This window comes from Streptomyces sp. NPDC001599 (assembly GCF_042893535.1).
Lineage (GTDB): Bacteria > Actinomycetota > Actinomycetes > Streptomycetales > Streptomycetaceae > Streptomyces.
Window position 1 is genome coordinate 54,466 of the sequence record NZ_JBIAVA010000010.1, and the last position, 56,170, is coordinate 110,635.

The 56,170-nt window shown below is 73.4% G+C and carries 52 protein-coding genes (2 of these 52 running past the window's edge); 29 read left to right on the forward strand and 23 right to left on the reverse strand.

All coding sequences use genetic code 11. The annotated features are described in order from the left end of the window. Positions 1–900, reverse strand: the 5' portion of a protein-coding gene (locus ACFYZ3_RS24820) for a GNAT family N-acetyltransferase (RefSeq protein ID WP_388521678.1). It extends 198 nt beyond the left edge of the window; only the first 900 of its 1,098 coding nucleotides appear in the window; the start codon lies at positions 898–900; its stop codon lies beyond the left edge, outside the window. A 10-nt stretch (positions 901–910) separates the two neighbouring features. Then, positions 911–1,567 (reverse strand): hypothetical protein, encoded by a 657-nt coding sequence (locus ACFYZ3_RS24825; RefSeq protein WP_388521681.1) that lies wholly within the window; start codon positions 1,565–1,567, stop codon positions 911–913. Positions 1,568–1,666: 99 nt separating this feature from the next. Here ACFYZ3_RS24825 and ACFYZ3_RS24830 point away from each other — a divergent pair, with 99 nt between their 5' ends. From ACFYZ3_RS24830 to ACFYZ3_RS24840, 3 genes are all read left to right on the forward strand, one after another. Continuing rightward, a complete protein-coding gene (locus tag ACFYZ3_RS24830; RefSeq protein ID WP_388521684.1) occupies positions 1,667–2,317 on the forward strand; it encodes a TetR/AcrR family transcriptional regulator in 651 nt (216 codons plus the stop codon). Between the two features lie 10 nt (positions 2,318–2,327). Next, positions 2,328–3,038: a maleylpyruvate isomerase family mycothiol-dependent enzyme gene (locus ACFYZ3_RS24835; RefSeq protein WP_388521686.1), complete on the forward strand. Its 711-nt coding sequence runs from the start codon at positions 2,328–2,330 to the stop codon at positions 3,036–3,038. Between the two features lie 86 nt (positions 3,039–3,124). Next, positions 3,125–3,814: a copper homeostasis protein CutC gene (locus tag ACFYZ3_RS24840; RefSeq protein WP_388521689.1), complete on the forward strand. Its 690-nt coding sequence runs from the start codon at positions 3,125–3,127 to the stop codon at positions 3,812–3,814. Between the two features lie 235 nt (positions 3,815–4,049). Here the strand turns inward: ACFYZ3_RS24840 and ACFYZ3_RS24845 are convergent, their stop codons facing one another. Continuing rightward, positions 4,050–6,095 (reverse strand): HelD family protein, encoded by a 2,046-nt coding sequence (locus tag ACFYZ3_RS24845; protein ID WP_388521691.1) that lies wholly within the window; start codon positions 6,093–6,095, stop codon positions 4,050–4,052. 291 nt (positions 6,096–6,386) lie between these two features. Between ACFYZ3_RS24845 and ACFYZ3_RS24850 the strand changes: the two genes are divergently transcribed. Further along, entirely contained in the window at positions 6,387–6,572 is a 186-nt protein-coding gene (locus tag ACFYZ3_RS24850; protein ID WP_179235596.1) for a hypothetical protein, read from the forward strand. A gap of 3 nt (positions 6,573–6,575) precedes the next feature. Here ACFYZ3_RS24850 and ACFYZ3_RS24855 read toward each other — a convergent pair whose 3' ends face one another. The 3 genes from ACFYZ3_RS24855 to ACFYZ3_RS24865 all read right to left on the reverse strand — a co-directional run bounded on the left by ACFYZ3_RS24855 (position 6,576) and on the right by ACFYZ3_RS24865 (position 11,473). Continuing rightward, the gene (locus tag ACFYZ3_RS24855) at positions 6,576–8,213 is read right to left on the reverse strand and encodes a DNA repair helicase XPB (RefSeq protein ID WP_388521694.1); all 1,638 of its coding nucleotides are present in this window, start codon (positions 8,211–8,213) and stop codon (positions 6,576–6,578) included. 78 nt (positions 8,214–8,291) lie between these two features. Continuing rightward, entirely contained in the window at positions 8,292–8,459 is a 168-nt protein-coding gene (locus tag ACFYZ3_RS24860; protein WP_388521697.1) for a hypothetical protein, read from the reverse strand. A 389-nt stretch (positions 8,460–8,848) separates the two neighbouring features. Beyond that, a complete protein-coding gene (locus tag ACFYZ3_RS24865) occupies positions 8,849–11,473 on the reverse strand; it encodes a helicase-associated domain-containing protein (protein ID WP_388521700.1) in 2,625 nt (874 codons plus the stop codon). 150 nt (positions 11,474–11,623) lie between these two features. On the opposite strand from ACFYZ3_RS24865, the gene ACFYZ3_RS24870 reads away from it, so the two are divergent. Then, positions 11,624–12,622, forward strand: a complete 999-nt coding sequence (locus ACFYZ3_RS24870; protein ID WP_388521703.1) for a hypothetical protein — start codon at positions 11,624–11,626, stop codon at positions 12,620–12,622. A 217-nt stretch (positions 12,623–12,839) separates the two neighbouring features. Further along, positions 12,840–13,502 carry an HAD family hydrolase gene (locus ACFYZ3_RS24875; protein ID WP_388521706.1) on the forward strand — a complete coding sequence of 221 codons (663 nt, stop codon included), beginning with the start codon at positions 12,840–12,842 and terminating at the stop codon, positions 13,500–13,502. On the opposite strand, the gene ACFYZ3_RS24880 is transcribed toward ACFYZ3_RS24875, so the two are convergent. Next, positions 13,451–13,729 carry a hypothetical protein gene (locus tag ACFYZ3_RS24880; protein WP_388521708.1) on the reverse strand — a complete coding sequence of 93 codons (279 nt, stop codon included), beginning with the start codon at positions 13,727–13,729 and terminating at the stop codon, positions 13,451–13,453. The genes ACFYZ3_RS24875 and ACFYZ3_RS24880 overlap by 52 nt on opposite strands. 173 nt (positions 13,730–13,902) lie before the next feature. Between ACFYZ3_RS24880 and ACFYZ3_RS24885 the strand changes: the two genes are divergently transcribed. After that, the gene (locus ACFYZ3_RS24885; protein ID WP_003974650.1) at positions 13,903–14,286 is read left to right on the forward strand and encodes a cold-shock protein; all 384 of its coding nucleotides are present in this window, start codon (positions 13,903–13,905) and stop codon (positions 14,284–14,286) included. A gap of 13 nt (positions 14,287–14,299) precedes the next feature. On the opposite strand, the gene ACFYZ3_RS24890 is transcribed toward ACFYZ3_RS24885, so the two are convergent. Genes ACFYZ3_RS24890 through ACFYZ3_RS24905 form a run of 4 tightly spaced genes read right to left on the reverse strand, consistent with a single transcriptional unit; the run spans position 14,300 to position 17,877 of the window. Next, a complete protein-coding gene (locus tag ACFYZ3_RS24890) occupies positions 14,300–15,205 on the reverse strand; it encodes a 1,4-dihydroxy-6-naphthoate synthase (protein ID WP_388521711.1) in 906 nt (301 codons plus the stop codon). Further along, complete coding sequence (locus tag ACFYZ3_RS24895; protein WP_388521714.1) at positions 15,195–15,902, reverse strand: futalosine hydrolase; 708 nt, start codon at positions 15,900–15,902, stop codon at positions 15,195–15,197. The genes ACFYZ3_RS24890 and ACFYZ3_RS24895 overlap by 11 nt, the downstream gene beginning before the upstream one ends. A 15-nt stretch (positions 15,903–15,917) precedes the next feature. Further along, entirely contained in the window at positions 15,918–16,427 is a 510-nt protein-coding gene (locus tag ACFYZ3_RS24900) for a DUF2771 domain-containing protein (RefSeq protein ID WP_388521717.1), read from the reverse strand. A gap of 58 nt (positions 16,428–16,485) precedes the next feature. Further along, positions 16,486–17,877 carry an MFS transporter gene (locus tag ACFYZ3_RS24905; protein WP_388521720.1) on the reverse strand — a complete coding sequence of 464 codons (1,392 nt, stop codon included), beginning with the start codon at positions 17,875–17,877 and terminating at the stop codon, positions 16,486–16,488. A gap of 333 nt (positions 17,878–18,210) precedes the next feature. Between ACFYZ3_RS24905 and ACFYZ3_RS24910 the strand changes: the two genes are divergently transcribed. Beyond that, positions 18,211–19,137, forward strand: coding sequence for a DUF3027 domain-containing protein (locus ACFYZ3_RS24910; protein ID WP_361012874.1), 927 nt, complete (start codon positions 18,211–18,213; stop codon positions 19,135–19,137). A gap of 167 nt (positions 19,138–19,304) precedes the next feature. Beyond that, a complete protein-coding gene (locus tag ACFYZ3_RS24915) occupies positions 19,305–22,433 on the forward strand; it encodes a sacsin N-terminal ATP-binding-like domain-containing protein (RefSeq protein WP_388521723.1) in 3,129 nt (1,042 codons plus the stop codon). A gap of 129 nt (positions 22,434–22,562) precedes the next feature. Here ACFYZ3_RS24915 and ACFYZ3_RS24920 read toward each other — a convergent pair whose 3' ends face one another. Both ACFYZ3_RS24920 and ACFYZ3_RS24925 read right to left on the reverse strand, forming a co-directional pair. After that, positions 22,563–24,971 (reverse strand): HAD-IC family P-type ATPase, encoded by a 2,409-nt coding sequence (locus ACFYZ3_RS24920; RefSeq protein ID WP_388521726.1) that lies wholly within the window; start codon positions 24,969–24,971, stop codon positions 22,563–22,565. Between the two features lie 99 nt (positions 24,972–25,070). Next, a complete protein-coding gene (locus ACFYZ3_RS24925) occupies positions 25,071–25,331 on the reverse strand; it encodes a DUF2530 domain-containing protein (protein ID WP_361012882.1) in 261 nt (86 codons plus the stop codon). 203 nt (positions 25,332–25,534) lie between these two features. Between ACFYZ3_RS24925 and ACFYZ3_RS24930 the strand changes: the two genes are divergently transcribed. After that, entirely contained in the window at positions 25,535–26,992 is a 1,458-nt protein-coding gene (locus ACFYZ3_RS24930) for an NCS2 family permease (RefSeq protein ID WP_388521729.1), read from the forward strand. Positions 26,993–27,002: 10 nt separating this feature from the next. On the opposite strand, the gene ACFYZ3_RS24935 is transcribed toward ACFYZ3_RS24930, so the two are convergent. Beyond that, positions 27,003–27,191, reverse strand: a complete 189-nt coding sequence (locus ACFYZ3_RS24935; RefSeq protein ID WP_003974640.1) for a hypothetical protein — start codon at positions 27,189–27,191, stop codon at positions 27,003–27,005. Positions 27,192–27,341: 150 nt separating this feature from the next. On the opposite strand from ACFYZ3_RS24935, the gene ACFYZ3_RS24940 reads away from it, so the two are divergent. The 3 genes from ACFYZ3_RS24940 to thpR are packed head-to-tail and all read left to right on the forward strand — an operon-like array spanning position 27,342 to position 29,808. Next, entirely contained in the window at positions 27,342–27,779 is a 438-nt protein-coding gene (locus ACFYZ3_RS24940) for a MarR family winged helix-turn-helix transcriptional regulator (RefSeq protein ID WP_003974639.1), read from the forward strand. A 27-nt stretch (positions 27,780–27,806) separates the two neighbouring features. After that, positions 27,807–29,186: an MFS transporter gene (locus ACFYZ3_RS24945; RefSeq protein WP_388521733.1), complete on the forward strand. Its 1,380-nt coding sequence runs from the start codon at positions 27,807–27,809 to the stop codon at positions 29,184–29,186. Between the two features lie 49 nt (positions 29,187–29,235). Beyond that, a complete protein-coding gene (thpR, locus tag ACFYZ3_RS24950; protein WP_388521736.1) occupies positions 29,236–29,808 on the forward strand; it encodes an RNA 2',3'-cyclic phosphodiesterase in 573 nt (190 codons plus the stop codon). Positions 29,809–29,970: 162 nt separating this feature from the next. On the opposite strand, the gene ACFYZ3_RS24955 is transcribed toward thpR, so the two are convergent. Together ACFYZ3_RS24955 and ACFYZ3_RS24960 are read right to left on the reverse strand one after the other, a co-directional pair. Then, positions 29,971–30,963: an aldo/keto reductase gene (locus ACFYZ3_RS24955; protein ID WP_388521739.1), complete on the reverse strand. Its 993-nt coding sequence runs from the start codon at positions 30,961–30,963 to the stop codon at positions 29,971–29,973. Positions 30,964–31,011: 48 nt separating this feature from the next. Continuing rightward, a complete protein-coding gene (locus ACFYZ3_RS24960) occupies positions 31,012–31,605 on the reverse strand; it encodes a Uma2 family endonuclease (RefSeq protein ID WP_388521742.1) in 594 nt (197 codons plus the stop codon). A gap of 90 nt (positions 31,606–31,695) precedes the next feature. Here ACFYZ3_RS24960 and ACFYZ3_RS24965 point away from each other — a divergent pair, with 90 nt between their 5' ends. Continuing rightward, on the forward strand, positions 31,696–32,475 hold the full coding sequence (locus ACFYZ3_RS24965) for an aminoglycoside adenylyltransferase family protein (protein WP_388521744.1): 780 nt from the start codon (positions 31,696–31,698) through the stop codon (positions 32,473–32,475). On the opposite strand, the gene ACFYZ3_RS24970 is transcribed toward ACFYZ3_RS24965, so the two are convergent. Next, positions 32,442–33,137: a GDSL-type esterase/lipase family protein gene (locus ACFYZ3_RS24970; RefSeq protein ID WP_388521747.1), complete on the reverse strand. Its 696-nt coding sequence runs from the start codon at positions 33,135–33,137 to the stop codon at positions 32,442–32,444. The two genes, ACFYZ3_RS24965 and ACFYZ3_RS24970, sit on opposite strands and share 34 nt — an antisense overlap. Positions 33,138–33,249: 112 nt before the next feature. Here ACFYZ3_RS24970 and ACFYZ3_RS24975 point away from each other — a divergent pair, with 112 nt between their 5' ends. Next, entirely contained in the window at positions 33,250–34,233 is a 984-nt protein-coding gene (locus tag ACFYZ3_RS24975) for a WD40 repeat domain-containing protein (protein ID WP_388521750.1), read from the forward strand. Here the strand turns inward: ACFYZ3_RS24975 and ACFYZ3_RS24980 are convergent. Further along, positions 34,207–35,013 carry a TetR/AcrR family transcriptional regulator gene (locus ACFYZ3_RS24980; RefSeq protein WP_388521753.1) on the reverse strand — a complete coding sequence of 269 codons (807 nt, stop codon included), beginning with the start codon at positions 35,011–35,013 and terminating at the stop codon, positions 34,207–34,209. The genes ACFYZ3_RS24975 and ACFYZ3_RS24980 overlap by 27 nt on opposite strands. Before the next feature lie 96 nt (positions 35,014–35,109). On the opposite strand from ACFYZ3_RS24980, the gene ACFYZ3_RS24985 reads away from it, so the two are divergent. The 5 genes from ACFYZ3_RS24985 (at position 35,110) to ACFYZ3_RS25005 (ending at position 39,519) form a co-directional block, all read left to right on the forward strand. Further along, a complete protein-coding gene (locus ACFYZ3_RS24985) occupies positions 35,110–36,102 on the forward strand; it encodes an ATP-binding cassette domain-containing protein (RefSeq protein ID WP_388521756.1) in 993 nt (330 codons plus the stop codon). Beyond that, positions 36,099–36,941, forward strand: coding sequence for an ABC transporter permease (locus ACFYZ3_RS24990; protein ID WP_388521759.1), 843 nt, complete (start codon positions 36,099–36,101; stop codon positions 36,939–36,941). Before ACFYZ3_RS24985 ends, ACFYZ3_RS24990 begins: the two co-directional genes overlap by 4 nt. Positions 36,942–37,070: 129 nt before the next feature. Beyond that, positions 37,071–37,628, forward strand: coding sequence for a hypothetical protein (locus tag ACFYZ3_RS24995; RefSeq protein ID WP_388521761.1), 558 nt, complete (start codon positions 37,071–37,073; stop codon positions 37,626–37,628). 2 nt (positions 37,629–37,630) lie between these two features. Next, positions 37,631–38,842, forward strand: a complete 1,212-nt coding sequence (locus ACFYZ3_RS25000) for a sensor histidine kinase (protein WP_388521764.1) — start codon at positions 37,631–37,633, stop codon at positions 38,840–38,842. Beyond that, positions 38,839–39,519: a response regulator gene (locus ACFYZ3_RS25005; RefSeq protein ID WP_388521767.1), complete on the forward strand. Its 681-nt coding sequence runs from the start codon at positions 38,839–38,841 to the stop codon at positions 39,517–39,519. Before ACFYZ3_RS25000 ends, ACFYZ3_RS25005 begins: the two co-directional genes overlap by 4 nt. Before the next feature lie 24 nt (positions 39,520–39,543). Here ACFYZ3_RS25005 and ACFYZ3_RS25010 read toward each other — a convergent pair whose 3' ends face one another. Then, entirely contained in the window at positions 39,544–40,743 is a 1,200-nt protein-coding gene (locus ACFYZ3_RS25010; protein ID WP_388521769.1) for a methyltransferase, read from the reverse strand. Between the two features lie 149 nt (positions 40,744–40,892). Continuing rightward, entirely contained in the window at positions 40,893–42,011 is a 1,119-nt protein-coding gene (serC, locus tag ACFYZ3_RS25015; RefSeq protein WP_388521772.1) for a phosphoserine transaminase, read from the reverse strand. 110 nt (positions 42,012–42,121) lie between these two features. Here serC and ACFYZ3_RS25020 point away from each other — a divergent pair, with 110 nt between their 5' ends. Then, complete coding sequence (locus ACFYZ3_RS25020) at positions 42,122–44,977, forward strand: FAD-binding and (Fe-S)-binding domain-containing protein (protein WP_388521775.1); 2,856 nt, start codon at positions 42,122–42,124, stop codon at positions 44,975–44,977. Positions 44,978–44,999: 22 nt separating this feature from the next. Here the strand turns inward: ACFYZ3_RS25020 and ACFYZ3_RS25025 are convergent, their stop codons facing one another. Beyond that, entirely contained in the window at positions 45,000–46,160 is a 1,161-nt protein-coding gene (locus tag ACFYZ3_RS25025; RefSeq protein WP_388521778.1) for an alpha/beta hydrolase family protein, read from the reverse strand. 139 nt (positions 46,161–46,299) lie between these two features. After that, positions 46,300–46,650 (reverse strand): hypothetical protein, encoded by a 351-nt coding sequence (locus tag ACFYZ3_RS25030; RefSeq protein ID WP_388521781.1) that lies wholly within the window; start codon positions 46,648–46,650, stop codon positions 46,300–46,302. 198 nt (positions 46,651–46,848) lie between these two features. On the opposite strand from ACFYZ3_RS25030, the gene ACFYZ3_RS25035 reads away from it, so the two are divergent. Both ACFYZ3_RS25035 and ACFYZ3_RS25040 read left to right on the forward strand, forming a co-directional pair. Further along, the gene (locus ACFYZ3_RS25035) at positions 46,849–48,357 is read left to right on the forward strand and encodes an FG-GAP-like repeat-containing protein (RefSeq protein ID WP_388521784.1); all 1,509 of its coding nucleotides are present in this window, start codon (positions 46,849–46,851) and stop codon (positions 48,355–48,357) included. Between the two features lie 95 nt (positions 48,358–48,452). Continuing rightward, the gene (locus tag ACFYZ3_RS25040) at positions 48,453–49,004 is read left to right on the forward strand and encodes a DinB family protein (protein ID WP_388521787.1); all 552 of its coding nucleotides are present in this window, start codon (positions 48,453–48,455) and stop codon (positions 49,002–49,004) included. A 22-nt stretch (positions 49,005–49,026) separates the two neighbouring features. Here the strand turns inward: ACFYZ3_RS25040 and ACFYZ3_RS25045 are convergent, their stop codons facing one another. After that, the gene (locus ACFYZ3_RS25045) at positions 49,027–49,479 is read right to left on the reverse strand and encodes an NUDIX hydrolase (protein WP_388521790.1); all 453 of its coding nucleotides are present in this window, start codon (positions 49,477–49,479) and stop codon (positions 49,027–49,029) included. Between the two features lie 218 nt (positions 49,480–49,697). On the opposite strand from ACFYZ3_RS25045, the gene ACFYZ3_RS25050 reads away from it, so the two are divergent. The 6 genes from ACFYZ3_RS25050 to ACFYZ3_RS25075 form a co-directional block, all read left to right on the forward strand. Further along, a complete protein-coding gene (locus tag ACFYZ3_RS25050) occupies positions 49,698–50,756 on the forward strand; it encodes a DMT family transporter (RefSeq protein WP_388521792.1) in 1,059 nt (352 codons plus the stop codon). A gap of 33 nt (positions 50,757–50,789) precedes the next feature. Beyond that, entirely contained in the window at positions 50,790–51,284 is a 495-nt protein-coding gene (locus tag ACFYZ3_RS25055) for a MarR family winged helix-turn-helix transcriptional regulator (protein WP_388521795.1), read from the forward strand. After that, positions 51,281–51,775: a hypothetical protein gene (locus ACFYZ3_RS25060; protein WP_388521797.1), complete on the forward strand. Its 495-nt coding sequence runs from the start codon at positions 51,281–51,283 to the stop codon at positions 51,773–51,775. Before ACFYZ3_RS25055 ends, ACFYZ3_RS25060 begins: the two co-directional genes overlap by 4 nt. Before the next feature lie 106 nt (positions 51,776–51,881). Further along, the gene (locus ACFYZ3_RS25065; RefSeq protein ID WP_388521800.1) at positions 51,882–53,663 is read left to right on the forward strand and encodes a serine/threonine-protein kinase; all 1,782 of its coding nucleotides are present in this window, start codon (positions 51,882–51,884) and stop codon (positions 53,661–53,663) included. 160 nt (positions 53,664–53,823) lie between these two features. Continuing rightward, the gene (locus tag ACFYZ3_RS25070; RefSeq protein WP_388521803.1) at positions 53,824–54,654 is read left to right on the forward strand and encodes a TIGR03084 family metal-binding protein; all 831 of its coding nucleotides are present in this window, start codon (positions 53,824–53,826) and stop codon (positions 54,652–54,654) included. Then, positions 54,651–56,170, forward strand: partial view of an acyclic terpene utilization AtuA family protein gene (locus ACFYZ3_RS25075; protein WP_388521806.1) — the 5' portion only. It continues 157 nt past the right edge of the window; the window shows 1,520 of its 1,677 coding nt (coding positions 1–1,520); it begins with the start codon at positions 54,651–54,653; the stop codon falls past the right edge of the window. Before ACFYZ3_RS25070 ends, ACFYZ3_RS25075 begins: the two co-directional genes overlap by 4 nt.

A 56,170-nucleotide genomic window follows, 5' to 3' on the forward strand; every position in this document is an offset into this window, starting at 1 on the left:
CCGGGCCGCCTCGACGAGGTCGTAGCCGATCTCCACCCGGCCCTCCTCGTCCGGCACCCCGTGGAAGCCGATCCCGCCGACCGCGCGCCCGTCCTCGCGCCGGACGAGGGCGAAGACCCCCCACACCGGGCGGTGGACCCCCGTCTCATAGGACTTGACCAGCATTCCGGCGGCGTCCCGGGTGCCCTGGAAGGGCCCGCCGTCGACCCACGCGAAGCCGCCGTCGCCACCCGCGGCGAGGTCGGCGGCCGCGGCGGGCGTGATGCCCTGGAGGGTGAGCCGCTCGGCCGGGATCACCAGGTTGTTGCGCCAGCGCCACTCGGTGACCGGGGCGCGTCCGGGCAGATCACCGCGTCCCGTTGCCCACAGCAGGGTGCGCCAGGGGTCGGTGTCGGGCCGGACGTGCGGGAAGAGCCGGGCGAGGAGGTCCGCGCACCGCTCGGCGGGCGGTTCGTAGGTCAGCCCGAGACCTTCGGCGATGTCGTGCGTGTGCAGGAACACCTCGGTGATCCCCATCGCGGCGAAGCCCTCGCGGTCCGCGCTGCGGAAGGGGGACGGGTGGAAGGCCCGGACCTCGCGCGGGGTGGTGCGGACGGCGGCGGCGAGCAGCGCGCCGGTCGTCTCGATGACCTGGAGGACGCCCTCGTTGTCGGCGGGATCCAATCCGTCTTCCCTGCCGTCCAGGGTGATCATGTACGGCACGTACGCCTCGGTGGCGCGCCCGGCGAGCTGCCCGGCGTAGGCGATGAGATCGCTCGCGACGTGCTCCGCCGTGTACCGGCAGTCCCAGTCGAGCCGTCCGGCCCGTGTCGCGCGCCAGTCCCGGTCCGTCGCCGTGCGCAGCAGCGCGACGGCGCCCGCCACGGCCTCTTGCACCTGTTCCCCGCCCAGTGTCCGCATGTCGGGCAGGCTAGACGTCCGGGGTGTCCGGGAGCGACAGCATTTCCAGCTCGCCGGTGAGGTTGTGGCGGGCGGTCGCCTCCCACTCCCGCCGTCCGTGCGGGGTGTGGAACAGGCTGGGCAGGTCGAGGAGTTGGCGCAGGATCGCGGCCCGGCCCTCGCGGAAGGCCTCGTTCGGCACGAAGTGGTACTCCTCGCGCACGGCCGCCGTGTACGCCGCGTACGCCGACGGCGGCGAGGCCAGGATCGCCAGGTCCGCGTCGCACAGCACCTGCCCGTCGCGGTCGTCGCCGGCCGGGGCGTGCGTGACGGTGAGCCGCACCAGCCGGGCCACCTCGGCGGTCTTCGCCGCCGGAACCCCGGCCTCGGGCAGGGCGCGCTCGGCGAGCCGGGCCGAGCGCTCCTCGTTCTCGGACCGGTCGGGCCGGTAGACGGCGTCGTGGAACCACGCGGCGAGGCGTACGACGTCCACGTCGTCGGCGTGCTCCGCCAGTACGTCGACGTGGTCCAGGACCGCCGTGAGGTGCGCCAGGGTGTGGTAGCGCCGCTGGGGCTCCTGCCAGCGGGCGAGCAGATCGTCGGCGTACGGCGCGGGGTCGGGGCCGTGGGCGGCGGTTCCCGCCAGGGCGCGGGCGAAGCGGGAGCGCAGGGCGTCGAGGTCGGCCATGGCCGCATTCTTCCAGATAATGTTCGTGATAGCTTCTAACCAAAGTGCCCTCGTTCCCGGCGGGTGGCCGGGCGGAACTCGAAAGGCGGCGGGCGGACCATGCCGGAGGCGCGCACCAGCACCCCGCGCGAGCGGTACCGCACCCAGGTGCGCGCGGAGATCAAGGAACACGCGTGGGAGCAGATCGCCACGGCGGGTGCCTCCGCACTCTCCCTCAACGCGATCGCCAAGCGGATGGGTATGAGCGGACCCGCGCTCTACCGCTACTTCGACGGCCGCGACGAGCTGATCACCGAACTCATCCGAGACGCCTACCGCAGCCAGGCCGACACCTTCCGGGCGGCCGCCGAGGCCGGTGCCGACCTGGCCGGTCTCGCGCACGCCCTGCGCGCCTGGGCCCTGGACGACCCGCAGCGCTACTTCCTCATCTTCGGCACCCCCGTCCCCGGCTACCGGGCGCCCGACGACATCACCGAGATCGCCGCCGAGACCATGGCGGTCATCGTCGACGCCTGTGCCGCGCTGCCGTCGCCGCAGGACACCGACGCGGCGTTCGACACCCACCTCGAATCCCACCGGCAGTGGGCGGGCGACCGTCCGGCGCCCTCCGCCGCCCTCCACCGGGCCCTGTCCTTCTGGTCCCGGCTGCACGGCGTCCTGTCCCTGGAACTCGCCGGGCAGTTCACCGGCATGGGCTTCGACCCCGCTCTTCTCTTCGAGGCCGAACTGAAGGACCTGCTCGGCCCCTAACGTGGAGTCCATGACGACTCCCGCAGACCTGCACGACGTACGCGACCCCGAGCTGCCCGGCCGGCTGCTGATCCTCGAACGCGACGAACTGGTGCCCCTGCTGCGCTCCCGCGCGGACGCGGACTTCGCGCTGCCGGTGGTCGCGTGTCCGGGCTGGACGGTGCGCGACGTGCTGGCGCACTGCTCCAGCGCCCTGATCCGGGTGGTGGAGAAACGCTTCGAGAAGGGTGTCTTCTCACCCGAGTCCAACGACCGCGACATCGCCGAACGCGCCGACTGGAGCAACGCCCGGATCGTCGACGAACTGGAGCGCGGCATGACCGAGGCCGGAGCGGTGATCGCCCGGTCGGACGGCAGGCTGGACGCCGTGGCACTGGGCGAGTGGGTGCACGCCGGTGACGTACGGGTGGCCTTCGGCGAGCCGGGCGCGTACGCGGGGCGCGGACTGCCGGAGGCGCTCGCGCTGCTCGGTGCGGTCACCCGGGCGCGCGGCCACCTGCCGCTCCACGCCGACCTGGACGACCTCGACGAACCCCTGAAACTGGGCGAGGCCAGCGGTGAGCGTCCGCCGGGCCGGTACATCGGCGACGCCGCCACCCTCGTACGGCTCTACGCGGGCCGCCCGCTGGACGGCGCGGACGGCACGGGCGGTGTGAACGGCGCGGCGGCGTACGAGCTGGCCGGGGTCGAGGCGGCGGAGCTGAACATCTTCGGCGACTGAGCGGGGCGGCGCGGGCACGCCGGCCTGCCGTCGGGGCGTAGTCTTGGATTGGACTAGACCTGTAGCAGGCCGACGAATGGGGTCCCATGAGCAAGCGTGCAGTCCTGGAGGTGATCGCCCTCGACGCCGAGGACGCGGTCGCCGCCCAGGCCGGAGGCGCGGATCGCCTCGAACTGGTCACCGACATGGCGGCCGACGGCCTCACCCCGTCGGCCGCGACCGTCGCCGCGATCCGTGCCGCCGTCGACATCGACGTACGGGTGATGCTGCGGCTCGCGGACGGGTTCGCCGCCGGTGACGTCGAGCGGTTGACCCGCGTCGCCGGTGAGCTGCGGGAGGCCGGGGCCACGCAGTTCGTGCTGGGGTTCCTCGACGCGCAGGGCGATGTGGACCTCGGGGCGGTGGAGCGGATCGCCGAGGTGCTGGACGGGTGCCGGTGGACGTTCCACCGCGCGATCGACCGGGCCGCGAACCGGGACGCGCTGCGCAAGCAGCTCGCGGACTTCCCGGGCCTGGACACGTACCTGACGGCCGGGGCGGCCGGGGGCGTGGACGACGGCCTGAACGTGCTGCTCGCGGAGGCGCGGCGGCGCGGTGACCCGGGGTACGAGCAGCAGCTGCTGGTCGGCGGCGGCCTGCGGCTCGACCACGTGCCGGGGCTGCTGGACGCGGGGATCGACGGCTTCCACATCGGCGGCGCGGCGCGGCCCGCGGGGTGGGCGGGGCCGGTGTCGGCGGACGCGGTTTCTCAGTGGCGGCGGGTGCTCGGACACTGAGCGTGTGGCTGGTCCCGTGAGCCTGCGCTGGTGCTCGCGGGGGGTAGGCGTCACTTGCCCGCGTTGGCGGGGTGCCGCTGCGCCCACCCGTGCCGCCCCAGCGGCACGACTGCCCGCAGCTACGGGGCGGCGGCGACTGCTTGCGGCTATGGGGCGGCGGCGTGTGCTTGCGGCTGCGGGGCGGCAGTGGCTGCTCGCAGTTGCGGGGCGGCGGTGGCTGCTCGCAGTCAAGGGGTCAGGCCAGTTGCGGCGGCAGCTCCGTCGCGTGGGTTACGACGAGGCCCGAGACCGCTCGGGTCAGGGTCACGTACAGGCGGCGCAGCCCCGTCCGTTCGTCCGGCTCGCCGTCGACCACCGCCTGCGGCTCGTCCAGGACCACGTAGTCGTACTCCAGGCCCTTGGCCAGTGAGGCCGGGACCAGGGTCAGGCGGGTGGCGTGGGTGGTCTCCTCGCCGGGGCCGACGTGGCCGATCCCGGCCGCCGCCAGGGCCGCCGCCAGCTCCGGCACCCGCGCGTCGGCGGCGATCAGGCCGACCGAGCCCTCCCGTTCCAGCAGCTCACGGCAGGCCGCCACCACGTCGGCCGTCCCGTCCGGGGCCGTACGGATGTCGAAGAAGCCCGGGTTCTCGCGGATCGACGCGACCGGCGTCAGCCCCGGCGCGATGTGCGGCAGCAGCCGGGAGGCGTACGCGATGACGTCCGTCGGCACACGGAAACCGGCCGTCAGCTCCTCGACCACCGCCTCGCCCTTGCCCAGGTGCCCCAGCGCCTCAGCCCAGCTCCGGGTCGCCCACGGCGTGGTGCCCTGCGCCAGGTCGCCCAGGACGGTCGCCGAACCGGTGGTGCAGCGCCGGCCCACCGCGCGGTACTGCATGGGGGAGAGGTCCTGCGCCTCGTCGAGGACCACGTGCCCGAGCGAGTGGGTGCGCTCGATCAGGTCGGTCGCCTCGTCGATCAGCACGGCGTCGGCCGGTGACCACCTGGCCGACTTCACCGAGCGGGCCGGCTTCACCCACAGCACCGCCTTCTGCTCCTCCTCGGTGAGGATCCCCTCGGCGTGCTCGGCGAGGAAGTCCGCGTCGGCGAGGAGCCGCAGCACCAGCTTGGCCGGGTCGACCTGCGGCCAGACAGACTTCACCAGTGCCTTCACGGCCGTATTGCGCGCCACCGCGTTCTGCACCCGGTCGTCCGGCGCCTCGCCCGCCCGCTCCATCTGCACCAGTACGGCGTGCGCGATCCGCTGCGGCAGCGCCTCGCGGGCGGCGCCGTAGCGGATGTCGCGGGCGAGCAGCTCGCGGACGATCTCCTCCACCTCGTACACCGGCACCCGCCAGCGGCGCGAGCCGCGCACCACCACGACGCCCTCGGTGGGCGGGGTGACGTGGGAGTAGAGGGCCCGGCGCAGCACCTCCGCCATCCGCGCGTCGCCCTTGATCACCGCCGTCGTCGCCTCGTCCGCGCCGCGCACCTCGACGTGGGCGACCAGGTCGTCGACGGTGGCCTGGCGCACCGTCAGCTCGCCGAGCGCCGGCAGCACCTGTTCGATGTAGTGCAGGAAGGACCGGTTCGGGCCGATGACCAGCGTGCCGGTGCGGGCCAGGCGCTCGCGGTGCGCGTACAGCAGGTAGGCCACCCGGTGCAGGCCGACGGCGGTCTTGCCGGTGCCGGGGCCGCCCTGCACGCAGACCGAGCCGGCCAGCCCGGCGCGCACGATCTCGTCCTGCTCGGGCTGGATGGTCGCCACGATGTCCCGCATCGGTCCGACGCGGGGCCGCTCGATCTCCTGCTGGAGCAGCCTGCTGGTGGTCGCCGCCTCGGCCGGGTCGAGCAGGTGCTCGTCCTCGTACGCGGTCAGGTCCCCGCCGGTGTAGCCGAAGCGGCGGCGCAGCGAGACGTCCTGCGGGTCCTTCTTCGACGCCCGGTAGAACGGCTGGGAGACCGGCGCGCGCCAGTCGATCACCATCGGGTCGCCGTCCGCGTCGTGCACGTGCCGCCGCCCGACGTAGAAGCGCTCGCCCTCTCCGCCCTCCGCCTGCTCGGCGCCCGGGGCGTGCAGGTAGTCGAGCCGCCCGAAGAAGAGCGGGGTCTCGCTGAGGTCGGCGAGCGCCTTGATGCGCTGCTCGATCTGGCTCTCCAGGACGGCGGCGTTGACCCAGTTCGCGGTCACGTCGGTGATGTCGAGGGACTCGACGTCCTCGCGCATGGCGCGCAGCGCGGAGCGGGACGCGGCGAGGTGGGAGCGTTCCCTGGAGAGAGGGTCGTCGTGGACGGGCGTGGACAAGGGGGTGCCTCCGGATGACCTGCGGTGTGGTGGGCGCGCCGTCGGCGCGCGACGAACCGACCGGTTTCCGTCCGGACGGCGGCCTTCCGTGGGGAGGCGGGCAAGAGCGGAGATTCTAGGGGAGCGGAGGTGGCGCGGGCCAACCGTTTTTCTCCGCCCCGTGGCCGACCCCTAGGGGATCACGTCATCCGCGCCGGGGGATGCGCTCCCTCCAGGGTCGTAGCGGAGGCGTACGGGGATTGGGTCCACAGACCGATGCCGGTCGGGGGGCGGCAGTCGCACCATGGAGACATGAGCGCAGCAACCATCTCCCCCGCCCCGGCACCGGGCCGTGCGTCCGGTGCCACGCCCGTGGCCGGCAGCCACCGGCACCGGCTCGGTGACACCCTGCGCGCCGTCAGGGTGTTCGCGGGCGCCGCCTTCGACGTGGTCGTCCTCGGCGAGTACGGCGAGGAGGCCGGCGTCCGCCGCCGCTGAGCGTCAGCCGAGGACCTCGTCCGCGTCCATGATCCGGTAGGCGTAGCCCTGTTCCGCCAGGAAGCGCTGGCGGTGGGCGGCGAAGTCCTGGTCGAGGGTGTCGCGGGCGACGACCGAGTAGAAGTGCGCCTGGTGGCCGTCGGCCTTCGGCCGCAGCACCCGGCCGAGGCGCTGGGCCTCCTCCTGCCGCGAGCCGAAGGTGCCCGACACCTGGATGGCGACCGTCGCCTCCGGCAAATCGATCGAGAAGTTCGCGACCTTCGAGACGACCAGCACGCTGATCTCGCCCTGCCGGAAGGACTCGAAGAGCTTCTCCCGCTGGGCGTTGGACGTCTCGCCCTTGATGACCGGCGCCCCCAGGTGCTCGCCCAGCTCGTCGAGCTGGTCGATGTACTGGCCGATGACGAGGATCTGCTGCCCGGCGAACCGCCGCACGATCGCCTCCGTCACCTTGCGCTTGGTGTCGGTCGTCGCGCAGAAGCGGTACTTCTCCTCCGTCTCGGCGGTGGCGTACGCGAGCCGCTCGGAGTCGGTGAGATTGACCCGGACCTCGACGCAGTCGGCGGGCGCGATGTAGCCCTGTGCCTCGATCTCCTTCCACGGCGCGTCGAAGCGCTTCGGCCCGATGAGGGAGAACACGTCCGACTCGCGGCCGTCCTCGCGCACGAGGGTCGCGGTCAGGCCGAGGCGGCGCCGGGCCTGGAGGTCGGCGGTGAACTTGAAGACCGGCGCGGGCAGCAGATGCACCTCGTCGTAGACGATCAGCCCCCAGTCCCGGGAGTCGAACAGCTCCAGGTGCGGGTAGACGCCCTTCCGGCGGGTCGTCAGCACCTGGTACGTGGCGATGGTGACCGGCCGGATCTCCTTGCGGGTGCCGCTGTACTCGCCGATCTCGTCCTCGGTCAGCGAGGTGCGCTTGACCAGCTCGTGCTTCCACTGCCGGGCGGAGACGGTGTTGGTGACCAGGATCAGCGTCGTCGACCTGGCCTGCGCCATCGCGCCCGCCCCGACCAGCGTCTTGCCCGCGCCGCAGGGGAGCACGACGACGCCGCTGCCGCCGTGCCAGAAGTTCTCCACCGCCTGCTTCTGGTACGGACGCAGCGCCCAGCCGTCCTCGGCCAGCTCGATCGGGTGCGCCTCGCCGTCGACGTACCCGGCGAGGTCCTCGGCGGGCCAGCCCAGCTTGAGCAGCGTCTGCTTGATCTGCCCGCGCTCGGAGGGGTGCACCGCCACCGTGTCGGCGTCGATGCGGTTGCCGACCAGCGGCGCGATCCGCTTCGACTTCAGCACCTCCTCCAGCACCGGCCGGTCGGTGGTCGTCAGGACCAGCCCGTGCGCCGGGTGCTTGGAGAGGGTGAGGCGGCCGTAGCGGTCCATCGTCTCGGCGATGTCGACCAGCAGCGCGTGCGGCACCGGGTAGCGGCTGTACTCGACGAGCGCGTCCACGACCTGCTCGGCGTCATGGCCCGCCGCCCGCGCGTTCCACAGGCCCAGCGGGGTCACCCGGTAGGTGTGGATGTGCTCCGGCGCCCGCTCCAGTTCCGCGAACGGCGCGATGGCCCGACGGCAGTCGCCGGCCTGCTCGTGGTCGACTTCGAGGAGCAGGGTCTTGTCGGACTGGACGATCAGCGGACCATTCACGGGCGGCACCCTTTCGCGTGCGTACGGCCGGACGACGGCTCGGCCAAACGTCAAGTGTGCCTGATCGCGGAGCCGGGCCTAGTGGAGAGCGATATTGATGTTGTTGATGAGCGGGCCCTCCAGCGCGGCGGCCTTCGGGGCGAGAGCGCCGAACAGCGCCGCGGCGGTGATCAGGGCGGCGACGGAGACGGCGACGGCGGACCGGGCGGCGGAGCGAACGGGGTCGGCGGGGATCTTGTCGGGCACGGCGGACCTTTCGAGGAGGGGACGGCGGGCCGGGCCGGGGGACCGGGGCCCGGCCCGCCGAGTAAACGCTGAGGGATCGCTGAGGCGGACGGTCAGAGGGTGAGGCCTCCGCCGAGGTCGATGCCGACCGCGGCGGCCTCCGCGGCGAACGCGGCGACCAGGGTCGCGGTGGAGGCCAGAACGGTGGCGAGACGGCGAACTGCAGTGCGCATCGGGCTCTTCCTTTCGCTTCGGTGCAGGACAACCGGTGGCTGCCCGAGCACCACCGGCTCGATGCGGTTTATGAAAAAAGCTCCCTCTCAGGTGCGAATCACCCGGCGTGGCGTGCATGGATCACGCCGTACACCCGAAAGAGCGGCACCGTCTGGCGAGGACGCCCCGTCAGCGCGTCAGCCCGCGTCGTCGGCCAGCTCCGCCACGCCCGTGATCCGGTGCAGCGGATAGGTGCGCACCTCGTCCGCCGTGTGGTCGTACGCCGTGACGAAGCCGCCCTCGACCCGGATCGGCGCGATCACGCGCTGGCTGGCGGCGCCCTCGGCGTTCACGTAGCCGATCCACAGCGCCTCGCCGGTCAGGACAGCCGCCTGCATGGTGGCCAGCGTCTCGGCGGCGCCGGTGCGGGGCAGCGTGCCACTCGGCGCGCCGCCCCCGCCGCCGTCCTCGCCGTCCCCGGGGCCGGGCTTGCGCGGGGCCGTGGAGGCCAGGTCACCGGCGCGCACGGCCCGGATCGCCGCCGTCAGCAGTGTGTCGTCGGGCGCCGGCGGACCGTCCGGGACCGGCTCGGGCGCCGCCCGGGGCGGGGTGCGGTGCGAGTCCGCGCGGGCGATCAGCACGTCGCCCGCGGCGGACTCGGCGGCCGGCGCGAACCCGAGGGCGCGCAGCCCGTCGAGCAGCGCCGCCGGGTCGGCCTGCGCGGCCAGCACCGTGGGCGCCAGGCGGCGCAGGCCCAGACCGGCGGCCCGCTTGTCGGCGAGGATCTCGTCCAGCGTCGCGTCGTCGTCGCAGCGCACGTACGCCGAGGCCGCGCCCACCCGCAGCCGCCCGTGCCGCCGGGCCACGTCGTCGATCAGGTACGTCAGGGGCTGCGGCACCGGCGTACGGGAGTGCCGGGCGAGGAACGTGTGCAGGTCGGCGGCGCTCCGTCCGGCGTCCAGCGCACGGCGCACCGAGCCCGGCGTGAACCGGTAGACGGTCGCCCCGCCCTTGGACTCGACGTCCGCGAGCACGCCCAGCACGTCGGCCAGCCCGCGCTCCAGCGGCCCCGGCGCCACCGCCGTCAGGTCGGCCTGGAGCAGCACGTGGTCCAGCGGTTCGGGGAAGAGCGGTGCCAGCAGCCGAGCGGCGGTCGCGGTGGCCGCGGCCCGCTCTGCGGGGGTCGGGGGAGCGGTCACGGGGGGCGTGCGGTGGTGGTGGACGGGGAGTTTGTCGCCCGGACCCTCGGGTTCCCCCGTCTCCTCCGCCGCCGGACGGGGCGCCTCGGGCGCGCCGATCAGGGCCCGTCCCGGTGCGGCCAGCGCGCCGCGGCCGGTGACGCCCAGCAGCTCGGCCTCGGACAGCGTCCACCGGGCGATGCGGCTGCGCAGATCGTCGTCCCGCGCCTTCCCCGGCTCGCGCTGCTCGCGCTGCTCCCGCTGCTCCCGCTGCTCCCGCTGGGGGCCGCGCAGCGGGCGCTCCCAGCGCAGCCGGGCCAGCAGCGACTCCTCGACCGGCGAGGCGCCCTCCGGCAGCCCCGCCAGCAGGGCCAGCACCCGGTGCCGCACCTCCGGCGCCGCCGAACGGTCCAAGTTCGGGCCCAGCGCCGACAGCGTGCGGTCCTTCGCGTCCCGCCCGCCGACCACGCCCGGCGTCCGGGTCGCGGTCAGCCACGTCCCCGCCAGCCGCGCCCAGCGCTCGGCGGGCGGCAGCTCGCGCCACTCGTCGTACGCCGGGGTCGCCGCGTACCGTTCCTCGGCCTCGCCGTCGGAGGCGATCAGACCGGCGCCGTAGGCCAGTTCGACCCAGAACGCGGCGACCGGCTCGGGCACGTCCAGGGCGACGGCGGTCCGCTTCAGGTCGCGCACGCTCAGACCGCCGGCCCGCAGCACCGTCGGGCCGCCCTCGTCCCACTCCTTCAGCAGCTCGTCGACGGTCGCCAGCGCCGCCAGCGCCTGGCCGGCCGCGGTGGCGTCCACAACCTGTGGACGGTGTGTGGCGGCCGCCTCCACCTGCGGTGGCACCGGCTCGGGCGCGCGGTGCGCCCGGCCCGCGCGCAGGTGCAGGGCGACCTCCCGGGGGAGTACGACCGTGCCGGGCGCGGTCGGCAGCAGCAGACCGCGGTCGAGGAGCGCGCGCAGGTGGGCGGCCGGGTCGTGGGTGACCTGGCCGTACGGCGGCCCCCACACCAGCCGGTCCAGCACCTCCCGGGACTCCCAGGGCAGTTCGGCCAGGAGCGCGGCCATCCGCCGCCGGTCGGCGAACAGGCCGCCGAGCGCGGACACGGCGGACACCGAGTCGTGGGTCGAGGGCAGGCCGACGGCGGCGAGGATCTCCTGGATCCGGCCCGGAGACATGCCCGCCGTCGCCTCCCGCACGGTCGGGCCGAGCCCCGTCGGGGACGGATGCTGCGGGGAGGGCGCGAGCAGCTCACGGGCGGTGCGCACCAGCCGCAGCCGGTCGTCGGCGCCCCACACCAGCGCCTGTTCGCGCAGCAGGGCGGCGGCCCGGGGCAGCGCGGCGGCGACGGCCGGGTCCTGCTCGTCACCGGCCATCAGGGCGAGCAGCTCGCCGTACGACGCCGGGTCCGGCGCCACGGCCAGCGCCTCGGCCGTCTGGAGCGCGAACCGGTCGAGACGCTCCAGCGCCCGCACGACCGAGGCGCGGGTCCCGGCGCGGGTGGCGAGCTGGGTGAGGTCGGTCGGCACGGGGGTGATGAGGTCGGGACGGCTGCGCAGGAGGGCGGCCAGCGAGACGTCGTCCCGCACGCGGAGCGCCTCCGCGAGGGACCGGGGGGCCGCGGACTTCTCCTCGGTGCTCATCCGGTCCACGTTAGCGGGTGGGTCGGACGGCGGGGGTGCGCGTGCGCCGGTGCGGTGCCGTCGGCCGGGCGGGGAGGATTCGGTACCTTCGTCCGACGGGGTACGACAGGGCACGACGGCACACCACAACGCACCGCCCCGGAGGGGAACGTGGGGATCGAGAGCGACCAGGTCGTCTTCGAGTATCTGAGCCGCGTCGGCGACGTGGCCCAGCAGCGGCAGCTGCCGTCGGCCACCCGGATGCGGCTGGTGTCGGAGCTGCGCAACGAGATCGACCGGCACCGGGCGAAGACCACCGTGGACAGCCCCGCCGCCGTCCGCCGCATCCTGGACCGGCTCGGCGACCCCGACGACATCGTCACCGCGGCCGGCGGCACCAGCGGCGGACGCGACCAGGCCCCGGCCCCCACGGCGGTGCCCGAACAGCGGGACCCCGAGCCTCGCGACACCGGGCGGCGCAAGGGCCGCCGGAGCCCCGCACCCGAACCCCCCGCAGCGCCGCCTGCCGCCTCCCCGCCCCACCTGGCGAGCGCGCGGGAACTGGGGGACGTCGGCGACGGGCAGCCGGACTGGTGGCGGGTCGACGACGGCCCCTTCGCCGGCGGGGGCCTCGGCGACAGCGTGCCCGGGTTCGTCGGCGGCGTCGAGATCCCGGAGCTGCTCAGGAAGCCGCCGGCCCTGGAGGACGAGGCGCGGAAGACGGAGACCGCCGTACCGAAGACCCCCGTGGCGGAGGAGGCCGAGGAGCCGGCCGCCGTGGCCGCCGGAAAGCGGGAGGCCCGCCGCCTGCCCCGCCTGTGGCCCGAGGGCGGCTGGAACAACCCGCTCCTGCTGCTCGCCGCGGCCCTCCTGATCGTCGGCGCCGTGCTGGGCAGCCTGGTCCCCCTCGGCCTGGGCTGGCTGATCGCCTACCTCTCCCGCCGGCTCACCCCGGCCCAGTCGAAGTGGGCCGTCCTGGGCCTGCCCGGCACGGTCGCCGCCGCGGGCGTCGTCTGGCTGTGGGGCCGCACCGAGGGCCGCTGGGGCGACCCGGTCGCGGAGGGCCACATGAACGACGCGATCGCCGAGACCTGGCCCTGGGTCCTGCGCACCGCAGCCGTGGCCACCGCCCTCTATCTCCTCTGGCGCTCCCGCCGCCCCCACGGCTGACCGCGAGGGATCCGCCCAGTGCTGCGGCAACGCGGTGCAGGACACGGCGGGCGTGACAAGGCGCCCGCCCCGGGGCCCGCCCCGATCCGCGGCCGGACCGATCCGCGGACGCCGGGGACCGGGGTCGGCGCCTCCGCGTCCGCAGTGTGCGGCCGATTCGCCCCGGCCGCCCCGGGTGCCCGCAGGCCGTCGTCGCGGGCCCGGCACAATGGGAGCCATGGCCTCCACGACCCGCCCCGCGCCCACCGTCGGTTTCGACCTCGACATGACGCTGATCGACTCGCGGCCCGGCATCCGCGTCTGCTACCTCGAGCTGAGCGCGCGCACGGGGGCGTACGTGGACGCCGACCTGGCCGTCACCCGGCTCGGGCCGCCGCTGGCCGAGGAGCTGGCGAACTGGTTCCCGGCCGGGGAGATCGAGGCCGTAGCCGACCTGTACCGGGAGATCTACCCGGTGTACGCGATCGAGCCGACGCTCGCGCTGCCCGGTGCCCGCGAGGCCGTCGCCGCCGTGCGCGAGGCGGGCGGCCGGGCGATCGTCGTCACCGCGAAGTACGAGCCGAACGCGAAGCTGCACCTGGCCCACCTCGGCATCGAGCCGGACGCCGTGATCGGCGGCCTGTGGGCCGAGCAGAAGGCCGTCGCGCTGCGCGAGCACGACGCGGACGTCTACGTCGGCGACCACGTCGGCGACGTACGCGGAGCCCGCGCCGCCGGTGCCCACTCCGTGGCCGTGGCCAGCGGACCGTGCGACGCCGAGGAGTTGCGCGCGGCGGGAGCGGACGTGGTCCTCGCCGACCTCACCGCGTTCCCGGAGTGGCTCGCCGCCTACCGGGACGGCGAGGGCGACGCCGAGGGGCTCGACGCGGCCCGCGCCTGACGCCGCCCGGCGGCGATCGACCGGAGCACCCCGGCACCGGCGACCAGGAAGCCCACTCCCATCAGCATGCTCAGCCCGAACATGTAGGTGGGAAACGGTGTCGTGCCCAGCAGCAGCGGGGCCACCGTGACCAGAGTGGCAAGGGCGCCGACGAAGAAGACGATCGCGCCGGCGCGGATCAGCCGGTCGCCGGGCGCGGCGGAATTCGTTTGGGTTTGTTCACGCACCCGACCAGGGTAGTTCCCAGGCCTGGAGAACAGCCGGGGGACGTCTTGTCACCCGTCTGAAGACCATTAGCCTTGGTACCGGCGGGTCAGGACGACCCGCCCAAGTGCTATCAAGAGCCGTTTCCGAGCATATTTCCGAGCAGTTTCCGACGAGTACGAGGACGAGGACAGACGTGCCTACCGGCAAGGTCAAGTGGTTCAACAGCGAGAAGGGCTTCGGCTTTCTCTCCCGCGACGACGGCGGTGACGTCTTCGTCCATTCCTCGGTCCTCCCTGCCGGAGTCGAGAGCCTGAAGCCGGGACAGCGCGTCGAGTTCGGCGTCGTCGCCGGACAGCGCGGCGACCAGGCCCTCTCCCTCGCCCTGCTCGACCCGGCCCCCTCGGTCGCGGCCGCGCAGCGCAAGAAGCCGGACGAGCTGGCCTCCATCGTGCAGGACCTGACGACCCTCCTGGAGAACATCACGCCGATGCTGGAGCGCGGCCGCTACCCCGAGAAGACGGCGGGCAAGAAGATCGCCGGGCTGCTCCGCGCGGTCGCGGACCAGCTCGACGTCTGATCCGCCCCCCGGGTCAGGGGAACGCCAGCGCGTCCGGGCCGAGGGCCGGTACGAGTCCCTCGGCCGCCGCGCGGGTCAGCAGGCCCCGGATCGCCGCGTAGCCGTCCTCGCCGAGGTCGGCGGTGAACTCGTTGACGTACAGACCGATGTGCTGGTCGGCGACGGCCGGGTCCATCTCCTGCGCGTGTTCCATGACGTAGGGCCGGGACGCCTCCGGGTCGTCCCAGGCCGCGCGGACCGAGGCGCGCACCGCGTCCGCGAGCCGGGTCAGCGTCGGCTCGCCCAGCGAGCGCTTCGCGATGATCGCGCCGAGCGGGATCGGCAGCCCGGTGGTGTGCTCCCAGTGCTCGCCCATGTCGGCGAGCTTGTGCAGCCCGTAGTTCTGGTACGTGAAGCGCGCCTCGTGGATCACCAGGCCGGCGTCGACCTTCCCGTCCCGCACGGCCGGCATGATCTCGTGGAACGGCATGACGACGATCTCCCCGATCCCGCCCTCCCGTCGCCCACCACCGCCCTCAGCCGTGGGCCCTTCGGGCCCGCCCCTCTTGATTCCAACGGTGTCCGCCGCCCACAGCCGGAACAGCAGGTAGGCCGTCGACGTCTCGCTGGGCACCGCCACCGTGCGCCCGCGCAGGTCGGCGTCCGCCTCCCGGGTCAGCACCAGCGGGCCGCAGCCCCGGCCCAGCGCGCCGCCGCAGGGCAGCAGGGCCCAGTCGTCGAGGACGTAGGGCAGCACGGCGTACGACACCTTGAGCACGTCGGACTCGCCGCGCTCGGCCATGCCGTTGGTGATGTCGATGTCCGCGAAGGTCACGTCGAGGGCGGGGGCGCCGGGGACGCGGCCGTGGGCGAGGGCGTCGAAGACGAAGGTGTCGTTCGGGCAGGGGGAGTACGCGATGTGCAGGGTGTCAGCGCTCATGCGGTTTCCAACTCTCGAGGACGGGGGCGAGCTTCCCGAAGGCGTCCGTCAGGGCCGCGAGCGCCTCGCCGATGCGCCAGGCGGCGCGGTCGCGCGGTCCGACCGGGTTGGAGACCGCGCGCAGTTCCAGCACCGGCACGCCGTGCGCGGCGGCGGCCTCGGCGACGCCGAAGCCCTCCATGGCCTCGGCCAGGGCGCCCGGGTGGCGCTCGCGCAGCAGTGCGGCGCGGGCCGCGGTGCCGGTGACGGTGGACCCGGTCAGGACGGTGCCGGGCCGGGCCCCGGTCGCCTCGGCGGCGGCGCGGACCAGGCGGGCCGGCGGGAGGTGGGTGACGGTGCCGAAGCCGAGGTCGGTGACCGGCAGGAAGCCGTCGGCGGTCTCGGCGCCCAGGTCGGCGGCGGTGATCGCGTCGGCGACGACCAGTGAGCCGACGGGCGCCCCGGGCGCGAAGCCGCCGCCGATGCCGGCCGAGACGACCAGGTCGTAGGGCCTGCCGTCGAGGGCGGCGGCGGTCAGGGCGGCGGCCGTGGAGGCGGCGGCGCGGGCCGGGCCCACCCCGGCGGCCAGCAGGTCCCAGCCGCCCGGCAGCCGGTGGAGGGCGATCCCCGGGCGGGACGCCTCGGTGCCCGGCGCCGGGAACGCCCGAGCCACCGCGTCCCGTTCGACGGGGACCGCGGTGGCCACGAGGAGGTGCACGGAGGACGTGGGCGGTCAGTCCTTCTTCAGCTCGAAGACCCACACACCGGTGATGTTCTGGCTGTCGTCCTTGCCGTCCCGGACCGCGACGGCGACGTTCGTCGAGTCGCCCTGGGCGCCGTACTGGGCGTTGAAGAACACGCTGCCCGGCACGGTGCGGTAGGTCTTGTCGCTGTCCTCGACGAGCTGCTGACCGTTCATCAGGATCGTCCAGTGCTTGTCGGCGAGGTCCGGGTCGACGCCGAACCGCACGGTCTCGTCCTGGTCGACGGTGATGGACTTCGCGTCCTTGTCCTTCAGGCACTTGTTGATCTCGTCGGGGGAAAGGTTCTTGCCCTCCCCGCCGCAGGTGGCCTCGGAGCTGACCGAGTCACTGCCGACCGTGATCGTCGCGATCGGGGTCGGCTCGTCACAGGCCGACAGCAGGAGAAGTCCGGCGGACACGGCGCCGGCAGCGGCGACGGCGCGGCGGCGTCGCACAACGCGGTGTCCGATAGCGGCGGTGCCGCGGGGCAACGTGGTCATGGCGGAAGGCTATACGGCGCCTGAGCCCCGTCCCCCACCTGGGTACGGCGTGGCGTGGTCACGCCACTCTCGGCCGAGTCCGTCCCCCGTGCCGCGCCGAGTCGAGCAGCCCCCGTACGGTCGTCAGCCACCCGGTGGCGATGATCGCGGCGGCCACCGACAGGCCCAGCGTGCCGTTGAGCGGCAGCACGATGCCGACCGCGCCGCCGAGCACCCAGGAGACCTGGAGCAGCGTCTCCGAGCGCGCGAACGCGGACGTGCGCACCTGCTCGGGCACGTCCCGCTGGATCAGCGCGTCCAGGGACAGCTTGGCCAGCGCCTGCGCGAACCCGGCGACCGCCGCCAGGCACGCCACCAGGAAGGCGCTGAAGAACACCGCGGCGACCACCGCCGCGCCCAGCACGATCACCACCACCGTCACGATGATCACCTCCGGCGCCCGGGACCGCAGCCACGCCCCGACGGCGGTGCCCAGCGCGTTGCCCGCACCGGCCGCGACGCCCACGATCCCCAGCGACACCGCAGCGCTCTGGCCGGTCATCGGGTGCACCCGCAGCAGGAACGCCAGGAAGAAGATCAGGAAGCCGGTGAGGCAGCGGATGGCGGCGTTGGCGGCCAGCGCGTGGGTCACGGCCGGGCCCACCGTGCGCAGGCCGGGGCGTTTGCCCCGCCCCCGCAGCGGTCCCGGCAGGTGGTCCTCGTCCGCGGCGAGCAGCGCCCGGTCCTCGCCACGCGCCGAGTCCACCTTCCGGGGCAGCGTGAACGACAGCACGGTGCCCGCGACGAAGATCACGAAGGCCCCGTACAGCGGCCACCGCGGCCCCAGCTGCTGGAGGCCCGCACCGATCGGCGCGGCCGCACCGGTGGCCAGCAGCCCGCACAGCGTGACCCGCGAGTTCGCCTTCACCAGCGAGACCCGGGGCGGCAGCAGCCGCGGCACCACGGCGCTCCTGACCACGCCGTACGCCTTCGAGGCGACCAGTACGCCGAGCGCGGCCGGGTACAGCTCGATGCCGCCGGTGACGACCGCGCCGGACAGCACCAGCGCGAGCACCGCGCGGGCGCCCATCGCGGTCGCCATCGCCGCGCGGCGGCCGTGCGGCAGCCGGTCCAGGAGCGGGCCGATCACCGGCGCGAGCAGCGTGAACGGCGCCATGGTGATGGCGAGGTACAGCGCGACCCGCCCGCGTGCCTCGTCGGTGGGGACGGAGAAGAACACGGTGGAGGCGAGCGCGACGGTGATCATGACGTCACCGGCGCCGTTCACCCCGTGCAGCTCGATCAGCTTGCCGAGGCCCGACTCGCCCGCGCCGTGCGCGTGCGTCGCCCGCCGGATGCCGCGCGCGGTACCGGTCACCGGCAGGCGCAGGGCGCGGCCGACCGCACGGAACCGGGAGCCGGGACCGCGCCACCGGCTCCCGCGCTTGAACTCCGTCCGTGCGGCTGCCACCCCGTCATAGTGCCCCGTCGGAGGCGGCTGTAGCGTCGATACGGCACGGATGGCGGTGATCGAGTCGGGTGCGACCCGCCCGGGAACGCGTGGCCGTACCCCGCCGAAATCCCCGTCGGTGTAGGCCCAGGGCACATGAGCAGGTAGCGTGCGTAGCGCGCCGTGGCGAACGTTCTCGGCCGCGCGCCTTACGGCCATCCCGCAGAATGGATGACGTAGGTGCGCCCGAGCGCGATCGGGCGCGGACGTCGACGCGGTCCACAGGTCCGCTCCGTCCGCCCCTCGCACACAGCGGTGCACTCGTGAGACGGCGTATGGAGAGAAGCGATACCTGTGAGCGCAGCGACAACGCGAAGCCGCACCCCTGACCGCCTGTGCGCCGAGGCCGTCGACCTCGCCCGGGCCGCGGCCGAGGAGGCCGCCGCACCCGGCGTCGTCGGCGAGCACGAGGGCCTGGTGTCGGAGGGCGACCGGGTCGTCACCCACTACTTCGCCTGCAAGGAGATGGGCTACCGGGGCTGGCGCTGGGCCGTGACGGTGGCCCGCGCCTCCCGCGCCAAGATCGTCACGGTGGACGAGGCGGTGCTGCTGCCCGGCCCCGACGCGCTCCTCGCCCCCGAGTGGGTGCCGTGGAGCGAGCGGCTGCGCCCCGGCGACATGGGCCCCGGCGACCTGCTGCCCACCGACGCGGAGGACCTGCGCCTGGAGCCCGGCTGGACCGGTGAGGACGAGCCGCCGCCGAACTCCGCGGTCTCGCACGAGATGGCCGACCTGGTCGAGGCCGAGGACGCCGAGGTGACCGCCGGGCCGCCCGCCGAGCTGTCGACCGTTCCGGCCCGCGGCACGATCTCGGCGGTCGCCGAGGAGCTGGGCCTGCGCCGCACCCGGGTGCTGTCCCGGTACGGCCTGCACGTCGCCGCCGACCGCTGGGAGGACGGCTACGGCCCGAAGACCGCGATGGCCCAGGCGGCCCCCGCCTCCTGCGTCAGCTGCGGCTTCCTCGCCCGCATCGGCGGCTCGCTCGGGCAGGCCTTCGGCGTGTGCGCCAACGAGTTCTCCCCGGCCGACGGGCACGTCGTGTCGCTGGCCTACGGGTGCGGCGGGCACTCCGAGGCCGCGGTCATGCCGAAGCCGCCGCGGGTGGCTCCGCCGGTGATCGACGAGACGCGGGTGGACCCGTTCCCGCTGCGGCCCGCAGCCGACTCGGGGTCGGTCCCGGTGACCGAGGACCAGGCGTCGGCGGAGCTGGGGCACTCCTGAGGTCCGCCGTGGGTGGCTGAGGTCCCGGGGGCTGCGCCCCCAGCCCCCCTTCGGCCTTGACGGCCTCGTCCTCAAACGCCGGACGGGCTGAATGATGCCGGCCGGCGTCACGAGTGCGCCGGCGGCCGGGGCGGTACCTTCGTGGTCCGTCGATGAGGAGAGTCACCGTGAGCATGTTCGTACGGCCTGCCGCCGAAGGTGCCGATCCGTTCGGTACGGCACGGCTGCGGCGCGGGGTGCTGGACGCCTGGGCGACGAGCCCGGCCCGGTTCCGTGAGGACGCCAACGCGGAGGAGGACCTCGTCCTCGGCGGCTACCGCGACCGGCTGGTCGTCGAACTCGCGCAGAACGCCGCCGACGCCGCCGCACGGGTCGGCGTGCCCGGCCGGCTCCGGCTCACCCTGCGCGACGGCGTCCTCGTCGCCGCCAACACCGGCGCCCCGCTCGACGCGACCGGCGTCGAGTCGCTGTCCACCCTGCGCGCCTCCGCCAAGCGGGACGCGGTGGACGGCTCGGTCGGCCGGTTCGGGGTCGGCTTCGCCGCCGTCCTGGCCGTCACCGACGAGCCCGCCGTGGTCGGCCGGCACGGCGGGGTGCGCTGGTCCCTGGCCGAGGCCCGCGACCTGGCCGCCGACACCGCCCGGCACAGCCCCGGCCTGGGTGACGAGATCCGCCGGCGCGACGGGCACGTACCGCTGTTGCGGCTGCCGTTCCCCGCCGAGGGCACCGCCCCCGGCCCCTACGACACGGCCGTCATCCTCCCGCTGCGCGACACGGCCGCCGCCGACCTCGCCGAACGCCTCCTGCACGGCGTGGACGACGCCCTGCTCCTCGCCCTGCCGGGCCTGGCGGAGGTCGTGATCGAGGCGGGCGACGAGGTGCGCACGCTCTCCTGCCGCACCGAGGACGCCCTGACCGTGGTGGAGGACTCCCGGCAGGGTGTCACCCGCTGGCGCACCACCGCCGCGCACGGCCCCCTCACCCCCGACCTCCTCGCCGACCGGCCGGTGGAGGAACGGCTGCGCCCGCACTGGTCCGTGACCTGGGCGGTGCCCGTCGACGCCGACGGCGCCCCCGCCCGCCCCCGCACCAGCCCCGTCGTGCACGCCCCGACCCCCAGCGACGAGCCCCTCGGCGTGCCCGCCCTGCTCATCGCCTCCTACCCGCTGGACTCCACCCGCCGGCACACCGCGCCGGGACCGCTGACCGACTTCCTGACGGAACGGGCCGCCGACGCCTACGCCGGGCTGCTCGCCGACTGGCGGCCGGTCACCGCCGGCCTCATCGACCTGGTGCCCGGCGCGCTGGGCCGGGGCGAACTGGACGGCGCGCTGCGGCAGGCGATCCTCGACCGGCTGCCCCGCACCTCCTTCCTGCCGCCCGCCCTCCCCTCCGAGGGCCGGGACGCGGAGGACGACCTTCCGGAGTCCCTGCGGCCGCGCGACGCCGAGGTGGTGGAGGGCGCGGGCGCCGACACGGTGCGGGTGCTGGCCGAGGTACTGCCGACCCTGCTGCCCGCCGGTCTGGAACGCCGCGCCGAACTGCGCACCCTGGGCGTGGCCCGGGTGCCGCTGACGGACGCGGTCGACCGGCTGGCGGGCCTGGAGAAGGCGCCCGCCTGGTGGCGCGGCCTCTACGACAGCCTCGCCGGGGTCGACCCGGACCGGCTGTCCGGGCTGCCGGTGCCGCTCGCCGACGGGCGGACCACCATCGGGCCCCGGCAGGTGCTGCTGCCCTCCCCGGAGGCCGCCTCCCTCGACCCGGAGGTCCTCACCCGCCTCGGCCTCAAGGTCGCCCACCCCGACGCCGTGCACCCGCTCCTGGAGAAGCTCGGCGCCCTCCCCGCCACCCCGCGCGCCGTCCTCACCACCCCGCAGGTCCGGGCCGCCGTCGCCGCCTCCCTGGACGACGAGGGCGGGACCAACTGGGAGGAGGACGCCCTCGACGCCGAGGAACTGGCCGACACCGTGCTGGGCCTGGTCCGCGATGCCGGACTCGACTGCGGCGACGAGCCCTGGCTGGGCGCCCTCGCCCTGCCCGACGAGGACGGCGAACTCTCCCCGGCGGGCGAACTCGTCTTCCCCGGCGGCCCGTTCGCCCGGGTCATGCGCGAGGACGAACTCGCCGCCGTGGACGCGGAACTCGCCGAGAAGTGGGGCCCCGAGCCGCTGGCCGCCTGCGGCGTCCTCGTCACCTTCGCCCTCGTCCGCGCCACCGACGTCGTCCTGGACCCCGACGAACTGGAGCCCCGCGAAGGAGACTTCGCCGAGCCCGACGACGCGGGACTGCTCGACGCCGTGGACGTGTGGAGCGAGGACGTCCTCGACCGCTTCCCGGACACCCCCGTCCCGCCGGTCGCCACCGAGATCGTCGCCGTGCGCGACCTCGACCTCGTGGACGACGACCACTGGCCCGAGGCCCTCGCCCTGCTCTCCCGCCCGCCGCTGCGCGACGCGCTGGTCCAGCCCGTGCGCGTCCTGCTGCCCGACGGCACCCACGAGGTCGTACGGCCGTACACCGCGTGGTGGCTGCGCGGACACCCGGTGCTCGGCGGACGCCGTCCGGCCGGTCTGCGCGCGGCGGGCGGCGACCCGCTGCTGCGGGGCCTGTACGAGGAGGCCGACGCGACCGGCTTCGAGGACGAGCAGGTACTGCGGGCCCTCGGCGTGCGCACCTCGGTCGCCGCGCTCCTCGACGAGCCCGGCGGCGCTGCCGAACTCCTGGACCGCCTCGCCGACCCCGACCGCCCCGTCACGGCCGCTCAACTGCACGCCCTGTACGGCGCGCTGGCCGACCTGGACCCGGAGCAGGTCACGCTGCCGGACGAGGTGCGGGCCGTGGTCGACGGCGAGGTGCGTGTGGTGGACGCCGCCGACGCCGTCGTGGTCGACTCGCCGGACCTGCTGCCCTTCACCACCGGCGTGCCGCTGCTTCCCGTCCGTCCGGCCCGGGCCGCCGAGCTGGCGGAGCTGTTCCAGGTGCGGCGGCTGAGCGAGTCCGTCACCGGCCGCGTCGACTCCGAGGGCGCCGAGCACGACGTACCGGAGCCGGTGCGGGTGCTGCTCGGGGCGCGGACCCCGGCGTCGTACGTGGAGCACGAGGAACTGCTCGTCGACGGCGTGGAGATCGACTGGCGTCTGACGGACGACGGCGTGCTGCACGCGGCGACCCTGGAAGGCGTGGCCGCCGGCCTCGCCTGGGCGGCCGGCCAGTGGCCCCGCCGCTTCGAGGTGGCAGCACTGCTGGAGGACGAGTCACGCACGGAGGAACTGGCCAGGGACCGCTGGTTCGACTGAGGAACGGCACGTCTCGACCGGGGGTCGAGCAGCGCCGTCAGGGGCGCGGGGCTGTGTTCGATTTGCGGCTCCGCCGCGTGGGCGCGACCAGCCACGACGGCGCAGCAGTCGGCAACGAACCCGCAACCGTCACACCGGGAACCGCCGGTCCACCCACCTCCATGCGAACTCCAGAACGCCCGCCCCGACCACCGCAATGCCGACGGCAGTCCACGGCATCGTCACCCCCACCAGCTTCAGCGCGAAGAAGTCCTGCAACCACGGCACCGCCAGCACCACCACGAAGCCCAGCCCCATCGCCGCCACCAGCAGCACCCGCCACCAGGTGTAGGGCCGGGCGATGATCGCCAGCACCCACATCGAGATCAGGAACAGCGTCAGCGTCGCCGCGCTGGTCTCCGCGTCCAGCGCGTTCGGGCCGGTGTAGTGCTGCCGGGCGACGAGGTACGTCACGAAGGTCGCCGCGCCCGCCACCACCCCGCCCGGGATCGCGTACCGCATCACGCGCCGGACGAAGTGGGGCCTGGCCCGCTCCTTGTTGGGGGCGAGGGCCAGGAAGAAGGCGGGCACGCCGATGGTGAGCGTGGAGAGCAGGGTGAGGTGGCGGGGCAGGAACGGATACTCGACCTGCGAGCAGACCACGAGGATCGCAAGGAGCACCGAGTACACGGTCTTGACCAGGAACAGGGTCGCCACGCGCGTGATGTTGCCGATGACGCGGCGGCCCTCGGCCACCACCGACGGCAGTGTGGCGAAGCTGTTGTTCAGCAGCACGATCTGCGCGACCGCCCGGGTCGCCTCCGAGCCGGAGCCCATCGCCACGCCGATGTCGGCGTCCTTGAGCGCGAGGACGTCGTTGACGCCGTCGCCGGTCATCGCGACCGTGTGGCCGCGTGACTGGAGGGCGCCCACCATGTCCCGCTTCTGCTGCGGGGTGACCCGTCCGAACACCGTGCCCTCGTCCAGGGCGCCCGCCATCTCCTCCCGCTCGGCGGGGAGCCGGCGCGCGTCGACGGTGGCGCCGGACAGCCCCAGCTTGGCGGCGACCGCGCCGACCGACACCGCGTTGTCGCCGGAGATGACCTTGGCGCGCACGTCCTGCTCGGCGAAGTAGCGCAGGGTGTCGGCGGCGTCCGGGCGCAGCCGCTGCTCCAGGACCACCAGGGCGGTGGGCTCGACGTCCTCGGCGACCTCGGGGTCGTCCAGTTCGCGGGGGGCGCGGGCGAGCAGCAGTACGCGCAGGCCCTGTTCGTTGAGCCGGCCGGTCTCGGCCAGCGCGGGGTCGTCCTCGGGCAGCAGCACGTCCGGGGCGCCCAGCAGCCAGGTGCTGGAGGCGCCGTCGCCCTCGTCGAAGGTGGCGCCGCTGTACTTGCGGGCGGAGGAGAAGGGCAGCGACCCCGTGGACCGCCACGCCCCGGCGGACCCGTCGGCCGGGTAGGTGTCGATGATCGCCTGGAGGGAGGCGTTGGGGCGCGGGTCGGACGCGCCGAGGGAGCCGAGCACCGTGCGCACGTACGTCCCGTCGGCGCCGTCGAGCAGCCGCAGGTCGGTGACGTCCATGCCGCCCTCGGTGAGGGTGCCGGTCTTGTCCAGGCAGACGGTGTCGACGCGGGCCAGGCCCTCGATGGCGGGCAGCTCCTGGACGAGGCACTGCTTGCGGCCGAGCCGGACGACGCCGATCGCGAAGGCGACGGAGGTGAGCAGGACCAGGCCCTCGGGGACCATGGGCACGATGCCGCCGACGGTGCGCGCGATCGAGTCGTCCAGTTCGTTGTCCTTGGCGAGCAGCTGGCTGAGGATCAGGCCGATCGCGGTCGGGACCATCATCCACGTGACGTACTTGAGGATCGTGGAGATGCCGGAGCGCAGCTCGGACTGGACCAGTGTGAAGCGGGAGGCCTCCTCGGCGAGCTGCGCGGCGTACGCCTCGCGGCCGACCTTGGTGGCCCGGAAGGCGCCGCCGCCCGCGACCACGAAGCTGCCCGACATGACCTGGTCGCCGGGCTGCTTGACCACCGGGTCGGCCTCGCCGGTCAGCAGGGACTCGTCGATCTCCAGCCCGTCGGCCTCGACGCACACCCCGTCGACGACGGCCTTGTCGCCGGGGCCGATCTCGATGACGTCGTCCAGCACGATCTCGGACGTGGAGACCTCGGCGGGTTTCCCGTCCCGGCGCACCGTCGGCCGGACCTCGCCGATCAGGGCCAGGGAGTCGAGGGTCTTCTTCGCCCGCCACTCCTGGATGATGCCGATGGCGGTGTTGGCGAGGATCACGAAGCCGAACAGGCTGTCCTGGATCGGCGCGACGAACAGCATGATCACCCAGAGGACGCCGATGATCGCGTTGAACCGGGTGAAGACGTTGGCGCGGACGATGTCGGCCAGGGAGCGGCTGCTGCGCACCGGTACGTCGTTGACCTGGCCGCGGGCGATCCGCTCGGCGACCCCGGCGGCCGTGAGCCCGGCCCCGGGCGAAGGGGCGTCAACGGCGTGCGCGGGATGCCCGGGGTCGAGTCTGTCCGCGTCGAGATGCGTCATGGATTCGACGGTACGTGCGGATTTACGGCTTCACCCATCGAGTGCGGCGAAGATCCGACCTGGGTACGAGACGGGCGGGTGCGGTGTGCTGCCCTGGTACTAGTTCTCCGCCTTGGCGGCCGTGTCCCGCTTGATCGCGGCGTCGCGTCCCCGGACGTACCAGATGCCGATCAGGCCGAGACCCGCGCCGGCCAGGCAGGTCCACACCCACCAGGTGTGCCCGTGGTCGTCGAACCAGCCGTAGAAGGGCAGCTGCACCAGGAAGAGGACGAACCAGAGGATGGTGCCGCCGACGATGGTCGGCACCACGGGGCCCTCCAGGGGCTCCGGCGCCTCGTGCGTGGGTGTCCACTTCGTCATGCGTACAGCTTACGAGGAGCGTGCGAACGGGTTGACGGCGCGGCGCCACACGGTGATTCCGCGGGTCTACGCGCGGAGATAGCGATCAGGGGCTCATACGTTCATACTGAACCCGTTTGTCTCTGACCGCTTTCATTCGTAGAAAACACCAATAGGAACACCGACAAGGCCGTGGGGGAACCTGTTGGTGATGAGGTCCCCGCATGTCCACCTCGGCCTCCGCCAAGGTCCCCCCGTCCCCCGAGTCGCCGGAAGACCGGCGGCCCCCGCAGAACGGCCTCGACCGCTACTTCAAGATCTCCGAGCGCGGCAGCACCCTGCCCCGCGAGATCCGCGGCGGCTTCGCCACCTTCTTCGCGATGGCCTACATCATCGTGCTGAACCCGATCATCCTGGGCAGCGCGAAGGACATGTACGGCAACCAGCTCGACAACGGTCAGCTGGTCACCGCCACCGCGCTGACGGCGGCGTTCACCACGCTCCTGATGGGCGTCATCGGCAACGTGCCGATCGCGCTCGCCGCCGGTCTCGGCGTGAACTCCGTCGTCGCGCTCCAGCTCGCCCCGCGGATGTCCTGGCCGGACGCCATGGGCATGGTGGTGCTGGCCGGTTTCGTCGTCATGCTGCTGGTCGCCACCGGGCTGCGCGAGCGCGTGATGAACGCCGTGCCCTACAGCCTGCGCAAGGCCATCGCCATCGGCATCGGCCTCTTCATCATGATCATCGGTCTCGTCGACTCCGGCTTCATCACCCGGATGCCGGACGCCGCCCAGACCACGGTCCCGACCCAGCTCGGCACCGGCGGGCACCTGCACGGCTGGCCGGTCCTGGTCTTCGTCCTCGGCGTGCTGCTGACCCTCGCGCTGATCGTCCGGAAGACGCCGGGCGCCATCCTCATCTCGATCGTGGTGATGACCGGCGTCGCGATGATCATCAACGCCGTCACCGACATCCCGTCCTGGGGCCTGACCACCCCCGAGTGGCCCGGCAACCCCGTCGCCACGCCCGACTTCGGGCTGGTCGGCGAGGTCAGCCTGTTCGGCGGGTTCGAGAAGGTCGGCGTGCTGACCGGCGTGCTGTTCGTCTTCACCGTGCTGCTGTCGTGCTTCTTCGACGCGATGGGCACGATCATGGGCATCAGCGACGAGGCGAAGCTGACCGACGGCGAGGGCCAGATGCCGGGCATCAACAAGGTCCTGTTCGTCGACGGCGTCGCGGTCGCCGTGGGCGGTGCCAGCTCCGCCTCCGCCACCACCTGCTTCGTGGAGTCCACGGCCGGTGTCGGCGAGGGCGCCCGCACCGGCTTCGCCAACGTCGTCACGGGCGGGCTGTTCGCCCTGGCGCTGTTCCTCACGCCGGTCGCCACCATGGTCCCGTCCCAGGCGGCGACCCCGGCGCTGATCGCGGTGGGCTTCCTGATCCTGGCCGGTTCGATCAGGGAGATCGACTGGTCGGACTTCACCGTCGCCATCCCGGCCTTCGTGACGATGCTGATGATGCCGTTCACCTACTCGATCACCAACGGCATCGGCATGGGCTTCATCACCTTCTCGGTGCTGCGCCTGGCGGCCGGACGGGGCCGCGAGGTGCCGGTGGCGATGCACGTGGTGTCGGCGGTCTTCGCCTTCTACTACCTGATGCCGGCCCTGGGCCTGACCTGATCCCGCGGGGTCACGGCACCCCGTAGAACCGTTCCGTCTCCTCCACGGCGGACTGGAACCGCTCGTCGAAGTCATCGCGAATGAGCGTCCGGACGACATAGTCCTGGACGCTCATTCCCCTTTTGGCCGCATGGTCCCGGAGCCGGTCGAGCAGCTCCCCGTCTATCCGCAGGCTGAGCACGCTGGTCCCCATGAGCACGAGGGTCGCCCCGGCCGACCGGGTGATGCCTCCATTTCCGGAAACGACTCACTCGTACGGGTGAACTGCGGGTTTCAGTGGCGGGCGTCACGGGCACCGGGGTGGACGTGCGTTGGTATTTCGCCAGACTAATGAGTTACGCTAAGGAACATGCCGGACCTCAAGCATGGCGACGACGCCGCCGCCGTGAACTCCCTGCGCTCCGCCGTGATGCGGTTGTCCCGTCGGCTCAAGCACCAGCGGGTCGACGAGTCGCTCAGCCCCACCGAGATGTCGGTGCTGGGCACCCTGTCCAACTGCGGCAGTGCGACCCCGGGCGAGCTGGCCCGCAAGGAACACGTCCAGCCGCCCTCGATGACCCGCATCGTGGCGCTGCTCGAGGCCAAGGGCCTGGTCAGGCTGGAGCCGCACCCCGAGGACCGGCGCCAGAAGGTCGTGACGCAGACCGAGCAGGCCGTGGTGATGCTCGAGGAGAGCCGCCGCAAGCGGAACGCGTTCCTGGCCACGCTGGTCGAGGGCCTCGACGAGGACGAGTGGGCGAAACTGCGCGCCGCCGCCCCCGTGCTGGAGAAGCTCGCACACAAGTAAGCAGTTCTCGCGAGGAGGCGAACCCTTTTGAGTACGGGATCCGGAGCAGCTTCCGCCCCCGCACCTGACGGCCACGACAAACCGACCACCCCCGACGGTCCGACGGGCCCCGCCGCCCCGCGCAGGACGTCGATGTTCGCCTCCCTGAAAGTCAGGAACTACCGCCTGTTCTTCATGGGCCAGGTCGTCTCCAACATCGGCACCTGGATGCAGCGCATCGCCCAGGACTGGCTGGTGCTCAGCCTCACCGGCTCCTCGGCCGCCGTCGGCATCACCACCGCCCTCCAGTTCCTGCCGATGCTGCTCTTCGGCCTCTACGGCGGCGTCCTCGTCGACCGCCTGCCCAAGCGGCCCACGCTGCTCGTCACCCAGTCCGCGATGGCCCTGACCGCGCTCGCCCTCGCCGCCCTCACCCTGAGCGGACACGTCCAGGTCTGGCACGTCTACGTCGCCGCCTTCGCGATGGGCCTGGCCACCGTCATGGACAACCCGGCCCGCCAGACCTTCGTCTCCGAGCTGGTCGGCCGCGACCAGCTGCAGAACGCGGTCAGCATGAACTCGGCCAACTTCCAGTCCGCCCGCCTGGTCGGCCCCGCCGTCGCCGGTCTGATGATCACCGGCGTGGGCACCGGCTGGGCGTTCCTCGCCAACGGCCTGTCCTTCGTCGCGCCGCTCACCTGCCTGCTGCTGATGCGCGCCCGCGAACTGCACACCGTCGAGCGCACCCCGCGCGGCAAGGGCCAGCTCCGCGAGGGTCTGCACTACGTCGCCGGCCGCCCCGAGCTGATCTGGACGATCACCCTGGTCGGGTTCATCGGCACCTTCGGCTTCAACTTCCCGGTCTTCCTGTCCGCCTTCGCCGACGACGTCTTCGACGCGGGCGCCGGGGCGTACAGCCTCTTCAACACCCTCATGGCCGTCGGCTCGCTGGCCGGCGCCCTGCTCGCCGCCCGGCGCGGCACCGCCCGGCTGCGCGTCCTGATCGCGGCGGCCCTCGGCTTCGGCGCCCTGGAGATCGTCGCCTCGACGGCGCCCGAGCTGTGGCTCTTCGCGCTGCTCATGGTCCCCATCGGCGTCTTCAGCATGACGGTCAACGTCACCGCCAACACCAGCATCCAGATGTCCACCGACCCGGCCATGCGGGGCCGCGTGATGGCCCTGTACATGATGGTCTTCCTCGGCGGCTCCCCGGTCGGGGCCCCGATCGTCGGCTGGGTCACCGACACCTACGGCGCCCGGGTCGGCTTCGCCGCGGGCGGCGCGGTGGCCGCCACCGCCGCCCTCGTCATCGGCCTGGTCCTGGCCCGCGTCGGGAACCTGCGCCTGTCGGTCGGCTGGCACCGCGGCCACCCGCAGGTCCGGTTCGTGCCGCGGGAGCGCCAGGAGGCCCTGGCGCCTGCGGCGTAGGGACGGAAATCCGGGGGTCCGGGCGGCGGGGCTCTGCCAGGCTGGCCCCATGAGACTGTTCGCCGCCGTACTGCCGCCCGAGGACGTCACCGCCGCCCTCGCCGCGGAGGTGGCCGTACTGCGCGGGCTGCCCGGCGCCGACGTGCTGCGCTGGACCGGCCGTCCGGGCTGGCACCTCACGCTCGCCTTCTACGGCGAGGTCGACGACGAACTCGTCCCCGACCTGGCGGCCCGCCTGGAGCGGGCGGCCCACCGCACCGCGCCCTTCGAGCTGGCACTGCGCGGCGGCGGCCAGTTCGGGCGCGGGCGGGCGCTGTGGGCGGGCGCGGAGGGCGGCCTGGCGACGCTGCGGCTGCTGGCCGACCGGGCGGAGGCCGCGGGGCGCAGGGCGGGCGTCGAGACGGGCGAGCACCGGCGCTACAAGCCCCACCTGACCCTGGCCCGCAGCAGACAGGCGTTCGACGTCCGCCCCTACGTCGAGGCGCTGGCCGGCTTCACCGGCCCCACCTGGACCGTGACCGAGCTGGCCCTGGTCCGCAGCAATCTGCCGGAGTCGGGCGTGCCGGGCGAGCAGCCCCGCTACGAGGCGGTCGCCCGCAGTCCGCTCGGCGCCTCCGGTTAGGCTCGGGGCGTGGACCCGAAGACCCGAAACCGGATCATGGCCGGTGTGCTCGTGCTGATGCTCGTGGTGGTGGCGTTGGCGGCGGCCCTCGGCTGACCGGCCCGTACGGCGGCCGCCGCCCCGCTCACCACCTCACCCCGCTCCCGGGCGGAGGCCTCCGGGCTACCAGGCGAAGGCCTCCGGAGAGGGCCCCGGCCCCGGGAAGACCTCGTCGAGCCCGGCCAGCAGCTCCCGCGACAGCTCCAGCTCCACGGCCCGCAGGGCCGACGCGAGCTGCTCGGCGGTGCGCGGACCCACGATCGGGCCGGTCACGCCGGGCCGGGTCAGCAGCCACGCCAGCGCGGCCTCGCCCGGCTCGACGCCGTGCTTGTCGAGCAGATCCTCGTACGCCTGGATCTGCGCCCGCTTCGCCGGGTCGGCCAGGGCGTCGGCCGCCCGTCCGGAGGCCCGGCGACCGCCCTGGACCTCCTTCTTGATGACCCCGCCGAGCAGCCCGCCGTGCAGCGGCGACCACGGGATGACGCCCAGGCCGTACTCCTGCGCGGCCGGGATCACCTCCATCTCGGCGCGGCGCTCGGCCAGGTTGTAAAGGCACTGCTCGCTGACCAGCCCGATGGTCCCGCCGCGCCGGGCGGCGGTCTCGTTGGCCTGCGCGATCTTGTAACCGGGGAAGTTCGAGGACCCGGCGTACAGCACCTTGCCCTGCTGGACCAGGGTGTCGATCGCCTGCCAGATCTCGTCGAAGCCGGTGGCGCGGTCGATGTGGTGGAACTGGTAGAGGTCGATGTGGTCGGTCCGGAGCCGCTTCAGGCTGGCGTCCACCGCCCGCCGGATGTTCACGGCGGACAGCTTGTCGTGGTTGGGCCACGCCTCGCCGTCGGCGCCCATGTTGCCGTACACCTTGGTGGCGATGACCGTCTTGTCTCGCCGGTCGCCGCCCTTGGCGAACCAGTTGCCGATGATCTCCTCGGTACGGCCCTTGTTCTCGCCCCAGCCGTACACGTTGGCGGTGTCGAAGAGGTTGATGCCGGCGTCCAGCGCCGCGTCCATGATCGCGTGACTGTCGGCCTCGTCGGTCTGCGGACCGAAGTTCATGGTGCCGAGGACGAGCCGGCTGACCTTGAGTCCCGTGCGTCCGAGCTGCGTGTACTTCATGGTCCCCAAGCCAACGACTTGGAGTGCGCTCCAGGCAAGCGGGGGTGCTCAGTCGCGGGGGAAGTCCGCTGTCTCGAGAGTGAGGCCGAGGTGGGTGTTTGTCATGTCTACGACTCCGCCGTACTCGATGGAGGTGTCGGTCACGTAGATGCCGTCCTTGGGCTCGGTGAACAAGCGGCACCTGCGTGCATAGGGGTCAGCGATGAGATAGACCGGTACCTCCGCGAGGGCATAGGCGGTCTTCTTGGCTTCGTAGTCGTTCCGCGCCGTGCCTCTGGAAATGACTTCGGCGACGAACTCGACATCCTCGTAACGCCACTTGCCGTTGTCGTCCTTCTTCGCCCCACTTTTGATCTTGGCGACGTCCGGACAGAATCCGTTCTCGTAGCCGGGGAAGTCGATGCGGACGTCCGAGAGGATTCTCGCCTGCCGCCGTCCGAAGTGATCTTCCAGAGTCCAGAGGATCTCGAGGATGGTCTGCCAGTGGATGTCCCGCTGTGGTGCCATGTAGACGACCCCCCCGACGATCTCGACCTTGTAACCCTCGGGGACGGGCATCCTCTCGAGTCGCTCGAACATCTCGTCGAGTCGACGCGTGTTGTCGCTCTCGGCCATCGCGGTCCTGTCGTCAAGGACGGTCATCGTGGCGCTCCTCCCCAGCTGACTCAACGACGAGTACAGCCGCGCGGTACAACGATACGCACGGCGACCAGGACACGGGAGGACGCGCATATGCCAGAGCGGGACCGGGACCGCACCGATCACCTCGTCGCCCTCGTCCGGCGTCACCTCGACGAGGACGGCAACGTGCTCGGCGTCTACGCGCACGGCTCGGCCACCCTCGGCGGGCTGCACCCGTACAGCGACCTCGATCTCCTCGTCGTCCTGGGACGTCCGACCACGTACGGGCAACGCGAGCGGCTCACCGGGGAGTTGCTCGGCGTGTCCGGTGGTGAGGGGCGCCCCGTCGAGCTGATCGGCGTCGTGCGGGACGAGGTCCGGCCCTGGCGGTATCCGCCCCGCCGGGAGTACCTGTACGGCGAGTGGCTGCGCGACGCCTACGAGCGCGGCGCCGTCCCGGAGCCGGAGGACGATCCCGACCTGGCCCCGCTCCTGACGATGGTGCTGCGCGCCGACGCCCCGCTGTACGGCCCGCCGCCCGCGACCCTCCTGGACCCCGTGCCCCACGGCGACCTGCGGCGGGCGATCGCCGCCGGGGTGCCGGAGCTGCTGGACGGGCTGGAGTCGGACACGCGCAACGTCCTGCTCACCCTCGCCCGCGTCTGGAGCACGCTCGTCACCGGTGACATCCGGTCGAAGGACGCGGCGGCGGACTGGGCGCTGGGGCGGCTGCCCGCCTCGTACCGGCCGCCGCTGGCCCACGCGCGCACCGTCTACCTCGGGCAGGAGACGGAGAACTGGAGCGGCCGGGCGGTGCGGGCCTGTGCCGACCTCCTGGTCCGGGAGATCCGGGCGGCCTACGGGGACGAAGGGGAAGGGCCGGGGGAGTAGGGCCCGCCGAGCCCCCACTCCTCGGCCATCGCCGTCGCGAAGGCCTCCGCGATCCGGTGCTCGCCGCTCTCGTTGGGGTGGGTGCCGTCGTAGGTGTCCGTGTGGAAGTCGTACGCGGGCGGCGGCGGGACGAGCAGCAGCGGGGAGCCCGCGTCGTCGAGGTCGGCGAGGGTCTTCGCGAGGAGTTCGTTGAAGTGGGCGACCTGCCCGGCGAAGGTCTCGTCGGCGTCCACCCGGATGTTGTGCAGCACCGGCATCACCGCCACGCGCACCCGCGGGTTCGCCGAGCGCGCGTTCGCCACGAAGGCGCGGACGTTGGCGGCGGTCTGCTCGGCGTTGGTGTAGAAGCCGAGGTCGATGAGGCCCAGGGAGACCAGGAGGACGTCCGCGCGGCAGGACCGTACCGTCTCCGCGACCAGCGGGGTCATGTGGTGCCAGCCCTCGCCCCAGCCGGCCAGGTGGGCGCGGGGGAAGCCGGGTTCGGCGTAGGCGCACGAGGTGGGGGCGTCCGTCGCCCGGTCGTGGAGGGTCTCGCGCGGGCCGACGAAGGTGAAGGGGCGGCCGCAGGAGTCGCGCAGGTGCTGCCACAGCCGGTAGCGCCACGTGTGTTCTCCGGCGCTCCCGATCGTCATGGAGTCGCCGACGAACATGAACCTGAGCATCCGCTCATGATGGACGATCGGCCTGGTCGGCGCGATGTGAGCCCGACCACGCAGGGTGAGCGAGGGGGTGACCGCCGATGTGAACACCCGCGCGGGATGGCAGGCTTGGCGCATGCGCCGACCCTTCGCCCTCCTCGCCTCGGCCCTTCTCGTGGGTGCGTTCGCCGTGCCCGCCTCCGCGGCGGACGCGGACGACGGGCCCGCCGGGAGCGACGGTTTCACGATCAAGGACCCGCGCATCACCGAGTCCAGCGGCCTCGCCGCGTCCCGCCTGCACCCCGGCATCTACTGGACGCACAACGACCAGGACACCGGCCCGTACATCTACGCCGTGGACGGCGCCACCGGCGAGACCGTCGCCCGCGTCGCGCTGTCCGGCGTCGGCACGCCCCGCGACGTCGAGGCGATCGCCATCGGGCCCGGCAACAAGATCTTCGTCGGCGACATCGGCGACAACGACGGCGTGACCTGGCCGTACGTGTGGATCTACGAGCTGCCCGAGCCGACGGAGCTGAAGGACCAGACCGTCAAGGCGACGCAGTACGTCGTGAAGTACACGGACGGTTCCCGCGACGCGGAGTCGATGGTGGTCCACCCCAAGACCGGGCGGGTCTACCTCATCGACAAGAACGAGGACGGGGGGCACCTGTACGAGGGCCCGGCCAAGCTCTCCTCCTCCGGCGCCAACGTCTTCAAGCCCACCGTCCCCGTCGACCTCTGGGCCACGGACGCCGCGTTCTCCCCGGACGGTGAGCAGCTCGCCGTGCGCGGCTACCTCGGTGGCATCTGGTACGACTGGAACGGCGGGAAGATCAAGCGCGGGGAGCGGATCAGCGTCCCCCTGGGGCAGGGCGAGTCCGCCACCTACACCACCGACGGCAAGAAGCTGCTGCTCGGCATGGAGGGCGTCAACAGCCCCGTGAAGGCCGAGGACGTGCCCGGCGGCGACTCGGGCGGCGGCTCGGGTTCCGGATCCCACGCCTCGGGGGCGGACTCCGACGGTCCGGGCGGCAACACGCTCAAGGTGGGGGCGGTCGGGCTGCTCGTCGCGCTGGCCGCGCTCTTCGGGCTACGCCGGATCTTCCGGCGCCGCTGAGCCGTCCCCCGCGGTGGGGTCCTCTGCCGCCCGCCGCGAGGTCACCAGCACCTCCAGCCCGTCCAGGATGCGCTGGAGCCCGAACTCGAAGTGGTCGAAGCCGGTGCCGAAGGCGTCCTCGGAGAGGGAGGAGAGCACGGGGTAGCGCCCGCTGGTCATGGCCTTCACCAGCACCGGCTCCTGGGCCGCCCAGAACTCCGCGTCCGTCAGCCCGGACCCGCGCTCGGCCTCGCGCTCGTACACCTGTGTGCGGGCGGCCCCGACGACGTACCCGTCGATCATGACGATCACCGAGACCAGCTCGGGGTCGGTCAGGCCCATCGGCTTGATCCGGGCGAGCACCCTCTCCATGCCGTCCAGGGCGGAAGGGCCGAGGACCGGGCGGGACTGGTTGACCTCCAGCAGCCAGGTGTGGCGGCGGTAGAGGGCGAGCGTGGCGTGGCCGAGGCCCTCCAGCGCCGCGCGCCAGCCGCCGTCGCCGAGGTCGGCCGGGTTCTCGGACGGGCGCTGCACGCGGTCCAGCATCAGGTCGAGCAGCTCGCCCTTGCCGGGGACGTAGCGGTACAGGGACATCGTGCCGGTGCCCAGCTCGGTGGCGATCCGGCGCATCGAGACCGCGCCCAGACCGTCCCGGTCCGCGACCTCGACGGCGGCCTCCACGATCCGCTCCAGCGTCAGGCCGGGCCTGGGTCCCCGGCTGGGGCGTCGGCCGGTGTCCCACAACAGTTCGAGGGTGCGGCCGATGTCGCCGCTGCCGCTGGTCTCCGTACCGCTTGCCATGGGGTCAGTTTAAGTCCGCGCCGGAAAACTGAGTACGTCGTACGCGCAATCGGGTACGGTGTACTCAGTTAGGGAATGGAAGGGGGACTGGGACCCATGAGCGAGCGACACGCGGTACGGGCGGAGGGCCTGGAGAAGCGCTACGGCGACAAACGCGCCCTGGACGGCTTCGACCTCACCGTCCGCGAGGGCACCGTGCACGGCCTGCTCGGGCCGAACGGCGCGGGCAAGACCACGGCCGTGCGCATCCTGTCCACGCTGATCCGGCTGGACGGGGGACGGGCCGAGGTGGCGGGCCTCGACCTCGCCCGGCAGGCACGCGAGGTGCGGGCGCGGATCGGCCTCACCGGCCAGTACGCGGCCGTGGACGAGGTGCTCACCGGCCGGCAGAACCTGGAGATGTTCGGGCGCCTGTTCCACCTGGGCGGCAGGCGGGCCCGGGCCCGCGCGGTCGAGCTGCTGGAGCAGTTCGACCTGACCGACGCCGCCGACCGGGGCGTGGGCAAGTACAGCGGCGGCATGCGGCGCCGCCTCGACCTCGCCGCGTCGATGATCCTCGCCCCGGCCGTCCTGTTCCTGGACGAGCCGACGACCGGCCTGGACCCCCGCAGCCGCGGCGAGGTCTGGGACTCGGTCCGGGCGCTGGTGGCGAGCGGCACGACGGTCCTGCTGACCACGCAGTACCTGGAGGAGGCCGACAAGCTCGCCTCCCGCATCACCGTCATCGACCGGGGCCGGGCCATCGCCGACGACACTCCGGACGGCCTGAAGAACCTGGTGGGCGGCGACCGGATCGAGGTCGTGGTCGCCGACCGGACCGAGATCCCGCGGGTGGTGAAGACCGTCGCCCGGGTCTGCAAGGGCGAACCCGAGGTGGAGGACGAGGCGCTGCGCGTGCACGCCCCGGTCACCGACCGGGTGTCGGCCCTGACCGAGGTGGCGCGCACCCTCCAGGACGAGGGCGTCGCCGTCGAGGACATCGGCCTGCGCAGGCCGAGCCTCGACGACGTGTTCCTGCGCCTGACCGGCCACCGCACGAGCGCCGAGCCCGCGCGGCACACGGAGAAGAAGGAGGCGGTGGCGGCATGAGCGCCCTCGACCTCGGCCCCGCCACCGGCCCGGCGACGGCCCCGCCCGAGCGCGGCCGCCTCTACTGGCTGCTCGCCGACTGCGGCAACATCGTCCGCCGCGGCCTGACCCACTACCAGCGCCAGCCCGTCAACATCGCCTGGCAGCTGGGCTTCCCGATCCTGTCGGTCCTCCTCTACGGCTATGTCTTCGGCAGTGCGATGACGGTGCCCGGCGGCGGGGACTACAAGGACTTCCTGATGCCGGGCATGTTCGTGATGACCATGGCGTTCGGCTTCATCAACACCGCGACCGTCGTCGTGTACGACTCCACCAAGGGGGTCATCGACCGGTTCCGCTCCATGCCGATGGCGTCGTCCGCGGTGGTGGCCGGGCGCGGGGTGACCGATCTGGTGGTGGCCTGCGCGGAGTTGGCCATCATGATGCTCACGGCGATGGCCATGGGCTGGCGCCCGGACGGCGGCTGGGGCTTCCTGGCCGCGTTCGGACTGCTGCTGTGGCTGCGGTTCGCGCTGATCTGGATCGGCGTGTGGCTCGGCCTCCTGGTGCCCAACCCGGAGGCGGCGGGCGGCCTGTTCGCGGTGGCCTTCCCGTTGACGATGATCTCCAGCATCTTCGTCGCCCCGCAGCTCATGCCCGACTGGCTGGGCTGGGTGGCCGCGTGGAACCCGATCTCGTCCACGGCGGCGGCGGCCCGCGACCTGTTCGGCACGCCGGTCGGCGGCGGCGACTCGTGGGTGGAACAGCACGCGCTGCTGATGGCGGGGGTGTGGCCGGTGGTGCTGACGGCGATCTTCCTGCCGCTGGCGGTACGGAGGTTCCAGCGGCTGAGCCGGTAGCGGCGGCCAGGGCGTCCGTCGGGCGGGGGTCCGGGCCGGGGGTGGAGACCGGGGGAGCGGTGGATCTCCACCCCCGGCTCCACCCGTGGGTCCAGGTGTCGCGGGCCTGGTCGGAGCAGCCTTGAGGGCATGACAACGACTGAGTGGATCACCGACATCGCCCTCGTTCTGGTCGTCTTCCGACAGCTGCGGGAAGGCCGGCTCGACCGCAAGACGTTCCTGATCCCGCTGGGGATCGTGGCCTTCGTCGCGTACTCCTACCTGGACTCCGTCCCGACCGGGGGCAACGACCTCGTACTGATCGCGGCCCTGGCGGGTGCGGGCGCCGTGCTCGGCATCGCGGGCGGCGTCTACACCCGGATCCGGGCACTTGACGGACATCTCATGATCAAGGCCGGGGCGGTGTCGGCGATCCTCTGGGTGCTGGGCATGGGCGCCCGCATGGGCTTCCAGGTCTGGGTCGAGCACGGCGGCGGCGCCGACGACGTCGCCCGGTTCAGCATCGCCCACCACATCACGGGCGACCAGGCCTGGGTGACGGCGTTCGTGCTGATGGCGGTCACCGAGGTGGTCACGCGGGTGGCGACGATCTACGTCCGCAGCCGCGTCCGGGCCGGTGCGGTGGCTGACGCCGCTTCCTCGGCTTCCGCTGCTTCCGCCGCGCCCGTCCTCGACCGTACGGCCTGAGCGTGCGCTATCTTCTGCCGGTGTCCGCCACCGAGAGCACCCCGCCCCCGAACCCGGGGGCGGACCCGCGTCCGGCTCCGGGCCGGGTCCCCGGCCAGGACCCGCGCGTGCAGTGGGCCCTGAGCCTCGCGGTCGTCGCCGTGGGCGCCCTGACGATCCGGCCCATGGGCCTCGGCGGCCAGGGCCTGGCGGTCGCCGTCCTCTTCGTACTCAACTCCGCGGCACTGCTGGCCAGGGGAGTGCCCGAGCACCGGGTCCCCCCGCGGGCGGCGCTGGCCTGGCTCTCGTCCGGCATCGTCGCGGCAGCCGCCCTCCTCGGCGTCAGCGACAGCGGCACGGGCTACCTGTTCGCCTACTTCATCGCCGGCCACATCGGCTACCGCCTCGACACCGGGCGGGCCCTCACCCTCGCGGCGGCGTGCTCCCTGCTCTGCGCCGGTGTCCTGTACTTCCACCTCGGTCCGGGAGACCCGGAGCTGCCCTGGGTGCTCGGTCTCACCACCGGCGTCCCGGTCGTGGTCGGCATCCTCAACCGCACCCAGCGCCAGGCCGTACGGTCGGCGCTCTCGGCCGCCGAGTCGGCGGAACGCGCCGCCCGCGCGGAGGCGAGGACCGCCGTCCTCACCGAGCGTGGCCGGATCGCGCGGGACGTGCACGACGTCCTCGCGCACTCCCTCGCCGGCATCAACATGCAGCTGGAACTGGCCGACGCGCTGCTCGACACCGGTGACCTGGAGAGGGTCAGGGCGGCCACCACCAAGGCCCACGGCCTGGTCAAGGAGAGCCTCAAGCAGGCCCAGTGGACCGTGCACGCGCTGCGCGAGGACGCGTTGCCGCTGCTGGAGAGCCTGACCGCGATGGTCGAGTCGTCGGGCCACCACGACGCCCTCACGGTCACGGGAACCGTCCGCGAGGTGCCGGCCCAGGTGACCCAGAACCTGCTGAGGATCGCCCAGGAGGCCCTGACCAACGCGGCCAGGCACGCTCCCGGCGGAAAGGTCGGGGCGGAGCTGACGTTCGCCGCCGCGTCGATCACACTGAGGATCCGCAACCGGCCCGCCACCCGTGCGGTGACCCCGGGCGTCGGCAGCGGAATGGGTCTGATCGGAATGCGCGAGCGCGTCGCCCTGCTGGGCGGGAGCGTCACCGCGGGGCCGGTCACCGAGGGACCGGACCAGGGCGGCTGGCAGGTGGAGACGGTGATTCCAGGATGAGCGAACAGACCGAGGGCGCAGCACGGTTGAAGGTGATCGTCGCCGACGACCAGGCCGCCGTCCGGGAGCCGCTCGCCGCGGTGCTCGGCCTGGCCGAGGACATCGACGTCGTCGCGGCGGCCGCGGACGGCACCGAGGTACTGGCGGCGGTGGCCGCCGGCCCCGTCGACGTGGTGCTGATGGACCTGCGCATGCCCGTGCTGGACGGCATCGAGACGACCCGCCGCCTGACCGAGGAACACCCGGAGGTGGCGGTGGTCGTCCTGACCACCTTCGCCGACGACGAGTCGATCCTGGGCGCACTCGGCGCGGGCGCCCGCGGCTACCTGACCAAGAACGCGGGCCGCCAGGACATTACCCGCGCGATCCGCGCCGCGGGCGCGGGCCAGTCCGTACTCGACGGCGAGGTCCAGGCCCGCCTGCTCGCCACGGCCAGGGCGCAGGCACCCGCCCCCGACCGGGCGACGGCCCGTCGGCCCCTGCCGGACGACCTCACACCCCGCGAACGCGAGGTCCTCGCCCTCATCGGCCAGGGCCTGTCCAACCGGGGCATCGCGGAGAATCTCTTCATCAGCGAGGCCACGGTCAAGACCCACATCAACAACCTGTTCGCCAAGGCCCACATCCGTGACCGGGCGGACGCGGTCCGCCGCGCCATCGGGGCGGGGCTGGCCTGAGGAGCGCGGACGCGTGACCCGCGGTCAGGCCGGGCGGTGTGCGACCGCCTTGAAGAACGTGTAGCAGAACACCCCGTCGGGCTCGGCCGTACGCCGAAGGGCGGCGATGCCCGCGTCGAAGGTACCCGGGTCGATCAGCCCCGCCGCGACGGCGGGCTCCCGGACCCCCGAGATCATCGCGGTGAAGGTGCGTCTGATGAAGCTGTCGGCCAGTTCAGGCCGGCTGCCGTCGACATAGACGGTGCGAGGGGTGACGGCGATGTCCGACCACCCCGTCTCGTGCAGCAGGGGGAAGAGCCGCCGGCCGATGAGTGCGTCGCCGCCGGCGTGCCGCTGCAACGTCACCTGGCACGCGATGGCCGCGCGCGCGGCCTCGTCGTCCGGATGGAAATAGGTCGAGCCGTGGTCGCCCTCGATGACGGTGATCGTGCCGCCGGGCCGGACGAGGCGGCGCAGCCGTCGCAGCGCGTCGACCGGAGAGGGCAGGTGTTCGAGCAGGAAGCACACGAAGACGTGGTCGAAGGACGCCTCGGCGAAGCCGCCCTCCCGTTCGGGGAGCGCGAACACGTCCTTCTCGGCGAACTCGACATTCGCCAGACCCGCGGCAGCGACACGGTGCGAGGCCGACTTCAGCGAGTCGGGGGCGATGTCCGCCGACACGAAGTGCGCGTGCGGGCTGTGCGAAGCCAGGGTGGTCGTCTGGGCTCCCACACCGCACCCGATCTCCAGGACCCGTTCGCCGGGCCGGAAGCGGGTGTCGCCGTGCAGCAGCTCGACCAGGGCGTCCGCCTGGTCCGAGAGGCGCGTGCTCTCCTCGGAACGGTAGCCGTGCACGTACTGCTCGAACATGGTCATGGTCTCGATCACCCTCATCAACTGGTCCGGCTCCGAACTCTCCAGTGCGGCCTCGAGCCGGTCGCGGAGTTGGCTTCGCCGTCGGAGGTCCTCCTCGACGTCGTCGAGGTGGGCGCGCAGGGTCGCCGCCGGGTCCGGATCCTCGTGCGCCAGCAACGCGGCGATCTGCCGGAGCCCGAGACCGGTCCGGCGCAGCGCCGTCGCCCGGTAGAGACGCGTGACGTGCGCGGGGCCGTAACGACGGTGGCCGCTCGGCGTGCGCTCGGGAGACACCACGCCCAACGCGTCCCAGTGCCGCAACACCCGCACCGACACCCCGGTCGCCAGTGCCAGCTCGCCGACCGTCCACCACGTCCCGTCGTCGTCCACAGCGGCAACGCTAGGTCCTCACACGGTGTCAGCTTCAAGTCGCTGCGGCGGCATCGTGATGCGCACAGTTCGCACAGGTGGTGCACAGACGGAGGGCGCCCGGCGGATGATCCGCCGGGCGCCCTCCGTCGTCGAAGCGGTCGCGACGACTACAGCTTCTCGATGACGTAGTCGACACACTTCGTCAGCGCCTCGACGTCCGCCGGGTCGATCGCCGGGAACATCGCCACGCGCAGCTGGTTGCGGCCCAGCTTGCGGTACGGCTCGGTGTCGACGACGCCGTTGGCGCGCAGCACCTTGGCGACGGCGGCGGCGTCGATGTCGTCGGAGAAGTCGATCGTGCCGATGACCTGCGAGCGCTTGGCCGGGTCCGAGACGAACGGGGTGGCGTACTTGGACTCGTCGGCCCACGTGTACAGGCGGGACGAGGAGTCCTTGGTGCGGGCCGTGGTGAAGTCCAGGCCGCCCTGGCCGTTCATCCAGTCGAGCTGCTCGCCGAGGAGGAACAGGGTGGCCAGCGCCGGGGTGTTGTACGTCTGGTTCTTGCGGGAGTTGTCGATCGCCGTCGGCAGCGAGAAGAACTCCGGGACGTGGCGGCCGGACGCGTGCACGCGCTCGGCGCGCTCGATCGCGGCCGGGGAGAAGACGCCGATCCACAGGCCGCCGTCGGAGGCGAAGGACTTCTGCGGGGCGAAGTAGTAGACGTCGGTCTCGGCGATGTCCACCGGCAGGCCGCCCGCGCCGGACGTCGCGTCGACCAGGACGAGGGCGCCCTCGTCGGCACCGGCCACGCGCTTGATGGGCATGGCGACACCGGTGGAGGTCTCGTTGTGCGTGAGGCCGTACACGTCCACGCCGGCCTCGGCACGCGCCTCGGGGTGCGTGCCCGGGTCGGAGGACACGACGGTCGGCTCGGCCAGCCAGGGGGCGAGCTTGGCTGCCTTGGCGAACTTGGAGGAGAACTCGCCGAAGCTCAGGTGCTGCGACTTGTTCTCGATCAGGCCGTGGGTCGCGACGTCCCAGAACGCGGTGGAGCCGCCGTTGCCGAGGATCACCTCGTAGCCGTCGGGGAGCCGGAACAGCTCGCGGATGCCCTCACGGACCTTGCCGACCAGGTTCTTGACGGGCGCCTGGCGGTGGGAGGTGCCGAGCAGGGACGTACCGGTGGCGGCCAGGGCGTCCAGCGCCTCCACCCGCACCTTGGAGGGACCCGCGCCGAAACGACCGTCCGCGGGCTTCATGTCAGCAGGAATCTGGATCTCAGCCACGAGCCGGAGGGTATCGCCTCGGCCAAACCGGGCGAAGACATGTCCGTCCGATGAGACGAGATCTCCGCCGTGCGGACCTGTGCGGAGCTACGAGAGCCCATGCTGGAGGCATGACCGATCTGGAGGCAGCACTGCGCAGGGCCGTCCGCGGCGAGGTCGGGTTCGACACCACGTCCCGGGCGCTGACCACCATGGACGCGTCGAACTACCGCAGGGTCCCGCTCGGGGTGGTCGCGCCCAGGGACGCCGACGACGTGGCGGCCGCGCTGGAGGTGTGCCGGGAGCGCGGGGTGCCGGTCGTGGCGCGGGGCGGCGGCACGTCGATCGCCGGGCAGGCGACGGGCACGGGGGTGGTGCTGGACTTCACGCGGCACCTGAACCGGCTGGTCGCGCTCGACCCGGAGGCGCGTACGGCCGTCGTCCAGCCGGGGCTGGTCCTCGACCGGCTCCAGGACGCCGCCGCGCCGTACGGGCTGCGTTTCGGGCCCGACCCCTCCACCCACAGCCGCTGCACGCTCGGCGGAATGATCGGCAACAACTCCTGCGGCTCCCACTCGGTGGCCTGGGGCACGACGGCGGACAGCGTGCGCGAGCTGACCGTGCTCACCGCGCGAGGGCGCCGGCTGCGGCTCGGGCAGGAGTGGGCCGGGGCCCCGCAGGGCCTGCGTGAGCTGGTGGACGGTGACCTCGCCCGGCTGCGCACGGGCTTCCCCGACCTCCCGCGCCGCATCTCCGGCTACGCGCTGGACGCCCTGCTCCCGGAGCGGGGCGCGGACGTGGCCCGGTCCTTCTGCGGCTCGGAGGGCACGCTCGGCGTGCTGACGGAAGCCGTCGTCCGGCTGGTCGAGTCCCCGCGCGCGCGGGCGCTGGCCGTACTGGGCTACGCCGACGAGGCCGGGGCGGCGGAGGCGGCGGCCGGGCTGCTGCCGCTCGGCCCGCTGACGGTGGAGGGCATGGCGGTGGACCTGGTGCCGTCCACGCGGGGGCTGCCGCGGGGCGGGGCATGGCTGTTCGTGGAGACGGGCGGCGACACGGAGGCGGAGGCCCGCGCGCGTGCGGAGGCGGTCGTACGGGCGGCGGACGTCGTGGACGCGCTGGTGGTGACCGATCCGGCCGGGCAGCGGACGCTGTGGCGCGTCCGGGAGGACGCGAGCGGTACGGCGACGCGGATGCCGGACGGCTCGGAGGCGTGGCCGGGGTGGGAGGACTGCGCGGTGCCGCCGGCCCGGCTGGGCGGCTATCTCCGGGACTTCCGCGGACTGCTCACCGCCCACGGCCTGCGCGGCACGCCGTACGGGCACTTCGGCGACGGCTGCATCCACGTACGCATCGACTTCGACCTGCTGACGGACGCCGGGGTCGCCCGCTTCCGCCGCTTCTCGGAGGAGCTGGCGGACGTGGTCGTGGCGCACGGCGGTTCGCTGTCCGGGGAGCACGGGGACGGGCAGGCGCGGGCCGAGCTGCTACCGAGGATGTACGGGCCGGAGACGGTGGCGCTCTTCGAGCGGGCCAAGGCGGTCTGGGACCCGGACGACCTCCTCAACCCCGGCATGCTGGTCCGCCCGGCGCCGCTCGACGCGAACCTGCGCTTCTCCGTCCTGCCGCGCGAGCCGGTGGACGTGGAGTTCGGCTACCCGTCCGACGGCGGCGACTTCTCGGCGGCCGTGCGCCGCTGCGTCGGGGTCGCCAAGTGCCGTACGACGTCGGTGTCCGGGACGGGCGTGATGTGCCCGTCCTTCCGTGCGACGGGGGACGAGCAGCACTCCACACGCGGTCGAGCCCGGCTGCTGCACGAGATGCTCGCCGGGGAGCTGGTGACGGACGGCTGGCGTTCGACGGAGGTCAGGGACGCCCTGGACCTGTGCCTGTCCTGCAAGGGCTGCCGCTCCGACTGCCCGGTCGAGGTCGACATGGCCACGTACAAGGCGGAGTTCCTGCACCACCACTACGCCGGGCGCCGCCGCCCCGCCGCCCACTACGCGATGGGGTGGCTGCCGGTGTGGCTCCGCTGGACGGCACGGGCCCGGCTGACGCCGGTCGTCAACGCGCTCGCGTCGGTACGGCCGTTGGCCGCGGTGGCGAAGCGGCTGGGCGGGATCGCGGGGGAGCGGGAGGTACCGCGGCTGGCCGGGGAGACGTTCAGCAGGTGGTGGCGGGGGCGGCGTCGGGAACCGGTCGGTGCGGGCGACCTGGTGGTCCTGTGGCCCGACACCTTCACCGAGCACCTCTCGCCCTCCGTGGGCCGGGCGGCCGTACGGGTGATGGAGGCGGCGGGGCTGCGGGTGGCGCTGCCGCCGACCCTGCGGGGACGTGCGGTGGTCGGGGACGGTACGACGCGGTCGGCCCTCGCACTGCTGACGGCCCGCCGGGGCGGCCGGGTCTGCTGCGGCCTGACGTACGTCTCGACGGGCCAACTGGACCGCGCCCGCGCGGTGCTGCGCCGCACGCTGGACCTGATGGCCCCGGTGCTGGAGACGTCCGCGCCGGTCGTCGTGCTGGAGCCGAGCTGCGCCGCCGCCCTGCGCACGGACCTGCCCGAGCTGCTGCACGACGACCCGCGCGCGGCCCGGCTCGCCTCCCGCGTCCTGACCTTCGCGGAGGTCCTGGAACGCCACGCCCCCGACTGGACCCCGCCCGCCGTGAACCGTCCGGCGGTCGGCCAGACCCACTGCCACCAGCACGCGGTCCTGGGCGACACGGCCGACCGCCGCCTGCGCGACGCGGCCGGCCTGACCGGTGAGCTGAGCGGCGGCTGCTGCGGCCTCGCGGGGAACTTCGGCTTCGAGGACGGCCACTACGAGGTGTCGGCCGCGTGCGCCGAGGACCAGCTCCTCCCCGCGGTGCGCGAGGCTCCGGACGGCGCGGTGGTCCTGGCGGACGGCTTCTCGTGCCGGACGCAGCTGGAGCAGCTGGCGGGGGTGCGGGGGCGGCATCTGGCGGAGGTGCTGGCGGAGCGGTTGGCATGACGGTCCGTCCTGTCGGGGTCCGCTACGGCCGGTGGAACCCGACCTCGGGGTGGGAGGACGTGGGGCCCTGGAGGAGGGGCTGGGAGATGCCCCGGAGGTGGAGGTCGAAGAAGGCGCCGACGTAGTCGCGGGTGAGGTACCAGCCCCGCTCGCCCGAGAGCGGCACCTCCGGATCGGCCAGTCCCAGCTGCTCCGCCAGCCAGGGGATGTCGGTGAAGGAGAAGTGCCCGGCCCCCGCCACCGTCAGCCAGCGTTTCCAGCCGTGCAGGCGGTCGTAGGTGGCGGCCCAGTCGCTGCCGGTGTTGCCCGGACCGTGGACGGCCTCGGCGCCGACCATCATGAACGGGCGCCGGCCGAGCCCGTGCCCCGCGTCCGGCACGAAGAAGCCCCCGTCCAGGTTGACCCCCGCCCGGACCCGGCGGTCCGCCGCCATCGTGGCCATGGCGGCCGCTCCGCCGATCGAGTGGCCGGCGATGCCGATACGGCGCGCGTCGACCACGCGCGCCAGTACCCCCGCTCTCCGGCGGTCGGTCAGCTCGTCGATCACGAAGGAGAGGTCCGCGGCCCGGCCCCGCACGACCGTCGCCTCGTCGACATCGGCGCCGACGCGGTCGCAGGCCACGCAGGGCGGGACCCGGCCCCCGGGGAACTCCGTCCCGACGGACTCGTAGGCGTGGTCCACGGCGGCCACGACCTGGCCGCGGGCGGCCAGGTCCTCGGCGAGCGCGGTGAGCGTGGTGCGCGGCATGGAGAAGCCGGGGGACAGGAGCACCAAGGGGAAGCGGCCCGGTGCGGTCGGCGCGGCGAGCCGTGCGTGCGTACGCGTTCCGGCGACCGTCTCGGCCGGGACGGCCCCGGCGAGTCCTTTGGCCTCCAGGAGCCGCTGCGCCTCGCTCTCGGTCATGTACGCCGCCGGGGCCCCGTCCGACGGGCGAGCCGGGTAGAACACGGACACCATCAGCTCCCGGCCCCGTGCCGTCGGCACCCAGGGGTCGCGGCGCTGCCGGTCGACGAGGTGCAGGGTGCGGCGGCCCACGGGGTGGGGGCCGGAGGGCCGGGGCAGCTCCAGCGCCGGGGCGGACACCGACGACGCGGGCGCGGCCCCCAGGAGGGGTACGGACACGGCTCCCGCGAGCAGCACGGCCAGGACGGTTCTGCGCGAGGTACTCGAACTGACTGTCATGCGGCCGACGTTAGGGGCCCGCCCCCGCTCAACGCGTCAGGCCTGGGCGGTACTTGGGCGTACGACCGGAGGGTGATCCCGGGGGCTGGGACGGCACCGTGGGATCAGGAACCGGTGCGGCCGCTTCGCGGGCGGGGTTTCACAGCCACCGCTTGGCTGCTTCGACGCTGTCGCCGATGCCGGTGTTGAACGCGATCGCGGCTCTCGGCGCGTGTCGCCGGACCAGGTTCACGACCTGCTCGAAGAACGTCAGAGCGGGCTCCGGTTTGCGTATCCCACCCCCGATGACGACCACGTCCCAGTCTCGTTCGGACAGAGCCGCGACTACCGTGGACCCGGCTGCTTCGCCCGGTCTGATCAACGCCGCGGAGACGTCGATGGCATGTTCACCGAAACGGGCCAGTTCCCTGTCCAGGGCCGCGCGCAAGGCGTCCCCGTCCATGCCGGGCACGGCCTGTGGGTCGAAACCAAGAATGAGGGCGGAAGGCATGCCCTGTATGACGATCAGTCGGTCCAGCTCGTTCCCCCGGTCCGAGGCTGGTCGACGCCCAGGATCTCCGCGAAGCGCGAGAGTCTGTGCGCGGGAGACGTCGGAACCGCGTGCCGCGATGGGTGCGTGATCTTTCGTATGGACGGTTCGGGTGATCAAGGGCAGGCGTCGCGGTGGCGGGGCGTCAGGCGGTCGTGGGTGGTGGGGGGTGGCGCGGTCGTCGTCGCCTTGGCGGTGGCCGCGGGTCTGGTGATCGCCGACGACGGGCCCGCCGACATCGCCGCGCCGTACGGCTGCGGGACCGGCGGCGGCGCGCACGGGACCCCGGCCACCTCCTCCGCGCCGGACCGGCCCGCGCCGGAGGGCGTCGCCGACTTCGACGGGGACGGGCACCCCGACCTGGCGTTCGGCTCGATGGGCGATGTGCCTGGCGGGTACGGCGGGGGGAGTGTCGAGGTCGCGTACGGGGCGGGGGACGGGACCGGGATCGCCCGGTGTCAGTACCTGACGCAGGACGACGCCGGGATACCGGGGAAGAACCGGGACGAGTCGTTCTTCGGGACGGACGTCGTGGCCCGCGACTTCGACGGGGACGGGTACACCGACCTCGCCGCCTCCGTCTTCGACTGGGAGCCGAGCGTGATCATCATGTGGGGCTCCGAGGACGGGCTTTCGCGCGCCGTCCGGGTGCCGGGGACGGACGCCAGTCACGTCGCCTGGGACAACGACCCGATCCTGGACGAACAACTCGCCGCCGGTGACTTCGACGGGGACGGGCACCCCGACCTGGTCTTCGGGCTCGGCTCCGACAAGGGGCTGCTCAAGGGGCCCTTCGGGCGGGACGGCACCCCCGCGGGGACCGGGCGCGTCCCCGCCCCGCGTCGGCCCGCCCCCGACGTCGACACGGCGAACTACAGCGACCTCCTCGCCGGGGACCTCGACGGCGACGGCATCGACGACCTGGTGAGCTTCCACGACGCCGACACCGGGCCCGAGGTGCCCTGGCGCGACAGGACCCTGCCGGTGAGCTACCTGCGGGGCGGCCGGGACGGCTTCACGCAGCCCGGGGGCACCCGGCTCCCCGACGCGGGCGAGGGGGCGATCGGCGACATGGACGGGGACGGCATCGACGACCTGGTCCTCAGTCCCCGGGGCGGCGACGCGAGCCGGAGCTCGGTGACGGTGGTGTACGGGTCGGAGTCCGGGCCAAAGGGGCGGAGGACGACGACCGTCGACCGCGACACCCCCGGCGTGCCCGGCGAGGAACCCCAGGACGAGGACGCCGTCCTCACCAGTCTGGACACCGGGGACGTCAACGGCGACGGGTACGCGGACGTGGTGGCCGGGGCTCCCAGGTGGGACGTGTACGGGGAGCCTGGGCCCGAGCAGGTGCTGTTCCTGGCGGGCGGGCCGGACGGGCTCGGCGGCGAGGGTGCCCGGTTGTTCGACGGGCGCGACCTCGGTGCCGACGCGGGCGGGGACGCCGACTTCGGCGCGGCCGTGGGCCTCACCGACCTCGACGGCGACGGTCGCGCCGACCTCGTGGTGACCGCGCCGGGCAGCGACACGGTCGAGGGCGTCGCGTACCTGCTGCGGGGCGCCGCCGAGGGACCGTCCACGACCGGCGTCACCCGGCTGACCGAGGGCACCTTCGACGACACCGAGGGGCTGGATCTGCTGATGGGCGGCGGGGAAATCGCCAACTAGGCGCCCCGGCCATGATTTAGGACATAGGTTGACCTAGATCGGTCATAGCGTGGTCCTCGACCGGCGGAGCAGGAACAGCGGAAGGCGAAGACCCCATGACCACCACAGAGCCCACCACCGAGTCCATCACCGAGCCCCTCACCGGCGAGCGTGCCGACCTGGTGGAGATGCTGGCCAAGCACCGGCACTTCCTGCGCTTCACCACCCGTGACCTCACCGACGAGCAGGCCGGGCGCCGGACCACCGTCAGCGAGCTGTGTCTGGGCGGCCTGATCAAGCACACGGCCGCGGCCGAGCGGAACTGGACCGCCTTCATCGTGAACGGCCCGTCCGCGATGGGCGACTTCACGGCCATGACCGAGGCCGACTGGGCTCGGCGGGCCGACGAGTTCAAGATGCTGCCCGGCGAGACGCTGGCCGGTGTGCTGGACGACTACGCCGAGGTGGCCCGCCGGACCGAGGAGCTGATCGCCACTCTGCCCGACCTGGGAGCCACCCAGCCGTTGCCGAAGGCGCCGTGGTTCGAGGCCGACACCGAGTGGTCGGCGCGCCGGGTGCTGATGCACGTCATCGCCGAGACCGCCCAGCACGCGGGTCACGCCGACATCATCCGCGAGTCACTGGACGGCGCCAAGAGCATGGGATGACCTGCTGCCCGCCGCCCGCTGCTCAGGGCATCGTCTCGCCCTGTACCAGCGGACGGCAGACCGGCTGGACGTCCTCGGGGAGCTCGTCCGGGCGGCACCAGCGGGCCTCCAGGATCTCGAAGGGGTCGAGGCGCAGCTCGCCGCCCAGGAGCCGGGCCTCGTACGCCACCTCCAGGCGGGTGCGCAGGCCGCTGTTGAGCATGACCAGCCGGCCCGCCTCCACGTCGAGGCCGGTCTCCTCCCTGACCTCCCGGACGACGGTCTGCCGGAAGTCCTCGCCCTTGTGCGCGAAGCCGCTCGGCAGACCCCACTGGCGGCCCGGCGCCCACAACCGGTGCTTCAGCATCAGGACCCGGCCCTCGTCGTCCCGCACGACGCCGGTCACGCCGACCACGAACTTGGCGTTCACCAGCCACATCAGGCGGCTCTGGACGGGGCGCAGCAGGCGCCAGAGGCGGGTCAGGAGTCGTCTCACCCGGTGGACGGTACCCGCTCGGCGCGGGGCCGGGCGGGGCCGGGTGGCGGCGGCGTTCCGGCCGGCCCCGGCTCGCCTGACGGACGCGCGTTGACAGCCGGACACCCCGGCCCCGACAGTTGCGTAAAACGGCTACGTGCCTGACATGGTCCATTACTCTGGACCGTGCAGTGCAGTACGCTGAACGACGTCCGTCCGCACACCGTCCCGGAGCCTCCGTGAGTACCCCCAGCGCCACCCCCGGCACCTCGTCCCCGGCCGCCGCGCCCGCCGCCGCGCCCGCCGTCGGTCACGCGTCCGTGCCGGACAGTGCGCCGGGTGATGCTCCGGGTGGGCGGTTCGGCGCCCTCGGCCCGGTCGGCCTGGTCCTCGCCGGTGGCATTTCCGTGCAGTTCGGTGCCGCGCTGGCGGTGAGCCTGATGCCGCGGGCCGGAGCGCTCGGCGTGGTGACCCTGCGGCTGGCCGTGGCCGCCGTCGTCATGCTGCTGGTCTGCCGGCCCCGGCTGCGCGGGCACTCCCGGGCCGACTGGGGCACGGTCGTCGTCTTCGGCATCGCCATGGCCGCCATGAACGGCCTCTTCTACCAGGCCGTCGACCGCATCCCGCTCGGCCCCGCCGTCACCCTGGAGGTGCTCGGCCCGCTCGCCCTGTCCGTCTTCGCCTCCCGCCGCGCTGTCAACCTGGTCTGGGCCGCGCTCGCCCTGGCCGGCGTCTTCCTGCTGGGCGGCGGCGGCTTCGAGGGTCTCGACCCCGCCGGTGCCGCCTTCGCCCTGGCGGCGGGCGCCATGTGGGCGGCGTACATCGTCTTCAGCGCCCGCACCGGACGCCGCTTCCCGCAGGCCGACGGGCTGGCCCTGGCGATGGCGGTCGGGGCACTGCTCTTCCTGCCGCTCGGCATCGTGGAGTCGGGGTCGAAGCTGATCGACCCGGTGACGCTCGCGCTGGGCGCCGGGGTCGCCCTGCTCTCCTCCGTCCTGCCCTACACCCTCGAACTCCTCGCGCTGCGCCGCCTGCCCGCACCGACCTTCGCGATCCTCATGAGCCTGGAGCCCGCCATCGCCGCGGCGGCCGGTTTCCTCATCCTCGACCAGGCCCTGACCGCCACCCAGTCCGCCGCCATCGCCCTGGTCATCGCGGCCAGCATGGGCGCGGTACGGACCCAGGTGGGGCGGCGTCGGCCGAAGGTGCTTGCCGGGGGGGTCCTAGGCGCGTCCCGGGCGTCGTCCCGGGCGTCGTCCCGCCGACGGCGGCCGTACCGCTCCGGCGGCATTTCATAGCCATGTACATAGTAGCCATGTACTCTATTTTTCATGAGCAAGGATTCGCGGCACGCGACGCCCGGCTACCTGGTGTGGCGGCTCGCCAACAAATGGCGGGTCGCGGTCGATCGCGCCGTGTCCTCCCTGGGCCTCACGCACGCCCAGTACGTGGTGGTCGCGTCGCTGTACGGCATGCAGCGCGCCGGTGAGCGGCCCAGCCAGCGCCGACTCGCCGACCACACGGGGCTGGAGGCGCTGTACGTCTCGAAGCTGGCGCGAGCGCTGGAGGCGGCGGGGCTGATCGAGCGCACCCGTGACCCCAGGGATCCACGGGCCGTGCAACTCGCCCTCACCGAACGGGGCGAGTCCGTCACGCGGGAGGCCGTCACGGTGGTCCAGGAACTGCTCCAGCGGTTGCTGGAGCCGCTCGGAGGCCTCGATGCCGCACGGACGCGCGCCTTCACCGACGAACTGACGGCCCTGCTCGACGCACCTCTCGCTCCACCCGTACCGAACGACGCGAGTACCCGGAGGACGACGCCATGACCGCCAGCACACCCGCCACGCCCACCGCACCGGCCGCCGGCGCCGCGACCACGGACGCACCGCCGGCGGACGCCCGCGCCCTCGGCCTGGCCCACTACGCCGCCCGCGGGGTGCTGGAGCAGATCCTGGCCCGGCACGGCGTCACCTTCCAGCAGCAGGTGGTCCTGCGTGCCGCGGCCACCGCCCAGGCCCCGCCCACGCCCGAGGGCCTCGTCGCCGAGGTGCGTGGCACCCTCAAGGCCGACCCGGCCGACATCCGGAGCGTCGTCGACGGGCTGCTGGTCAAGGGGTTGCTGGTCGCGGACGGCGCGCACCTGCCCGCCACGGACGCCGGACGCGAACTGCTCGCCGCAGTCGGCGCGGCGGTCGCGCCCGTCAGCGCCCGCATCTGGGGCGGGATACCTGCCGATGACCTGGCCGCCGCCGGCCGCGTGCTCGCGCTCGTCACCGAGCGGGCCGACGCCGAGTTCGCCGCGCTGACGGACGGGTGACGACCGCCGGACCGCACGGCAGGGTGCCCCCTCCGGCGCCCGGCGACGGCCGCAACGCATAGGCTGCGTACCTGGTCAGCTCATCGGGATCATGGGGAGGGAACCGATGAACCACACGGCCGAGGTCTTCCAGCCCTTGCAGGACGACGATCCGCGCACCGTGGCCGGTTACCGTCTCGCGGCCCGGCTCGGAGCGGGCGGCATGGGCCGGGTGTACCTGTCGCACACCCGGGGCGGCCGTCCCGTGGCCATCAAGGTCGTACGGTCGGAACTGGCCGACGACGCGACCTTCCGGCGGCGCTTCGGCCGGGAGATCACGTCGGCCCGCAGGGTGAAGGGCGCCTACACCGCCGAACTGATCGACGCCGACCCGGACGGCACTCCGCCCTGGCTGGCCACCCTGTACGTGCCGGGGCCCTCCCTGGCGGGCGCCGTCGCCCGGAGCGGGCCGCTGCCGGTGCCCGCCGTGCTCTGGCTGATGGCAGGGGTCGCCGAGGCGCTGCAGGCCATCCACGCGGCGGGAATCGTGCACCGGGACCTCAAACCGGCCAACGTCCTGCTGGCCGTCGACGGACCGCGCGTCATCGACTTCGGCATCTCGCTCGCCGCCGACAGCACCGCGCACACCGCCACGGGCACCACCATCGGCACGCCCCAGTACATGGCCCCCGAGCAGGCCTCCGCGGGTGCCGTCACGGCGGCCACCGACATCTTCTCGCTCGGGCAGACGGCCGCGTTCGCGGCGCTGGGCAAGCCCCTGTACGGCGACGGTCCGGCCGCCACCGTGCTGTACCGGATCGTCCACTCCGAGCCCGACCTGTCCGAGCTGCCCGAACGCCTGCGCGACCTGCTCGGCCGGTGCCTGGCCGCCGACCCCGAGGAGCGGGCCACCCCCGCGGAGATCGTCGAGTGGTGCCGCCGGGAGCTGGGCCGGGACGGCGGGGAGGAGTCCGGTCCGGCCGTGTGGCGGGAGATCGCCGGGCCGCCGGTGACGGTCCCGCCGCCGGTCGCGGCCACGGGACCGGCGACCGCAGCGGCTCCGGTCGCGGCCCCGGGCCCGACCGCGGTGCACACCACGCCGTGGACCGCCCCGCAGGGGCCCGTCCCGGCGCCTTGGCCGGGCACCCCCGGGCCCTGGCCGGGCGCCGCAGGACCGGGAGGGCCGGCCGTGCCGCGGCGGCCGGCCGGGCCGGAGGAGCGCAGGCGCCGCCGGAGGAACGCCGTCCTGATCACGGCCGCCGCCGTCGTCGCGTGCGGCCTCGTGATCGCGGCGGGAACGGCCCTCCTGGACGCGGCCGGGCGGGGCCTCGACCGGGCCCGGGACGCGGTCGAGTCCGCGTCGGAGTCCGCGTCGGCGTCGAAGTCCGCGTCGGCGTCCGGTACGCCCCGCCCGGCGGCGGAGGGGGCGGCGTCGGGAGAGGAGGCCGCGTCGTCGGCCGGGACAGGGCTCGCCCCGTCGGACGGACCGTCGGACACGGCGGCCGACGGTCGCACGGCCGGGGCCACCACTCCGCAGGCCCACGTCTATGCCACCCCCTTGCTGACCCATGACAACTCGCTGATCCTGCACAACGGCGAGGAGGGCAAGGGCCACAAGGGAGACATCCGCTTCGGCTGCGAGAGCGTGGGCTGCGAGCTGACGAGCGACACCAGCGTGATCGTTCAGGTCCCCGGCGATCCGGGCGCCACCTACGAGACATGCCGCGACCTGACCGCCGGCAGGAGCGGTCCGCACGAGCTCCCCCTGGCCGCCTCGGCGGCGGGAACCGAGATCTGCGTCAGGCACCGCGACGGCGACATCGCGCTGCTGGTCATCCAGACCAAGTCGACCGCCGTGCCGCACATCGGCTTCCTCGACGTGGACCTGACGGTCTGGCCGGCCGGCTGACCGCGCGGGTCCGAAGCCGTCGTGACCAAGCACCCGGGGAGGTGCCGGCCCCACCCGCCCCTCGCGCAAAATCATGCAAGCATGCTTGATTGTTAATGCCGCCCCTGCCATGCTCCTCACCACACCGCGCCGCACGCCGCCGTGCCCGAGGGGAGCGACCGTGTCCGACCCGACACCCGTGATCGACGACCTGCGCGAGGAGAGCGAGGAACTCGACGCCCTGGTAGCCGGGTTGAGCCCGGAGGACTGGCGCCTGGCCACTCCGGCGCCCGGCTGGACGATCGCCCACCAGATCGCGCACCTGAACTGGACCGACCGGGCCGCCCTGGCCGCCGTCACCGACGAGGACGGGTTCAGGGGGCTGGTCGAGCAGGCGCTCGCCGCACCCGACCGGTACGTCGACGACGGCGCCGAGGAGGGGGCGAAGCAGGACCCCGCCACGCTGCTGACGGCCTGGCGGGAGGACCGCGCCGCCCTCGACGAGGCGCTGCGCACCGCCGCCCCGGGGGCCCGCTTCCCCTGGTACGGCCCGCCCATGGCCACCGCCTCCATGGCCACCGCCCGCCTGATGGAGACCTGGGCCCACGGCCTGGACATCGCGGCCGCCCTCGGCGTGTCCCGCCCGCCCACCGACCGACTGCGCCACGTCGCCCGCATCGGCGTCCGCGCCCGGGACTTCGCCTACGCCGCCCACGGCCTCACCCCGCCCGCCGAACCGTTCCGCGTCGAACTCACCGCGCCCGGCGGGGACGTGTGGGCGTACGGCCCCGAGGACGCGCCCCAGCGCGTGACCGGCCCCGCGCTCGACTTCTGCCTCCTGGCCACCCAGCGCGCCCACCGGGCCGACCTCGCCCTCACCGCCGAGGGCCCGGACGCCGACCGCTGGCTGGACATCGCCCAGGCCTTCGCCGGACCGCCGGGAGCCGGACGCCCGCCCGGAGCCGGACGCCCGCCGGGAGCCGGACGCCCGGCGCAGGGGGAGCCCCGGTGAGCGTGCTCCGCGTCGGCAACGCCTCCGGCTTCTACGGCGACCGCTTCGACGCCATGCGCGAGATGCTCACCGACGGCCCGCTGGACGTCCTCACCGGCGACTACCTCGCCGAGCTGACCATGCTCATCCTCGGCCGGGACCGGCTGAAGGACACCGGCGCCGGATACGCCCGCACCTTCCTGCGGCAGTTGGAGGAGTGCCTCGGCCTCGCCCACGACCGGGGTGTGCGGATCGTCGCCAACGCGGGCGGCCTCAACCCGGCCGGACTCGCCGACGCCGTACGGGCACTGGCCGAGCGGCTCGGCATCCCGGTGCGGGTCGCGCACGTCGAGGGCGACGACCTCACCGCCGACCACCCCGGCGCGCTGGCCGCGCACGCCTACCTCGGCGGCTTCGGCATCGCCGCGTGCCTGCGGGCCGGCGCGGACGTGGTGGTCACGGGTCGGGTCACCGACGCCGCGCTGGTCACCGGGCCCGCCGCCGCGCACTTCGGCTGGGGGCCCACGGAGTACGACCGGCTGGCGGGCGCCGTCGTCGCCGGGCACCTGCTGGAATGCGGGGCACAGGCGACCGGCGGCAACTACGCCTTCTTCCGGGACGGCGACGTACGGCGCCCCGGCTTCCCGCTCGCCGAACTGCACGCCGACGGCACCTCGGTCGTCACCAAGCACGACGGCACCGGCGGCTTCGTCGACGTCGGCACGGTCACCGCCCAACTGCTGTACGAGACGGGCGGCGCACGGTACGCAGGACCCGACGTCACCGCCCGGCTGGACACCGTACGGCTGAGCCAGGACGGGCCCGACCGCGTCCGGGTCGAGGGCGTGCGCGGCGAGGCTCCGCCGCCCACCCTCAAGGTCGGCCTCAACCGCCTCGGCGGCTTCCGCAACGAGGTCGCCTTCGTCCTCACCGGCCTGGACGTCGAGGCCAAGGCCGACCTGGTCCGGACGCAACTGGAACCCGCTCTCGGCAGGATCGCCGACGTCCGCTGGGACCTGGTCCGCACCGACCGGCCCGACGCCCCCACCGAGGAGACGGCCGGCGCCCTGCTGCGGCTCGTCGTCCGGGACGCCGACCAGCAGGCCGTGGGACGGGCGCTGAGCGGCGCCGCGATCGAGCTGGCTCTCGCGAGCTACCCCGGATTCCATGTGCTCGCGCCACCTGGGAAGGGCGCGCCCTATGGGGTCTTCGAGGATGTGTATGTCCCCCATGGGGCCGTCGACCATGTGGCCGTCCTCCATGACGGGCGGCGCGTGACCGTGGCACCACCCCCGGCCCAGGACACCGTCGCACTCGCACATGTGCCGGAGCCACCCCTGCCGCGGCCACTCCCGCCGGGACCCGTCCGCCGCGCCCCCCTCGGCCTCGTGGCCGGTGCCCGCAGCGGTGACAAGGGCGGCAACGCCAACGTCGGCGTGTGGGCGCGGACCGACGACGCCTGGCGCTGGCTCGCCCACGAGCTGACCGCCGACCGGTTCCGCGAACTGATCCCGGAAGCCCGCGACCTGCCCGTCAC

Coding starts and splice junctions, on each gene's coding strand:
- ACFYZ3_RS24920 (WP_388521726.1), bottom strand. CDS start 24,971: ATGACGCATCTCGACGCGGACAGACTCGACCCCGGGCATCCCGCGCAC.
- ACFYZ3_RS24925 (WP_361012882.1), bottom strand. CDS start 25,331: ATGACGAAGTGGACACCCACGCACGAGGCGCCGGAGCCCCTGGAGGGC.
- thpR (WP_388521736.1), top strand. CDS start 29,236: ATGAGACTGTTCGCCGCCGTACTGCCGCCCGAGGACGTCACCGCCGCC.
- ACFYZ3_RS24890 (WP_388521711.1), bottom strand. CDS start 15,205: ATGAGCGCTGACACCCTGCACATCGCGTACTCCCCCTGCCCGAACGAC.
- ACFYZ3_RS25065 (WP_388521800.1), top strand. CDS start 51,882: ATGAACCACACGGCCGAGGTCTTCCAGCCCTTGCAGGACGACGATCCG.
- ACFYZ3_RS24980 (WP_388521753.1), bottom strand. CDS start 35,013: ATGGCAAGCGGTACGGAGACCAGCGGCAGCGGCGACATCGGCCGCACC.
- ACFYZ3_RS24900 (WP_388521717.1), bottom strand. CDS start 16,427: ATGACCACGTTGCCCCGCGGCACCGCCGCTATCGGACACCGCGTTGTG.
- ACFYZ3_RS25020 (WP_388521775.1), top strand. CDS start 42,122: ATGACCGATCTGGAGGCAGCACTGCGCAGGGCCGTCCGCGGCGAGGTC.
- ACFYZ3_RS24830 (WP_388521684.1), top strand. CDS start 1,667: ATGCCGGAGGCGCGCACCAGCACCCCGCGCGAGCGGTACCGCACCCAG.
- ACFYZ3_RS24865 (WP_388521700.1), bottom strand. CDS start 11,473: ATGAGCACCGAGGAGAAGTCCGCGGCCCCCCGGTCCCTCGCGGAGGCG.
- ACFYZ3_RS25005 (WP_388521767.1), top strand. CDS start 38,839: ATGAGCGAACAGACCGAGGGCGCAGCACGGTTGAAGGTGATCGTCGCC.
- ACFYZ3_RS24825 (WP_388521681.1), bottom strand. CDS start 1,567: ATGGCCGACCTCGACGCCCTGCGCTCCCGCTTCGCCCGCGCCCTGGCG.
- ACFYZ3_RS24940 (WP_003974639.1), top strand. CDS start 27,342: ATGCCGGACCTCAAGCATGGCGACGACGCCGCCGCCGTGAACTCCCTG.
- ACFYZ3_RS24995 (WP_388521761.1), top strand. CDS start 37,071: ATGACAACGACTGAGTGGATCACCGACATCGCCCTCGTTCTGGTCGTC.
- ACFYZ3_RS24975 (WP_388521750.1), top strand. CDS start 33,250: ATGCGCCGACCCTTCGCCCTCCTCGCCTCGGCCCTTCTCGTGGGTGCG.
- ACFYZ3_RS24990 (WP_388521759.1), top strand. CDS start 36,099: ATGAGCGCCCTCGACCTCGGCCCCGCCACCGGCCCGGCGACGGCCCCG.
- ACFYZ3_RS25060 (WP_388521797.1), top strand. CDS start 51,281: ATGACCGCCAGCACACCCGCCACGCCCACCGCACCGGCCGCCGGCGCC.
- ACFYZ3_RS25025 (WP_388521778.1), bottom strand. CDS start 46,160: ATGACAGTCAGTTCGAGTACCTCGCGCAGAACCGTCCTGGCCGTGCTG.
- ACFYZ3_RS24985 (WP_388521756.1), top strand. CDS start 35,110: ATGAGCGAGCGACACGCGGTACGGGCGGAGGGCCTGGAGAAGCGCTAC.
- ACFYZ3_RS25040 (WP_388521787.1), top strand. CDS start 48,453: ATGACCACCACAGAGCCCACCACCGAGTCCATCACCGAGCCCCTCACC.
- ACFYZ3_RS24970 (WP_388521747.1), bottom strand. CDS start 33,137: ATGCTCAGGTTCATGTTCGTCGGCGACTCCATGACGATCGGGAGCGCC.
- ACFYZ3_RS24960 (WP_388521742.1), bottom strand. CDS start 31,605: ATGACCGTCCTTGACGACAGGACCGCGATGGCCGAGAGCGACAACACG.
- ACFYZ3_RS25030 (WP_388521781.1), bottom strand. CDS start 46,650: ATGCCTTCCGCCCTCATTCTTGGTTTCGACCCACAGGCCGTGCCCGGC.
- ACFYZ3_RS24835 (WP_388521686.1), top strand. CDS start 2,328: ATGACGACTCCCGCAGACCTGCACGACGTACGCGACCCCGAGCTGCCC.
- ACFYZ3_RS24965 (WP_388521744.1), top strand. CDS start 31,696: ATGCCAGAGCGGGACCGGGACCGCACCGATCACCTCGTCGCCCTCGTC.
- ACFYZ3_RS24955 (WP_388521739.1), bottom strand. CDS start 30,963: ATGAAGTACACGCAGCTCGGACGCACGGGACTCAAGGTCAGCCGGCTC.
- ACFYZ3_RS24930 (WP_388521729.1), top strand. CDS start 25,535: ATGTCCACCTCGGCCTCCGCCAAGGTCCCCCCGTCCCCCGAGTCGCCG.
- ACFYZ3_RS24875 (WP_388521706.1), top strand. CDS start 12,840: ATGGCCTCCACGACCCGCCCCGCGCCCACCGTCGGTTTCGACCTCGAC.
- ACFYZ3_RS24840 (WP_388521689.1), top strand. CDS start 3,125: ATGAGCAAGCGTGCAGTCCTGGAGGTGATCGCCCTCGACGCCGAGGAC.
- ACFYZ3_RS24850 (WP_179235596.1), top strand. CDS start 6,387: ATGAGCGCAGCAACCATCTCCCCCGCCCCGGCACCGGGCCGTGCGTCC.
- ACFYZ3_RS25055 (WP_388521795.1), top strand. CDS start 50,790: ATGAGCAAGGATTCGCGGCACGCGACGCCCGGCTACCTGGTGTGGCGG.